This is a genomic window from Vibrio porteresiae DSM 19223 (assembly GCF_024347055.1).
Lineage (GTDB): Bacteria > Pseudomonadota > Gammaproteobacteria > Enterobacterales > Vibrionaceae > Vibrio > Vibrio porteresiae.
This window is the reverse complement of sequence record NZ_AP024896.1, coordinates 1,729,911-1,786,483: the sequence shown is the minus strand read 5'-3', so window position 1 is coordinate 1,786,483 and position 56,573 is coordinate 1,729,911. Positions and strand designations below refer to the sequence as shown.

The following is a 56,573-nucleotide window of genomic DNA, read 5'->3' as shown; positions in this document are numbered from 1 at the left end:
TCTACATGGTGATCGCGTCGATTGCGGTGGCGGCTCCTCTGGGGATCATGACAGCGATTTATCTGACTGAATATGCAAAAGTCGGCAGTAAATTGGTTAAGGTGATTCGTTTTTGTACTGAGTCCCTTGCCGGTATTCCTTCGATCATTTTTGGTCTGTTTGGTATGACCTTCTTTGTGGTTATCTTAGGGTTTGGCTTCTCGATTTTGTCGGGGGCGTTGACTCTGAGTATTTTGATTCTTCCGGTCATTATTCGTACTACAGAAGAAGCGCTGATGTCCGTTCCGCAAACCTATCGTGAAGGTTCATACGGTTTAGGTGCTTCAAAAATCTATACAATTTGGCGCTTGATTCTGCCAAGTGCGATGCCAGGGATTCTGACTTCTGTTATTTTGAGTATCGGTCGCGTTATTGGCGAATCGGCTCCGGTCTTTTTGACCGCAGGTATGGTGGCACGTATTCCAGATTCTTTAATGGATTCAGGTCGTACACTCACGGTTCATTTATATAAACTGACCACTGAATTGTTTACCGTGGAAGAGTGGAACCAAGCTTATGGTACGGCAACAGTGCTGATTGTGGTGGTCCTTTTGATTAATATGATCACCAAATTCATCGCCAGTCGTTTTAATTCAGCAACTTACTAATCGCGCTGCGTACTAGACCGAATTTAGAGATAAAAACAATGAACAAATTTAGCATCGAAAAATTGAATCTATTTTATGGTGAGAATCAGGCTCTTAAATCGATTGAGCTGGCGATTCCTACTCAACAAGTCACCGCGTTGATTGGTCCATCAGGTTGTGGCAAATCGACGCTGCTGCGCTGTCTAAACCGTATGAACGATCTCATTGAAGGCGTTCGTATCACAGGTAAAGTGACGATGGACGGTGAAGACATCTATGGTGATGTCGATGTCGCTGACCTTCGTATTAAAGTCGGCATGGTATTCCAAAAGCCAAACCCATTTCCTATGAGCATTTATGAAAACGTAGCCTATGGTTTACGTGCTCAAGGCATCAAAGATAAAAAACACATTGATGAAGTGGTTGAGCGCTCACTTCGTGGTGCTGCGCTGTGGGATGAAGTCAAAGATCGCCTTAAATCACATGCCTTTGGCTTGTCTGGTGGTCAACAGCAACGTTTGTGTATCGCGCGCACTATCGCGATGGAACCTGATGTTATTTTGATGGACGAACCGACCTCAGCACTTGACCCGATTGCGACCAACAAAATCGAAGATTTGATGGAAGAGTTGAAGAAAAACTACACCATCGTCATCGTGACACACTCGATGCAACAGGCACGACGTATTTCCGACCGTACCGCCTTTTTCCTTATGGGTGAGTTGGTTGAGCACGGTGAGACCGCACAAATATTCAATGATCCGAAAGATGAACGTACTCGTGGTTATGTGAACGGTGATTTCGGTTAATAGAACGAATTATAACTATAATGCGATGGTAAATTTGCCCCTCCGATGTGAGGGGCTTTTTTGTTTCCCTAAAGGATTTTTAGATAAATAAAGGCGTTAGGGAATTTTGTACCGTGGATTTGGTCTATATATTATTAATACGCCTCTATGCCATGGTAGGCTGTGCAAACGTAGCAACATCTCATGTCACTTAAGGTCATTTATGGCCTAACAACCGATGGTGTTGAGTGGATGCGTTCAGGAATGGACTCTTTCTGAAGTTCTGTTATTTAACCATTAAGAGATTGATAACGTGTTTGAATCTTTTTTCCCAAAACCTAAGTGGTTCTTCCTTTCTTTTATATTATGGGCTCTCATCTGTGTTGTTGCTTGGTATGGTGTGATCCAAGGTTTTGGACCTAAGTTGAGCTTGGGTGGTTGGTTTGGGTTCGATTTTCCGCAAGCGTTAAAAAGTGGTGCCACACCAGAGATGCAAGCTGCCTTTGGTGAGCAACAACAGAAAGCGTTGGATGTATGGTTATATCAATACATGGCCGTCTGCTATGCCTTGTTTTTAGTTGTTTGGATGAAAATCAGTGACAACAAGTGGGCTAAATGGTCGGTATTGGGTTCTGCGTTAATTGTGTTTATTACTTGGTTCCAAGTGGAAGTCAGCGTCATTCTTAACGAATGGTATGGCGATTTCTACAACTTGATTCAAGAGGCATTGGCCAAGCCGAACACCATTACCCTAGCTAAGTTCTACAGTGAACTGATGACCGTTGGCACTATCTTGATGATTGCGATTACTGTTGCGGTGTGCAATGCGTTCTTTGTGAGTCACTATGTGTTCCGTTGGCGTATCGCCATGACCGAGTACTACACCTCGAAATGGCAACATGTACGTCATATCGAAGGGGCTTCACAGCGTATTCAAGAAGATACCATGCGCTTTGCTTCCATTATGGAAAGCTTAGGTGTGAGTTTTCTTAACTCGATCATGACACTGATCGCCTTCTTGCCAATTTTGTGGACGTTATCAAGTTACGTTAAAGAACTGCCTATCATTGGTGCAGTATCGCAAGGTTTGGTGTTTGTCGCGATTATTTGGTCTATCTTTGGCACGTTATTGCTTGCCGTTGCTGGGATTAAATTGCCGGGGTTAGAGTTTAAAAATCAGAAGGTTGAAGCCGCGTATCGTAAAGAGTTGGTGTTTGGTGAAGATAACGAAAACCGGGCGCAACCAGCTACCTTAAACGAACTGTTTAATCACGTACGCCAGAACTACTTCCGCCTCTATTTGCACTACGTGTACTTCAACATAGTGCGTTACGGGTATTTGCAGTTTGGTAACTTTATCCCGCTCATCATCCTTGCACCTTCAATCGTGGGTGGTGTGTTTACTCTGGGCATTATGCAACGGATTTTGAACGCTTTCGGTAAAGTAGAAGACTCTTTCCAATATCTGGTGAACTCATGGACTACCATCGTTGAGTTGCAGTCGATTCGTAAACGTTTGAAAGCGTTTGAAGCGACGATTAAACATCAAGAACTGGATGCGGTGGAATCAGAGGAAGTGGCTTAGCACGGCAGGCGACATTGGCAGTTGTGAAAACAAAAAAGCCCTCAAGGAAACTTGAGGGCTTTTGTTTACGTCAACTCACGTTCGTTAGAACAATAAGTTGGCAATCAATACGATAATCGGCAAGGTGATTAAGGTACGCACGATAAAGATAAAGAACAGTTCAAAGATGTTAACTGGAATCTTACTACCGAGCATTAATGCACCGACTTCAGACATGTAAATCAACTGAGTTACCGACATGGCGGCAACGATAAAGCGGGTCATTTCGCTGTGAATTGACGTTGCAAGAATTGCAGGGATAAACATATCGGCAAAGCCTACAACGATAGTACGAGACGCTTCAACCGCTTCTGGAACGCCTAGCAATTTCAAATAAGGAATGAAAGGCTGACCAAGGATAGAAAATACCGAGGTATGTTCTGCAATCATTAATGCTGCAGTCCCTAGGCCCATTACCACTGGCAGTACACCAAACACCATATCAATCACGTTGCGAATGCCTTCAGCAAAAATCGCGCTCATGGATTTGGTTTGCGATGCTTTGTTCAACGCAAGTTTAAGACCCCAAGAAAACGCAGTTTCGCCTGCAGGAATAGCATCCGCATCAGGATGTGGTTTCGAGCCATCGATATACACGTCTTTCTTCCAACGTAGTGGAGGTAAACGCGGAATGATGATCGCTGCTACAACACCTGCTAAACAGATGGCACCATAAAAGGGTAGAAACATCTGCTCAAGGCCGACTTGGGCAATCACCACAAGGCTAAAGGTAATTGAAACTGCAGAGAACGTTGTCGCCACGACAGCCGCTTCGCGCTGAGTGTAAAAACGGTCTTCATACTGTTTGCTGGTTAACAGAATGCCAACGCTACCGTCGCCAAGCCAAGATGCCATACAGTCGATAGCACTGCGGCCTGGTAGATTGAATACTGGACGCATAATTTTGCTGAGCAAGCTGCCAAACAGTTCCAATAAGCCAAAGTTAAGCAGTAGCGGAAGCAACAGACCCGCGAAAACAAACACAGAAAATAGCGTAGGGAGCAGATCACCCAATACCAATCCGCCGGTGTTTTCTTCCCAAATCATATTTGGGCCAACACTGTAATGTGTCATGACTACGGCAACACCACCAAACAGGCGAACGACAAGCCAGATCCACGACGGGTTGAATAAACCATTTAAAAACGGTTTTTCAAGCACAGCTTTAGGTTGGAAAAGTTTTACTAATAGGGAAGCGCCGGCCATAAAAGCCACAATGATGGTGATCATTGGTACGAGAGCACTACCAAGTAGTGTTTGAAGAGATTTGGCCAATACGGCTACCGGAATGGTGTAAGAACCTTGGTAGTGAATTGGTGCCATAAACAAAAGAATCCCAATAATAGAAGGGATTAAAAAGCGCCATACGGTAGCTGAGGTATGATTTTGCTCCGTATTCGTTAGAGCTTGGGCGTTATCTTGCATCGTTTATCTCATGTGACTATTGTATTTTCCCTCCATGGAATATTCATTCACTTAATGTCCGTATTTAATCGGAGCGCAAGGATAGCCACTTTTATATTAGGATGCAATACTATTCACCATACAACCTTAACTATTCAAACTAATTGTCTTTAAAATGATAAAAGTAAAGAAGATGTGTTTTATTACACTTTGCTAACAGAACGCGTTTTTATGCAATCGATTACTTGATTGCGCATAACTATAAGTTAAAAAGTGTTGAGGGATTTCAAAAAGATGAGTTCGGTTTAGCGCACCAAACCGAACTCAGAGGAAAGGAATTAAAGCGTATTTATTAACGCTTCACTAACAATCACTGGGCTTGATTATTATCGCAGGCATAACGCAATGCCGACTCAAATTGGGCAAAATAGTGCTCTTCGCCAATCAGTTCGACAATCCCGGCGCGATGCAGTTTATGGTCAACGCGGTTATTGGCTCCTGAAATGCACACCACAACGCCTTTTTTATGGAAGCTATGGATAATGTCTTCCAGAGATTGCAGACCGGTAATGTCCATAAAAGGAACCCATTTCAAGCGAATGATCAAAACCTTAGGTGTTTCTTGAATCGAGTTCATCACACGTTCGAATGTTTCCGCTGCGCCAAAGAAGAAGGGCCCTTCGAGAGCATAAACGGCTACTTCACGCGGCAGTTGAGTATGGCCATTTTTCGCAAGCACGTGAGACATCTCTTCAGAAGCATCCACTTTCACTTCTACACTGGTCGCCATGCGACGCACAAATTGCAGAATCGCTATCACCACACCGATATTCACTGCGACGACTAAGTCAGCAAACACGGTTAATAAGAAGGTAGTGAGCAAAATCACGACGTCAGCGCGTGGAGCGCGACGAATCAGTTTAACGAAATGGCGCGCTTCACTCATGTTCCATGCCACAACAAACAAGATTGCGCTCAGTGTGGCAAGCGGGATATTGACGGCAAGAGGCGCAAGCACTAACAGAATCACCACTAAGGTCAGTGAGTGTACGACGCCTGAAATCGGGCTATTGCCACCGTTACGAATGTTGGTTGCTGTACGCGCAATGGCACCTGTTGCGGCAATACCACCAAACAGTGGTGTGACCATGTTCGCGATCCCTTGGCCAATCAGTTCTTGGTTGGAGTCGTGTTTGGTTCCTGCCATACCGTCAGCCACTACGGCTGAAAGCAGTGATTCAATCGCCCCAAGCATCGCAATAGCAAAGGCTGGTCCAATAAGCTGAATAACATCGGAGAAAGAGACTTGTGGAACACTAAATTGAGGCAAGCCTTCTGGAATCCCACCAAATGCAGAACCAATGGTTCTAACACCATCAAAGTGCATCACGTATTGCAGCGACGTTACCACCACTAATGCGAGTAGTGGACCAGGTACTTTTTTCAACCCAGGCACTTTCGGCCCCATCAACACCAAAAATAGCGACAGTGCCGCCAGCAGAGTGGTAGTGAGATGAAGTTGCGGGAATACCTGGATCAGTGCCAATAATTTCTGGTGGAAATGTTCACCAGCAATTGCTGGTAAGCCAAAGAAGTCGCGCCATTGACCAACCCAAATGATCACCCCGATACCGCTGGTAAAACCGATGATGACAGGATCTGGGATAAAACGAATGATGGTACCTAACTTAGTGATACCCAATAGTAGCAGGATGACTCCAGCCATCATGGTGGCAATTTGTAATCCTGTTATGCCGTACTGACCCACAATTCCAGCAAGGATGACGATGAAAGCACCCGTAGGCCCTGCGATTTGGATGCGAGAGCCGCCAAATAGGGAGACGATGATACCGGCAAAAATGGAGGTATAAATGCCCTGTTCGGGTTTCACACCAGAGGCGATAGCGAACGCCATCGCCAGAGGGAGGGCAACCACACCAACAATCACACCTGAGCTGAGGTTTATCAGCCAATTAGAGCGTTTTAGTAGCCCGGCACGGTGTGATTCATAAATGGCAAGCATAGTTGATTACCTTATTCATAAAGAAGGAAAGAAAACGCGGATTCTACGCTCATTGGACCCCCTGTAAAGTGGGATATGGCCCTCAGGTAAGATCTGTTGATGTTAATCAAAATAGTGGCTAAGAGGTTAGTGCTCACTAGCTTTGAGTACAGCACAAAATCAACGTGCCCGAAGAAAATATTCCTCGACAAAGTGTGGCAGTGTGCGACTTAGCGCAAAGTTCATGCTTCAAGGTTGAGAAAAAATAGCGTCTATTCACAGAGAAATTCACCAGTAAGCACTTCAATATTGTGCATATTGGGTAAATTACTTATGATTAAGTTGGTTGGATATTTTCTATACAGAAACGGAGTTTGTCATGATCAACAAGCGCTTTTTTAAAACTAAAGATGAAGTTGAAGTTACTTTCGAAGTAGATGCACCAGAGACCACCTCTCACGTCGATATCGTTGCAGATTTTCTTGATTGGCAGCCAGAGCCGATGAAGAAAGCTGGCAAATCACAAACCTTCAAATTTAAGACTCGCCTTCCTAAAGATGCAGAGTTTCAGTTTCGTTATTTAATCGATGAGATTCAATGGCTTAACGATCCTAAAGCGGACAGCTATATTCCCAATGGTTTTGGCCAAGACAATTGTTTAGTTTCTACGCACGAATAGTGTGCATGTGGTCGCTTCATTAATGTTTTGAATGACGTAACTAATGAGTCTGTTTTATTGGTACGGGTGAGTAGATAGATAAGCATGATGTTTATGCTTATTTGTTCACATTGATACTGACAAAAAAGGCACTAATTGTGCCTTTTTTAGGCATTTGGTGACACCAGCTAGGTGACATTTTTCTGAGAAACCCGTACTCTTGTCGCAGTTTTATATTGAATACACGGGTCGGATAGTGCAAACAAAATCTCTAATGCTCCGATTTGCTGAGCTTTCTGCGCGAAAGAAGGCATCAGTCATCGGCTTTCCATTGCTCGGATTGGCAATTATATCTTCCGCTCTTAATGATAATGGATTGCAGAAAAGCGTTCAGATAACCATTCCTGAAAATCAGATCGTTGAATCGATTCTTAGCAATACAACAAATGAAGTAAAACAAGATATCCCAGCTTTTGAATATGAGATTAAAGCGGGTGATAACTTGAGTACCATTTTCACGCACCTTGGTTTTAGCTACCAAGAGCTGATGAAAATCATGGAGACTGACTTAAACTATCTTGCATTGGATACCTTGCAGCCGGGCAACGTTTTGCGTTTCTGGCGTACCGATGACGGTAAATCTTTGCAGAAGATGGAGTTGGTGTTTGGTATTGCACACAAGGCAGTGTATAGCTTAAACAGCGATGGTGGTTATGATTTCGACGATATCAAAATCCCTGGTACGTGGAAAGAACGCCCGCTGTTGGGAGAAATTCAAGGAACTTTCTCTCAGTCTGCTTACGAACTCGGTTTAAACAGTGCTGAAATTGATCAGATCGTGACTTTGTTAAAAGACAAACTCAATTTCACGCGTGATTTACGTGCGGGCGACCGTTTTGAAGTGGTGCAGTCACGTCAATTTATTGGCGAAGAGTTGACTGGCGATCGTGAAATTGAAGCGATTAAAATCTTTAGCCATCAAGGCGTTATTACTGCCTACCTCAATAAAGATGGACAGTATTATGATGGACGTGGTGAAAGTTTACAAAAAGCGTTTCGTCGTTATCCAACGACCCAGCGTTTTCGTATTTCATCGCCATTTAATCCGCGCCGAATTCACCCTGTGACAGGGCGTTTGATGCCTCACAACGGAACTGATTTTGCAACTCCAGTGGGTACTCCAGTGCTTTCTACTGGTGATGGCGTAGTGATTTTGACCCGTAAACACCCTTATGCGGGTAATTACGTGGTGATCAAACATGATAATACCTACACCACGCGTTACTTGCACTTGAGTAAAATCTTGGTGCATAAAGGACAACACGTTAAACGTGGTGAAAAGATTGCGCTCTCTGGCTCTACTGGGCGTGTCACTGGTCCGCACCTACATTACGAGTTAATTGTCCGTGGTCATCCAGTGAATGCGATGACGGCGAAAATCCCAATGGCAAGCTCTGTGCCTAAAGGTGATATGAAGCAGTTTATCAAACGTCGTGATGAGTTGGATAAGATGTTGAGCAATCAAGAAGAGTTACTCGCTGCTAACGATAAAGATCAAGCCAACGCAGGCTAAGTAAACCCACCGCAAGGTGGGTTTTTTCTTTGTGACTTTCTACTTTTGAATAAAAGTCGCCATGATTGGAACCTTGTTAGGCATATCCTGTGGTTTCATCGGCCGTGAAAAATAGAAGCCTTGGATTTGATCACACCCCATTTGGTAGAGCTTATCCAGAGCTTGCTTAGTTTCAACACCTTCAGCAATTAAGTCCACCGACAACTGTTTAGCTAATTGAATAATCAGCGAGATAACATGCTCTGAGGTTTGATTCGTCAGCATATTGCGTACAAAGGTTGCGTCGATTTTGATGCAGTCGATAGGATAGCTGTGGATGTAGTTGAGACTGGAATAGCCAGTACCAAAATCGTCAAGGGCGATGGTAAAGCCAAGGCGGCGCAGCGTGTCTAAGCGGTAAATGATATCGGTGGTGGGCGAGAGCAAAACGGATTCAGTCAGCTCAATAGTAAAGGCGCTTGGACTATATTGATAGCGGGCTAATGTTGTGGTTAAAAACTCAATATAATTAGGCGCATGAGAGAGTTGTTCCGCAGAGCAGTTAATGCCGAGCTTAACGGAATAACCCAAGGAATTTTCCAATTCTCGTTTGGCTAAACAAGCAAGTTCTATGATTTTTTCACCAAGTGAAATGATCAATCCTGATTGTTCGGCAGCTTCGATAAATTCAAGTGGGCTAACCTCACCGAGTAAAGGATGATGCCATCGAGCCAACACTTCGAAATAATTCCAGTCGGTTTGATCTCGCCTAACGATAGGCTGGACAACGACATACAGATCTTTGGTTTGGCTCAGCGGTTTATTCAGCTCTTCTTTAAGTAACTCAATAAGTTGAGTTCTACGCATGTACTGCTGGCTTAGATGAGTATCGAAACAGCGAATCACTTCTACACGATGAATTTTACTGTCGTTGAGTGCGATGCCTGCGTTGGCGACGAGTTGCTCTGCACCATGAACCTCGTGTGAATAAGTTGCTAGCCCCATGCGAGCACTGAGAGATATTCGGTGCGAACCAATATGAAAGCCGCGCTCAAGTTTGTCGTGCAGTTCATAACAGATCATCGATGGATCTTCGTCTGTCAGAATAAAGGCGAATTCGTCTCCAGATAAGCGAAAACGCTCGTGTTCATCAGGCACAATATGGCTGATCTCTTGAGCAATACACCTTAGAACTTTATCCCCAACATAGTGCCCGTGTAGATCATTGATCTCTTGAAAATGATCGATATCGAGAATCACCAAAGTAAACGTGGCAATCTTGGATTCGATCAGTCGTTCTAGCTTGTCTTCCATGTAGTTGCGGTTCATCAGCCCCGTTAAGTTGTCGTGAGAGACTTCGTAACTGAGTTGGTGCATTAATGAATCAGAGCGGTCCATGAGACGTTGATGTTCAAGTCGATGCGACAGCAAACATGATATGACGCGGTGAAAAGCTAAACGTTCATCATCAAGCTTAATGTGCTTGGCGAAGACGGAGATAAGTGCGCCGATGATTTCCTTTGACGCTGAGCGCAGTGGCATCACGAGATAGTTCACCACCGTTTTGTCTGACGAGATGGTTAACTCCGTATCCGAGACCCACATGTATTCGCTGTGAGGTGAGGACAAAGCTATTTCCAGCGGTGAACCTAACAGTGGATAGGCATAGAGAGAGGACGCGAGTGTATGATCTTGCGCAAGTGCTAGAGAGTGTCCCATGACACCGATTCGATCAAACTCGACCAACTCACTATAAAGGCTGTGGCATGCCTTATGTAGCGTGAGAGTGGCTTGCTCTAGTATCTCTTTACCACTGCATCCGGTGAGATGACTCAAGGTTTGGATGCTAATGGTGGGGAAATGGTTTGGTGCTGTTGTCATATCCGTTTTTGTCTACCTTATCCGACGTCCTTATTATTCGATTTCGCTGTGAAATCATCCGATCATCGACGGATAAGGAGAGCATTCTGTATCAATTTGCTCATAGTGAGTTATTGATGATGTCATGTTGAATGATGAAGATGCCTTTTATATGTACCCATTTACTATGAAACAAGGTGTGGTGATTTTCCACCTGCTAGATGGGGTTAGAGTAGGTGCCACGGGATAAGGCAATGATTTTCATATTGATCGGTAAGCAGAGAAATAGGGATCAATTTGCTCACATGTGACATTGATCCCATATTGATTGTAAGGGTTATTTGTTACTTGGATTGTCGTGTGACAGCTGCTCTCTTAGGTAATCAAGAAACAGCTGTGTGCGTGTATGTTGATAATCCAGTTTAGGGTAGTAAGCGTACACAGTGGCTTGATCTAAAGTGACATCTGGCAGAATGCGCACTAAGTTGCCTTGGCGAATTTCATCTTTGAGCATCACATCATTGGTTACAAAGATCCCTAAACCACTTTTACCTGCGTAATAGAGTGCTTCAGGGTTGGTGGTCGCAAAATTACCACTGAGAATGATCCGTTTACCTCGGCTTGTTTTCACTTCAGTATGTGGTCGTTCACCCCAACACAGCACATTGTGCTGCGTTAGCTCTTCTAATGTCTCTGGTGTGCCGTGCTCGGCAAGATAAAGAGGTGAGGCATAAAAGCCCGCTTTATGGACAAACAGCGGAGACGATTTAAAACTCAGGGAGTTAAGTTGTTCGATTTCGCGACTGATAAACAGATCAAGATGCAGCTCAGGAAGTTGTCCTGGCGTGGTTGTAATCAACTGAATACGAATGTCTGGGTAGCGTTTTAGAAAACCATCGAGATACTGCATCAAAAACTTAGAACCTACGGCCAGAGTTGCGCCAATTTTGAGTAAGCCAGCGGGATTAAGATTGACCGAACGGGTTTCATCGAGAACAGATTGCCAGCTTTCCATTTGTGCTTTCGCTCGCTCATAAAATAGAACTCCTGCTTCAGTTTGAGTGACCGAGCGCGTTGTTCTTTTCAGTAACTGCACACCAATACGCTCTTCAAGCCAATGAATACGTTTACTCACTGCAGAGCTGGTGGTATTGAGTTTCCGAGCTGCGCCATTAAAGCTGCCCTCTTCAACAACACGAATGTAAGTATGGGCACTTTGTAGCCAATCCATCTTCTCTCCTAATGATTCCCTTAAGGAATTAATTCATTTCCAAAATCAGTGATTATCAAAATTCACGCTCCAATATACTATACGCCACGCCTGTTGATAAACCTATGCCGTGCCATTTCCTTGGTTTGGTATCTCTCTCTTTCCTGTTAAGAATGCACATGAATTTATTGAGTACTGATCGTTTCCATAAAACACCGCTTTTACTTGCCATGATGATTATTGCAACTGGTCAAGTCGGAGTCAGTATCTACTTACCGTCACTGCCGCTCATCAGCCAAGATTTGCTGGTGGATCAAGCGCGTGTGCAAATGCTAGTGACGCTCTTTTTGCTCGGTTTTGGTGGCTCCCAGCTCTTCTATGGTGCTTTGTCGGATGCGATTGGGCGACGCCCTGTATTTCTCTTAGGGCAAGGTATTTATCTGCTCGGAACGGTTATTTGTGTGCTGTTAGCGGATCAATTTTCCACGTTGGAATTGGGTCGCTTATTACAAGGTATTGGTGCCGGGAGTGCTTCGGTATTAGGCCGTAGTGTTTTGCGCGATTGCTATGATGGACAGTATTTAACCAAAGCGCTCTCTTATATGTCAGTGACCGCTTCGATTATGCCAATTGTGTCGCCAGTTTTAGGTGGATGGCTGGCCTATCAGCTGAGCTGGCATGCGGTGTTCGTTTTTGTGTTGTTCTATATCAGTGCCATTTTTGTTTTGGGCTTCTTCATTCTTCCGGAAACACTGCCTTATGCGAAACATCGCTTTGCAGTTGGGACCGTAGTTAAAAATTACCTGAGTCTACTGACCAATGTGCAGGTGATCAGCAGTGCTAGTTACAACTGGATCAGTTATCTATCAGCGATGGTTACCCTCTCGGTTTTGCCATTTATGATGCAAATTCAATTAGGAATGACAGTTGCCGATTATGGCACCTTAATGATCGTCCCTTCGATCGGTTTATTAACGGGCAGTATCGCTGTCAATGTCTTGCACCGTTACTACGGCATCAAGCCGATTTTCCTAATGTCGATTGGTCTGGTTTTTGTTGCCGCAATCGTGTTGTTATTAGCGCCTTTCTCTGTGGTTGGCCTTATTACTGCTTTTACGGTTCTCTCGTTTGCCCAAGGTATCTCTTTTCCAATGGCGACAACTATGTTGCTTTCGCCACATAAAAAACAAGCGGGAGCCGTTGCCGCTTTATCTGGCTCGGTACAGATGTGTTTAGCGGGTCTTTTCGGCGGCTATTTAGTCGAACATTGGGTGAAGAGCCAATATTCCTTAGGAGTGTTCTATTTACTCGTTGCGGTGATCACAGGGATTATTTTCTCGGCAACGTTTCGTTATCAACAAGTGTCTACTCCAGCAACGGCAACGTCCTAATCGATTGTTTCTCTCCAGTGGTTTGCTGATAGCAAGCTCAGCTTATTTCAGGGTATAATCCGCGCCGAACTGACTGAGGAACTTTCATGCAACCAAAAGAGTTTGAAGATTTAGTAAAAAGCTTATGTGAACTTGGGTCACTGCCTAAGGCACTTGAACAACTGAAACAGAGTGAAGATGAAGAGTTCGCTGAAGCGGCTCAATCTCTCACTGGCCAGTTTGTCTTAGCGGAGGTGGAAGGCGAACAACGTATCTACCACATGACAGTAGAAGCGGATGAACAAGGTGTTGAACAAGAGTACCTTGAGCACGTAATGAATGAAGGTGACGATGTCATCAAGTTTGTGGCTTGGTTCTTTGATACCTTTTTCGAAATGAAGCACAAAGACGTGTATCAAGCTGCGGGCAAAACATACAAACAACCTAAACGTAGCTAATTCGTAACATTACGAAAAATAAATGTGACCTACGTCTTGTTTTTGGCGGTTTTGCTGCTAAGATCACATTGTTTGGTTATTAATTAACAACAATGTGAGGAGCGCCAAATGGATAACAATATGGGTTCATCTTTATTAGGGCTTGCTTTAGCTAAAGAGATGGTTCAACCAATGACACAGGCACAACGTCCTGCAAAAATGTCTCTGTTCACCATTCTTTGGAACGCGTTGACTCGATAAGCTTTGAAAAAATAGGGCCTTGATTCATTCAAGGCCCTATTTTTATGCGAAGAATTCCTGAAAACATCACACTGTTTTGACGGACAGCTGAGCTTGTTTATTTTCCCACTGAGTAATAAACGCGACAGATAGTACGATGATCGCCGCGCCTAACCACAATCTCCCTGGTGGCACCCAGCCAAATACTACCCAGCCTGCAATGACATTCATTGGCAGTTTTGCATGGTCAAAAGGTTGCACGAAAGAGGCATCAGCAATCGAATAGGCTTTCACAATCGCCCATTGTGCCAAGGCCGTTAACACTCCCGCCGCAATGAGTATCAACCACAAAGAACCATCGGTAGGTGTTTGCCATTCAGGAATCGCTAACACCAAATTGAATGGGGTCATAAGCACTAAAAGGTAAATCACCATCGTAGAGGGTGAATCATCACTAGAGAGCTTTTTCACCATTAGGGAATAACATGCCCAGAAGAACGCTGCACCGACGGGAAGCAATGATGCCCAAGAGAAGGTGTCTGACCAAGGTTGGAGAATAATCATCGCGCCGATAAAGCCACTGAGTGTTGCTCCCCAGCGAGCCATGCTGACCTTCTCTTTAAGAAAGAGTCCTGAACCTATAGTGGCGAAGAGAGGCGAGGTCATTAGCAGTGCAATGCCTTGCCAAATAGGCACAGGGTAGGCAAGCGCCCATAACCAAAGTTGAATACCAATCACGGCCAAAAAGACGCGAAAAACATGGAGACCAAAGTGATGGGTACGCAGAGATTGTTTAAAGCCTAAAGAGCGTAAATAGGGAATCATGACGACAATCGCGATGCCATATTGAATCAAAGCCACGGTTGTTGACGGCAGGCCGAAACGGATACTTGCAATTTGTGTCACGCTGTTAACGACAGAGAAGGCAAGTCCTGCGGTTAACATCCACGCTGCGCCATGAATGGGCTGATGGGTTTTTTGCATAATATTTGCTCAGAGTAGAAAACTGATTGAATATTACTCTGCTTCAATATCAGCGCCAACCACCTTTTGCCTGTTAACTTGTTCAAATTTATTGAGTAACGAAGAGAATAAATGATGGTGGTGAGGCAGTTAAAAAAAAACCTCCCAAAAGGGAGGTCAAGAACATGAAGTGACCAGTGATTTCTGCCTTATCACTGAAAAGAAGCACAAACGCTGCCTGCATTTGTAATTCTATTAAAGCAGTAACTGTGCCAACTTTTATTTTTGTTTAAAAACATGATGTTATGGTGATTTGATACCATAGTAACAAGGTGGACCCTGCCTTGTGTTGGGGCGTAGATGGCGTAACTTGGTGCAATAGAAATAAAAAATGGCCTGATAGCAGTCAGGCCATAAGAAAAGGACATATTGGACGGGTAGGGATTAGAACTCGTATTTCAGACCAACACGGTATGTATCATCAGCGTTATCAACTTGGTTCAATTTAAGAGCAAGGTAAGTTGATAGGTTAGAGTTAAAGCTGTAGTAACCGCCTAGCTCAACGAAGTCTTCGTTATCTACATCAGAAGCACCGTCTGGTTTGTCGGTATCTTTACCGTAGATAGCTTGAACTTTAGTTTGGTCGTTGATTTTGTAAGATGCTGCGATTTCAATAACATCGAAGTCTTGGTCGTTAGTGGCTGTATCACCAGTAGAGTAAGTAGCACCAAGATATAGAGCATCGATTGAGTATCCCAAACCTAGCAAGAATTGATTTGCTTTTTGGTTATCCGTTGTGCCTTCTGCGTCTTCTTGTTCACCCGTGTATGATGCACCAAGTTTTAGACCCATTGGCAGTTTGTACACTGCAGAAATACCGTAACCGTCAGCGTTATCGCGGTCGCTAGACAGTACTTGGTAAGTTGCTTGCAGGTTAAGTTCGTCAGTGATTTGACCACGGTAAGCAATCACGTTTTGTTTGTGGTCACCTGAAGCAGTCAGTTTCTTCTGGATGCCAGTGAATTCACCGATATCAGAGAATTTTGATACTTGAACAGCAGCAGTATCTTGCGCACCGAAGGATAGCGCGTGACCGTTAAAGTCGATACCAGCGAACATGTAGCGTTGAGTAAATGTTGAACCGTCAGAACCGTCTTTTTGTTCATTTTCGTAGCGAGCAAAACCATTAACGCCTTCAGAGATTTCGCTTTTGCCTTCGATATTTAGACGAGCACGAGTGTTATCTACCATTGTGCCTTCAATTTCAGTGCCGTCTGTTTTTGCGTTGAAGTCGCCACGGAATTCAACACGACCACCAATTTTTAGTTGAGTACCATCTGCATCGTACACAGTTGCTGCTAGAGTTGAGCCGGACACTAGTGCGGCGAAGATAGCGCTTGCGAGAACTGCCTTTTTCATTTTATTACCTTATTTATTAGTAGATGAGCATCAATGCTCTAACGTTTTGGTAGGCTCAAAATTAGTGGGATTAAATGACGATTTCATGACTCGTTCTTGACGTTTCCATGTTGTTTTTATGGATCTTGTGTAATAAATGCGCATGCGAACAATTGCTAAACAGCAACATGGTTAAAAAAGAAAACCCCATCAGTAAGCTAACTTACTGATGGGGTTTCAGTGAAAAATGGACGATATTAGGCAGTACTAGGCAATAGTGTGGCCATTGACCGAAAGCTGAACATCAATGTTGCCACGGGTCGCGTTTGAGTAAGGGCAAACTTGGTGCGCTGTTTTCACGAGTTCAATTGCCTGATCATCTGCGAGTTCGAGTTGCGCTGCGAGTGTTACAGCAAGTTGGAATCCGCCTTGTTGGTTCATACCAATGCCAACTTCTGCAGTGACTGGCGCAGATTTTAAAGCGATTTTGGATTCACGAGCCACATGCAAAACAGCGTTAGAGAAACACGCTGCATAACCTGCTGCAAAGAGCTGTTCTGGGTTAGTCGCATTGCCATTACCACCCATCTCTTTAGGATAGGCTAGGTTAACAGAGAGCAAACCATCTTCAGTTGAAACTTGACCATTACGACCTGCAAGAGCGGTAGCTTTTGTTGTGTACAGAGTTTTCATATTCGATTCCTTATTTAAGTTGTGTACAATCTAATTGCGAACAATCTTATATCGATCTTTACCACGAAAGCAAGTATATTGTGCACAATTTAATTGCGAGTTATCTAACACCATGACCCAGTGCCAAGTTTCAGACCATCAACCAGACAATCACTCCGATGAGTTATTGTTACTGGAAAACCAACTCTGCTTTCCGCTTTATAGTGCAGCCAATGCCGTTGTCCGCGCTTATCGACCTCTGTTGGAAGAGCTCGATCTTACCTACGTTCAATATCTGGTAATGATGGTGCTATGGCAAAGTAATGGCATTAGCGTAAAAACGTTGGGAGAAAAGCTTTATCTTGATTCAGGAACATTAACGCCATTGCTTAAGCGTCTAGAAAGTAAAGGGTTGGTTGAGCGTCGTCGCAGTGAATCAGACGAACGTGTCCGTGAACTGTATCTGACAGCAAAAGGTATCGATCTGCGTGCCAAAGCGTTGGCCGTCCCGAATGAGATGTTGTGCAAATTTAAACTTGAAGTCGAAGAGTTAGTCACCTTGAAGCAACTGTGTGAAAAAGTGCTTGCTACACTAGGCTAGTGACCTACCTCGAACTTAGGTACTTAGAACATAGGTACTTTGAAATACATAAGGAATTTTTCGAAATCAGTGGGTAGGGTACTTGTTGAATTGACGCAATAAGTTACACTTGGCACTCAAACTTTGTTCAAGGAAGAGCCTAATTATGAATGCCATTCGATTTGAAGAGCAGTTGATTACCCCATCAAAAATTCTCTGTGTTGGTCGCAATTATGTTGAGCATATTCAAGAGCTTAATAATGCAGTCCCTGAGCAAATGGTGGTGTTTCATAAGCCCAACAGCTCGATTAGCAGCACCTTACATGCCGTCCATGAAGAGACACTGCACTACGAAACCGAAATCAGCTTCTTGATCAAAGATGGCACATACTATGGCGTTGGCTTAGGCCTTGATTTAACTAAGCGCGAGCTACAATCCTATTTGAAGGCGAAAGGATTGCCTTGGGAAAGAGCGAAAGCGTTCACAGGCTCTGCTGTGTTTAGTAAGTTTGTCCCATTAGGTGAGCTGGAACTAACCTCTTTGCAGCTGGAACTCTATATCAATAGCGTGCGCATCCAGTGTGGCGGTGTGCCACAGATGATTTACAAACCGGATGTCATCCTTGCCGACCTTGCCTCCTACACCACCCTCGAAGATGGTGATATTGTCATGACCGGCACTCCCAAAGGAGTGGGTGAGGTTCATAAAGGCGATGTCTTCTTAGGACGCTTAAAAGCGGGTGATGAAACACTTATCGAAATTGAATGGGTTGCTGAGTAGGTCGGCGTTGAGCTGGATACAAGCATCTGATTGTTCGATTACCTACTAGGATTATGCCTTGAATCCAAATAAAAAAGTCCCATTTGAGGGACTTTTTTATGGGTACGATCAAGCATTGTGAACCAACCCAGAACCACCACTTCATCCTCATCACCAATAGATATTTTTATTTGGCTATATCGACAAATCTTCTTCTCTTCTTTATGCAAACACCCACAAGTTGAGCACCAAAAACACCACCATACTGATAACTGTGGTGAGTAACACGTTACGTGTTTTCCAGGCGATGAGCGCGGCTAAGATGGCGGCCCAGAGGTAGGGGTTTTGCGTATGCAGTTGCAACTTATGATCGTTGGTAAAGACGATCGGTGCCCAAATAGCGGTAAGCACAGCTGGGCTGGAATAAGTGAGTAGGCGCTGTAGTTTTGCACTCATTTTGAGCGGCAATTTAGGTTCTAGGAACAAGTAACGGCTAATAAAGACCAGAGCAGCCATGGCAAAAATGGAAAGCAGAACCATGTTATTTTTCTCCTACCCAAGTTTCGCAAAGGTAGCCCGCAACCATCGCTACTAGGCTTGCGATCATCAAGCTGCCTTGAACTTGATAGGTTTCTAGCACCACAGCAAGCACCATTGAGACGAGGACACACACCAACACTGGAAAGGTTTTGGTGTTGGGAATCACGATGGCGATGAAGGTCGCTGCCACCGCAAAATCCAAGCCGAGTTGATTCAGATTCGGAATATAGTGCCCAGCCAAGATACCGACCAGTGAGGCGATATTCCACACGATATAGAAACTCAGTCCCGCTCCGAGGGCGTACCAGCGATTGAACTGCTCATCTTTTTGCTGCCCGCAAATAGCGAACAGTTCATCAGTAAGCAAAAATCCCAGTGGCCAGCGCCATCTTTTGGGTAATGGACTGATTTTGCTGCGCATCGATACACCATACAGGAAGTGACGTGAGGTAATGAAAAAGGTGGTCAGTAACATGGTGAAAAGACCGACACCACTTTTGAGCATGCCGATAGCAACCAGTTGCGCAGCCCCCGCATAAAGGATGACAGAAAGCATTTGGCTATCAAAAGGGCTTAAGCCTGAATCAACCGCGTAAGATCCTGCCAACAACCCCCACGGAAGTACGGCGATGCTCAGTGGTGAAATTGCAATAGTGCCATTTAGAAACTGTTTAAAGGGTGATGCGTCATTGCTCTTCACTTCAGGTTGGGAAGTCATAAGCGTCCTTGTTTATGTGCGTTCTGTTGAGCATAAATGGGGGTGAACGGAAGAAATTTCAATAAGATATTTGAGTCAATGATGAGAACTGGCATCTGCTAAATAAATAGAAAATGCAACTTGTGTCTTATTCTGTCATTTAAATTAAATTCACTATAAATTCTCATAATAGTTAATTAATACAGAATTTAATTTTGATTTATTGCGTGGGTTTGCGATAGGATGCGCCGTTTTTTCTCAATACCACAGACTATGATCGACTACGCTATTTTGCCAATGTATTTGGTAGCGGTACTAGCACTGTTATTAGTGCCTGGTCCGGACATGTTATTAATTTTGAGCGCTAGTCTGAGCTTTGGTCGTCGAGTAGGGATATTTGCCAGTTTAGGGAATGCAACGTCGGGTCTTATCTTGACTTGTTTGGCAGCGGTCGGAGTATCAGCATTAGTGGCCGTCAGTCCTCTAGCACTAGAGCTTTTGCATGCTATTGGTGGACTGTATTTATTAAAAATGGGCTGGGATTGCTATCATGCCGAAGTGAGTGCTGCGCCATCCGTGACATCTTCACAAGGGCTGGCAAGCCAGTTTTATCGGCGGGCTATGTTGAGTAACCTACTCAACCCTAAGGCGCTGTTATTCTTTGTGATGTTCTTGCCGCAGTTTGTTTCTGCTCATATCAGCAGCTCTTCCGCGCAACAGATGTTTGCGTTGGGGATCATTTTGAATGTGTTGGGTTTGAGCTTTAACTTGATATTGGTGGCTCTGGTAGGCTCGCTGGGTAAAGGGCTGTTGCACAACGCAACCTTTAGGCGTTATCAATACAAAGTGATGGGGGCGGTCTTTTTTACCTTGGCGATCTGGTTACTGTCAGGATTGCTCTAATTAGACGTCTGCTCATGCCATGATCTTAAGAGCGATACCATGTATATCGCTCTTAATTGGCTAACGTTTGATATAGCTGAGCAGCGAGTCGTTGCAGTACGCCGGGCGCTGGTTTGGTATGAGCGTATGAGCGCAGTCCGTAAATTCCCATGATAAAAAACTCACCCAGTTGCAGACAGTTTTTGTCTGCAGCGATTTCTTGTCGCTGCTGAGCCAGTTCAAGCTGGGTTTGAATGCCTTTTTTCCAGATCTGAATGATCGCTACGACGGCTTGTTCCACTTCATCATCTTGTTGTGAAAATTCGCTCAAGGATTTTTGCAGCAGGCAATCTTTGATCTGTTCGCACTCGCATTCACTAATGATGTGTTCCAAATAGCGACGAAATCCCGCGAGAATGGTCGCTTCTTTCGCAAAAATGCTCGCAAATTCATCTTCTCTATCTTTGGCATATTGCTCTAATGCTGCCAGTAATAAGCCACGCTTATTTTCAAAAGCGCAGTAGATCGAGCCAGGGTGCAAGCCGGTAACACGTTTTAAGTCTTGCATACTGGTTTTGTTATAGCCCTTGGCAATGAATTCATTCATCGCTGATTGCAACACTTGTTCTCGATTAAATTCAGCTACTCGCACTTTATACGCTGCTCCTCATTTCTGGTGGCGCTCATATTACCTTGATTCACAGGGAGTGACAAAGTGAGATGTGAATCTATTTTGAATGGTCATTCAAAAAATATCTTGAACGTTCATTCAATAATAGGGTAGCATGTTTTGCATCAACTGAGTTGGATAGGCAACATCATGACTAAAGTATTGTTTGAATCCGTGCCGCTTAATGGCACGTTAACCCTGAAAAACCGCATTGTAATGGCACCATTGACTCGCTGTATGGCAGACGATGACTTGGTTCCTACGCAGGCGATGGCTGATTATTACGAACGTCGTGCCGATGCGGGTTTGATTATTTCTGAAGCCACCATCATCCGCCCTGATGGTCAAGGTTATCCAAACACTCCTGGGTTATTTACCCAACCACAAATCGACGGTTGGAAGAAAGTGACTTCAGCAGTGCACAGCAAAGGCGGCAAAATTTTTGCTCAGTTGTGGCATACCGGACGCGTTGCTCATCCTGCCTTTTTTGATGGTGAATATGTGTTAGCACCATCGGCGATTGCATTTGATGGTACGGTTCCTCGTCGTCGTGATTTGGTGTACACCACACCTAAAGCGGCTACGAGTGCAGAGATTGCTCAATTGGTTCAAGACTATGCACAAGCTGCGCAAAACGCGATTGATGCAGGTTTTGATGGTGTGGAAATCCATGGTGCGAACGGCTATCTACTTGATCAGTTCCTGCACTTTGATACCAACCATCGTCAAGATGAATTTGGTGAAACGCCAGCCAACATGGCGCGTTTCCCTTTGCAAGTGGTTGATGCTGTGATTGCCAAAATTGGCGGTGATCGCACTGGCCTGCGTCTCTCTCCTGGTGGTTATGCTCATATGACAGCCGATCCTCGCGACCGTGCCGTATTTGATTATTTGCTAGCCGAACTAGAACAGCGTCCGCTGGCATACCTGCATGAAGGGATGTTTGATGACTCGATGGAATTTGATTTCCTCGGCGGACGAGTGTCTGAGTACATGCGCAGCCAATACTCCAAAACGTTAATCGCTGTTGGTGGTTATTCAGCAGAAACTGGTGCGAAAGCCATTGCTGCTGGCAAGTTTGATCTGATTGCCATTGGTCGTCCATTTATTGCAAACCCAGATTACGTGGCTCGCGTTAAACAAGGCGAACCACTCAAAGAATACGACGCAGCAATGTTAGATGAGCTGATCTAAGGTCGCTGTGCGTAGCGGACTATCGTCCGAATTATTCGCTTAACCGCTGAGATAACCTATCAAAGAGATTATTGCTGGTCAGTCTCGATAACCTCCACGGCTGAAAAGGGATTGCAGCGGTTAAGAGAGTAATGCTTCTCTACGTAATAAAAAGCCTCCGCAAGGAGGCTTTTCTTCGTTCTATAGAGTAAAACTATTTAACTAACAATAGGATACTCTATTAGGCTAAGCTGTGTTGATGCTCGGCAATAAGCATTGCCATTTGCTCTTCCGCTTGCTGTTGAGCTTGCTCAAAACTGAGTTCTGCACCAAATTCACCGACCACTTCGTAGTAACACTTGAGTTTCGGTTCAGTACCTGAAGGGCGAACAATCACACGTGCCCCACCTTCCAAGTGGTAGATCAAAACATCACTGGCTGGTAGAGCGATCAGCTCTTTGTCACCATTAGCGAACTGACGTTCACACAGTTTGTAGTCTTCAGTAACTTGAACGAGACGACCGGCAATCTCCTTGGGAGGCTGGCGACGCAGAGTATCACCCACAGGTGGCGATTTTGGATCTAAAGCGATGCTGCGCTGCGCGGTAACATACAAGCCGTGCTGACGATAGAGATCTTCTAACGCATCCCAAACCGTTTTGCCTTGCTGTTTTAGCTGCGCTGCCAATTGGGCAAAAGCAACCAGTGCGGTTAAACCATCTTTATCCCAAACTGTTGTACCAATGGTGTAACCCAGTGCTTCTTCATAAGCGAATAAAAACTCATGATCAGCTGTTTGCTGTTCCATGGCGACGTTAGTTAGCCATTTAAAACCGGTTAAGGTTTGGTAGTAACGAGCGCCTTTCGCTTGAGCAATTTTGCCAAGTAAGCTGGAAGAGACGATGGTATTGCCGACCAATTTGGTCTTAGCATCGCAGTTATTTAGCAAGTATTCGCCAAATAGAGACCCCACTTGGTCACCAGTGAGCATTTGGTATAAACCATCAGCTTTACGTGCAGCGACCGCAAAACGGTCGGCGTCTGGGTCATTAGCACAGGCGATATCGGCTTGAGTGCTTTTACCTAATGCCATCACCAAATCCATCGCTCCAGCTTCTTCTGGGTTCGGGAAGTTCACGGTTGGGAAGGTGCCGTCAGGCTCTCTTTGCTCCGCAACGCTGTGAACCTGAGTGAACCCTGCATCGGCTAATAGGGTTTCTGCCATGTCAGCGCCCACGCCATGCATGGCGGTGTAGGCAATCACTAGGTCTTCTGGTTTGGAGTGATTGTTCAGTAATGGTTGCTGATGAGTTGCTTGGCGATACGCTTGGTAATATTCCTCTTTAAGCCACACCAATAGCCCTTGCTGCTCAGCCTGTTCCAAACTGATTTGCGTGACAGGTTGAGTTGCGGCGATATCAATCGCAGCGGCAATGCCAGCATCATGAGGAGGAATGATCTGTGCACCATTTTCCCAATAGACTTTAAAGCCATTGTATTCTGGTGGGTTATGGCTTGCCGTAACCACAATAGCTGCTGCCGCGTGGAAGTGTTTTACACCAAATGCGACGACTGGCGTCGGCGCGACTTTGTGGGTCAGATAGACTTTAATGCCATGAGCTGCCAACACCGCTGCTGCATCTTGAGCAAATTGTTGTGAATCAGGACGACCGTCATAGCCAATGACGACACCGCGTTCTTTGGCGTTGCTTACTTGTTTAATCAAATAATCCGCTAACCCAGCAGAGGTTTCTTGAATAACTAGGCGGTTCATACGGTTAGGACCGCATCCCACTTTACCACGTAGACCAGCGGTACCAAATTGAAGGCGCGTATTGAAACGATCTTCTAGTTCAGCAGTCATCTGTTCTTCAACGAGATACTGCAATTCTTCACGAGTTTTGGGATCAGGGTCTTTCTGTAGCCACTGAGTGACATAACGCATCATAAGTGTCACCTTGCTTTGTTAAAGGATTGTATCAGTCTAAGTGATATCGTTTACCAATAATGCGCGCGCAATCGATAAACGTTTTGTAAGCACACATCTTAAGTGAGCTAAAACTGAGTTGCACCCACAAATTTGCGTTTTGTCGTGAGAGAAAGTCGCATAAATTTGTGATCTGAAATGGGATGTTATCTCATTTTCGAGTGTGGAGTTGGCGATACTCATAGCCAAAAGAGAGTGGCGGTTTTGGGTTTACGTTAGGATTGGTTACTCTTGGTTTTGGTTTTTTAAAGATTATTAATCAATTAGTTATGTTTAATATTGTTATCATTCTTATCCACTCTTATTGTATGTAAAATAAAGTGTACAACTAAAATAAATCGTAAAGAAAGGTGTAATGTTGCGTTTTGTAAAAAATAATGCTTGCGATATTTTGGTTAAGCCGATAACTTACAGGGAAAGCAGACAAACTGCACGAAGTGATTCATAGCTAATAAACGAGAATTCGTAGCGCACAACAGGATGAAGTAAGCGATGTACCAGAACGATGATGTAAAAATTAAGCAAATTAAAGAATTATTACCTCCAGTAGCGGTATTGGAGAAATACCCAGCTACCGATGTTGCTGCTTCTACTACTTTTCAAGCGCGCGAAGCTATCCACAATATTCTTGAAGGAAAAGATGACCGCCTGTTAGTGATCATCGGTCCTTGTTCTATTCACGATACCAAAGCGGCCATCGAGTATGGTAAACGTTTGAAAGTGCTGCGTGATGAACTGGGTGACAAACTCGAAATCGTGATGCGCGTTTACTTCGAAAAACCTCGTACCACCGTCGGTTGGAAAGGTCTGATTAACGACCCGTACATGAATGACACTTATGAAATCAATGATGGTTTACGTATTGGTCGTAAATTGCTACTTGATTTGACTGATATGGGTATTCCTACTGCGAGCGAATTTTTGGATATGATTACTCCGCAGTACGTTGCAGATCTCATCAGTTGGGGCGCTATTGGTGCTCGCACTACCGAGTCACAAGTGCACCGTGAATTGGCTTCTGGCCTATCTTGCCCTGTTGGTTTCAAAAACGGTACGGACGGCAACATTAAAATTGCTGCGGATGCGATTCGCTCAGCTGGCGCTTCACACCATTTCCTATCTGTTACCAAATATGGTCATTCAGCGATTGTGCAAACCAATGGTAACCCATACTGCCACATCATTTTGCGCGGCGGTAAAGAGCCAAACTACAGTGCCGAACATGTATCCCATGTGAAGCAAAAATTGGAAGAGATCAATCTGCCACAAAAAGTGATGATCGATTTCAGCCACGCTAACAGTTCTAAACAGTACCAACGCCAAATGGTGGTGGCACAAGATATCGCCGACCAACTAAAAGCGGGTGAAGATGCTATCTTCGGTGTGATGATTGAATCTCACCTTGTTGAAGGCCGCCAAGATTTGGAAGAAGGCAAAGAGCTGACTTACGGTCAATCGATTACTGATGCATGTATTGGTTGGGATGACACTGATAAAGTGCTACGTCAATTAGCCGATGCTGTTGAAGCGCGCCGCAATCGCTAATCTTGTGTAAGTAAATTGAACTCCAAGTAAAAGGGCTTAGCCATTTCGTGGCTAAGCCCTTTTGTTATTCCTTGCGATTACTTGTTATTACTGGAATGTTCACGAGTAAGACTATTCTGTTGCGTTTTCTTCACGCTGGATAATGCCGTGTAATGTCCGACGATAAATGGCGTAAGCGCAAATACCGGCGAGCACGTTACCGCCTAAAGCGCCAACAAACAGGCCATGCAACCCACCGATTTCTGCGCCTAACCATAAGCAAGGAAGGAAGAAGGCAAATAAACGCAATGCAGAAATAAGCAAGGCGACATAGGATTTACCTAAAGCGTTATTGACGGAAACCATCAACATACAAATACCCAGTAAGCCCAAGCTAAATGGCACAATGGTGAGATGTGTGTAGAGGATTTTACGTACTTCTGTTTCGCTTGCCATCAGATGGGTTAGTGGTGTTGCCAATAAGAAAGAGAGTAGGGCAATCACTAACTGAAAGACGAAAATGAATTTCACCGCGATGGTCACTAAGGCACGAATGTCATCGAGTTTACGACCACCAAGCAGGCGTCCCACCATAGGGGGCATCGACATCGTGAGGGCTAATACGGCCACAATTGAGAAAAACTCATAACGGGAGCCAAGTGCCCATGCTGCGACGGCTTCAGTACCAAAAGAGGCGAGCAGTTTAGTCGCCAACATCGATGACACAGGTGGCAACAACTGGCTCAGCATCGCTGGCCCCATAATATGGGCGATGTCCGCGATGCTGTGAGCGATATTGAGGTCACGCCAGTCAAAACTCATCCAATGGCGCGCCGAGACTTTCGGGGCGACATAAAGCACTCCCAAACCAAAAGCGATAGCGGTAGCAATCGCGGCACCATTAATCCCCATATCAAAGGTAAAAATAAACAGGGGATCAAGGATAAGGTTGAGTACACTGGTTACCATCATCATCGAACCGGGTAACATGGTATTGCCGTTAGCACGACAGACGCTGTACAAAAAGTACAACAATGCGCCAACCCAAGAGCTCGCCAGCCACCATATCCAGTAAGTGTCGATGATCGGCAATACTGATGCGGGAGCATCAAGTAAGTTCAAAATCACGTGACGTAACAGATAGATAAGCACGCCAAACAGCGCGACCCCGACACTGCCCATGACAATGACTAAACCACCCAGTTGCTTGGCGTATTCGGTTTTACCCGCGCCGATCGCTTTCGCAATCACAGCTGTGGTGGCGATACCCAATCCAACTTGCAGACCAATAATGATCATTTGAATTGGCATGGTAAATCCTTGAGCCGCCAAGGGAAGAATACCGAGTTGTCCGATAAACGCACTGTCTACGAGCTGGAAGCTCATTAAAGAGAGCACGCCGAACATCATTGGCCAAGTCATGTTAAACAGTTGTCGGCCAAGAGAGAGTGGTGAGGAAGATGTTTGCATTCAGGTTCTATTGCCAGTGTAAAGTGTTTCTATTGTTGTCAGTGTGATTGGCTTTTTGCTTTGTTATCTATGCTTGAGAGCCGCACCAATGTTAACTTGAGAACAATATCTTATTGAATTAGTCAGGTTTTGAGCGCGTATAGTAGCAATCAATGATGCAAAGGGCTATCGATGTCATCGCTTTCAAGACTTAGTTTGCAAGATTGTGAGTAGTAATCTACTAAAAAACAAGCGACTATAATTCCATTTAGATGATAAAAAACTAAGAGTCTCGAGCTCAACGCTGACTCAAATAACGAAAAATAGGCCGCAAAGGATAATGAAAATGGCGACAGATTTACGTAAGCATTGCCACACTTTTCTCTCTGGTAACCGTGAGTTAACCCCCGCAGAGCTATTTACGCAAATGGCGAAGTGGAGTGAGTTGCATCATGCCGATCATGACAGTTATGGCGAAGGTGAGACCATTGCCCAGTTTGAGAAAAAGATTGCGGATTTACTCGGATTCGAAGCGGCAGTCTTTGTTATTTCTGGCACGATGACGCAGCCCACGGTATTGCAAATTGCCTGTGATGAGCGACGTTGCCGCAATGTCGCTTTGCACGATACCTGTCATATCACTCGCCATGAAGGTCAAGGTTATCAGTTACAAAATCGATTTAACGTATTGCCCGTTGGAGATCGCCATCGTCCGTGGAAAGTGCAAGATTTGAAAGCGTGGCCAGATGAAATTGCAGCAGCGGTTTATGAGTTACCGATGCGCGAACTGGGTGGTCAGCTCCCTGGCTGGACGGGATTGCAAGAGATTAAACAGCATTGTCATGATCACAATATCCATCTGCATATGGATGGCGCTCGCCTGTGGGAAGCGGCTGCATTTTATCAGCGTAGTTATGCTGAAATTGCGCGTGGTTTTGATTCGGTTTATGTCTCACTTTATAAAGGTGTAAATGGCCTGGGTGGTTCTGTGCTGGTGGGCAGTCAAGCGCTGATTAATAAGGCCAAAATGTGGTTTCGTCGCCAAGGGGGTAATGTGTTCCATCGCACTCCTTATGTCATTTCCGCCGCGATGCAGTTTGATCAAAGGCTGGCGCAGATGCCGGCATTGTTTGAACGTACTCAACATATCTATCAGATCTTCAATGATTATGAGGACTTTGAGTTAAACCCTAAACAGCCACAAGCGAATATGCTGCATTGGTATCTGCCAGTAAGTGTTGAAAAAGCGAATTTGCTGCGCGATAAAATGGCAACGGATTTAGGTATCTGGTTAGGACATCCACAAAGTGCGCCGCAGCCGGATCGCAGTTTTATTGAGTGGTATGTTGGTGACCGACTCTTGACCATGACCGATCACGACTTGATTGAAATACTCGAATGGGTCAATGATCATGTGCATGCTTAACGACCACGTTGGTGTGCTGCTGAGATAAATTATGTTAGATAAAGAACACATACTGAAATTAGCGCGCATGCAGATGCCATTTGGTAAATATGCAGGGCGCTACTTAATTGATTTACCTGAGGCGTATTTGCTTTGGTTCGATAAAAAAGGGTTTCCTGAGGGGGAGCTTGGCGAGTTGTTGCAGCTCTGTTTGGCGCTAAAAATTGAAGGGTTAGACAGTGTCGTTAAGCCGCTTAAACGGATGTGAATGCAACGCATTTTTAAGCGGAGGCTTATTGAGCATAAACTTATATAAGAGTCTTAAATATGCAACAGGTTTTGCTATTGATCTAATTGACTCTTTAACTCGTTAATAAGAATATCTTTCCCGTATCTTCAGTGAAACGAATATTGATACATCGCTCGGTGACCTCTTTGTCACCGAGCTTTTTTTATCTTGTGTTCCATGTCTCTTTGCTATGCGGCCAGTAGCCTCGCTTACACATCACTACTGCTATCAAACTACTGTTATCAAACTAAGCCTTGTTTCGGGCACACTAGGTGGCGTGATTTGAAGTGGAACATTTCCACTGCAGGATGGCTAAAAAAGCCCATCTCCCAAGGATTTTTTGCGATGAACAACTCTTTGATTGGTTGAAAAAGAGGATGTGCGTGAGGCACTTGGTAGACATCACCGGCTAACAAGCTGTAGTTCCACTCAATCGCATTATCGAAGGTAAACGTCGCGCGACTGTCAATCGCGAAGTGACATTGTCTGTCTCTGGCAAGCAACTTCTGTTTGAAGGTGCCTTTAAAGGTAATGAAAAACACGTCATCTTCGACACTTGAGAGAAACGCCATCACGGTGGTGTGTGGTTGATTCGGCGCTCTCGTGACCAACACGCCCAATTTATTCTCTTTCTCTTCCAGATCGATATCTGCCAAAGAGGTCAGCGGGGTTACCGGTAAAGGACGCTCAGGTCGGTCATCTTCAGGATATTGATAGTTAGGATGACGATACTCTTTGACCACCGAGATGCCATAAAACACTTGGTATTCTAATGCTTCAACCCAGACACTGTTATCGGCACAGTGAATCACCTTGCCTTTAAATGAGGTACGATACACTTTCAGTTCTGCATCGTATTCGGAAATACCAGTACGATTGTCCAAATGGATGGTGACTAAATGATCGGGTGTGAGCTGATGGCCGTGGTGAAAAGTAAGCTTAAGCCTGTGGTCATCCAACACATCCACTAACGCGATATGCAGCGCGATATCATCTTGTTGATAGCTACTGACCACACCAATGGTTTGGTGGTCGATATAGTCAGAGAGGGCGTTATCGTACATAAAAACCTCGAATAGGGTGTATTACCCGTGAGTATTGCATAAACCTAAGTGGGTAACACGCTCAAAAATTTGACTTTGTTGAACAAAAAATCTTGGCAAATAAGCCAGTTACCTAAAGAGCATACGCTAAACTTTTATTTTGCCGTGATCAGTTGGTTAAGGCGAGTTTTGAGATAGTCGAGAAACAAATTCACTTTCTGCGGACGTAATTTTTCTTCATTAGCTAAGAGCGCAACAATGTCGGCGCTTGCAAATTGATACTCAGGAAGCAGTTCAACCAACGACTCTTGACGTAGCTCTTCGGTCACATCCCAGCGCGAACGTTGAATAATGCCTAGTCCCTGAACCGCCCATTCACGAATGATGTGTCCCACATTACTGGCTAAGCAGGGTCGAATACGAATATTGCTCTCTTCACCTGTGGCATGGTGGGTAAAACGCCATAAAGTGGCATCTTCCTGATTTTCTCTAAGCGCAATACAGCGATGGTTGGTCAGATCTTCCGGATGATTGAGGGGCGGCGCTGAGGCCAAATAGTGAGGTGCCGCCAACAATAGACGCCGGTTTTTCACTAACACCACTCGCCTTAATGACGAATCTTTTAAATGGCCGATGTAGAGCAAAATGTCGGGGCTATTGATCGCATCCCATCGCGGTGACTCGGATAAATTCAGCTCGATTTCCAGTTCAGGATAAAGCTGTTGGAATTCGCCGATAATCAAGCCAACGTGCTTCATACCTAAACCAAACGGTCCATCAATTCTTAACTTACCGGAAAGGGATTCTTTATGATGAGCAAGGTCGTCATAAAGAGCATCAAACCCTGCTAATAGAGTTTTTCCTCGCGTGGCGAGCAGTTCTCCTTCAGCGGTTAAGGCGATGGAGCGAGCGCTGCGCTCGACTAACGTTACCCCAAGTTTTTGCTCAATATGTTGTAGGCGCTGTGAAACGCTCGGCGGGGTCACATTCATTTTTCGCGCCGCTGCCGCTAGGGATGAGCTAGAAGCTATGGTAATAAAAAATGCCACTTCCTGTGAGTTAAGCATTAACCATTTCCTTAATGTATAAGTTAATTATGCTTAATTTAACTACATGTTAGCCCATGTTACAAATGGCTCACTTTACTGACCTTGGGATGAATCACGTGAGCGAGCTGTTTACCTTATCTTTTGATATCTATGCCTTTCTTTTTATTGTGGCGGTCATCGCAGCCATTATTGACGCCATTGCTGGTGGCGGTGGTCTATTGACTGTGCCTTGTCTGTTATTTTGTGGATTGCCACCGATGTTGGCACTTGGAACCAACCGATTTCAGGCGGTGATTGGGGAATCCACTACGTCGCTCTCTTTTCTACTTCATCAACAAATCAATCCGCAAAAATTGGGCTTAGGGATAGCCTTTACTAGCCTTGGCGCAATCATAGGTACCTTTGCCGTGGATGCTTTGGACAAGGCGTTACTCGAAGCATTGATTCCAGCACTGATGATTTTAATCACCATCTACTCCATCTTTTCTGGGCAACTTAAGAAGAATCAAGCCAGTGAACCCAAAATGTCGCTCAGCCTCTTTATGTGTTTGGGGGGATTGCTCTTGGGTTTTTATAATGGCTTCTTTGGTCCAGGCACAGGTTCTCTTTGGATGGTTGCCTTTATTGCTTTGCTTGGTTATACCGCCAAAGGCGCTTCGATGATGACTAAGCCGCTTAACTTAACTGGCAATGTTATCTCGTTGGTTCTTTTCATCTATTTGGGACATGTAGACTATGTTCTTGGTATCGTAATGGGCATCGGACAGATCATTGGCTCTCTTGCCGGAAGTCGCTTGGTGATGTCCCATGGACATCGCTTGGTTCGCCCCGTATTTATCACGGTCACGTTAGCGATGACATTGAAATTGATCTACGAACAATTCCCAATACAGGATTTGGCTTTCTTATGAATATGCAGCAGTTTTCTTCCGTCACTGGCCTTAGTGCTCATACGCTTCGCTATTATGAAAAAATCGGCTTGCTCCGTAATGTTCAACGTAGCAAGAGCGGGCATCGTGTTTACACGGAACGAGATTTAGCATGGGTTGAATTTGTCCTTAAGCTTAAAGAAACAGGAATGCCATTAGAGGGGATTTTGCGTTATGCCACCCTTCGTGCCGAAGGAAGCCAAACCGTTCATGCTCGCCAATCGCTGTTAGAAGAGCATCGTGAAGCCTTGTTGTTACACATAGAACGGCAAAAGATATTACTGGCCGCTTTGGATCAGAAGATCGATTTATATCGAGAAAATAAAGTGGCTTGACTTAGAGTGAACTCTAACTAGTAACCTAGTGGTTCTTTAATCGAAAGGAACCAACAATGAAAGACTTACGTTTTGAAAAGGGCTTAGAACTTCTTAATACCATCGATGGTGAAGCAGGGCATCAAGTCATAAACAGCTTACAAGATATCTGCCCAGATCTAGCAGAAATGACAATCGCTTTCCCATTTGGTGATATTTATTCTCGAGAAGGTCTCGATTTGAGATCTAGAGAGATTGCGACGGTAGCCGCTCTTACCGCGATGGGAAGTTGTCTTCCTCAATTGAAAGTACATCTAAATGCCGCCCTGAATGTAGGCGTCACAGAAAACGAGCTAAAAGAAATTATCATCCAGATGGCGGGGTATGCTGGCTTTCCTGCGGCACTTAACGGCATGTTCATGCTTAAAGAGGTTCTCGCATCTCGATAATTTCCTTGATACTACTGTCAGATTTGCAACAAGGTGCATGTCATTTCTCGTTAAACTGGATTTTTGATCCCATCGATGAAATTGCCTTAGTTCATTTATGCTTTTCCCATTCCAATCATTAGCAGTGTGAATCATAGCGAGTGACTTTATATTTTACTATGTGCATATCCAATGTGTGGATATAGGGAAACAGAAATGAAAAAAGTAACAGGAATGACCCCCTCTGCGCTTGCGCTCGCTATGGCACTTATCAGTGGAAGTGCGCTGGCAGATGTCCCCGCTTTAACGGTCAGTGGTAATCAAATTCTTAGCGGCGGAGAAGTGACAAGCTTCGCGGGTAATAGCTTCTTTTGGAGCAACACTGGCTGGGGTCAGGAAAAAATGTACAACGCCAGTGTGGTCAAATGGCTCAAAGACGACTGGAAATCATCCATTGTTCGAGTCGCGGTCGGTGGCGACGAAAGTGGTTCTTACCTTGAAGACCCATCGGGCAACCTTGCGCGCGCAGAAAAAGTCATCGACGCAGCCATTGCCAATGATATGTACGTGATTATCGATTTTCACACCCATCACGGTGAAGACAAAGAGGCGTCTGCAATTGCTTTCTTCCAAAAGATGGCAACCCTTTATGGCGATCAAAACAACGTCATTTATGAGATTTACAACGAACCTCTGTCAGTGAGTTGGTCAAATGTGATCAAGCCTTACGCTGAAGATGTGATCGCTGCCATTCGTGCCATTGATGCTGACAACTTGATTGTCGTCGGTACACCAAATTGGTCTCAGGATGTCGACGTGGCGTCTCAAGATCCACTTGAAGGGACGAATATTGCCTATTCTCTCCATTTTTATGCGGGTACTCATGGTCAATCGTTGCGTGATAAAGCCACCACGGCACTCAACAACGGTATCCCGATTATGGTGACAGAATGGGGAGCGGTGAATTCCGATGGTAACGGCAGTGTTGCTGAGTCAAGTGTGGATGCTTGGATGGATTTTTTGAAGACCAACAACATTACTAACCTCAACTGGGCGGTGAGTGATAAGAGTGAAGGGGCTTCTATTATCAATTCCGGTGCCAGTGCAGAAGGAAATTGGTCGGCGAGCGATCTGACGGCTTCAGGCACCTATGTGAAAAACATCATCTCAAACTGGGGAACCGAAGTAGCGAGCAGTGATAGTGACAGCAGTTCTGATAGTTCCTCTGATTCTTCAGACTCCAGCAGTGACACAGGAAGTGACTCGGGTACGTCGACTGGAGATGATTCAAACAGCAGCGATAGCGGTACATCAACGGCTTCTTGTCAGCATGTGATTACTTCAAGCTGGTCTGGCGGTTTCCAAGGCGCAATTCGCATCACTAACACCAGTGATAGCACCATCAATGGTTGGAATGTGAATTGGTCATATACCGATGGCACCACAATTACCCAAAGCTGGGGAGCAACATTAAGCGGATCTTACAGTGCAACCAATTTGGATTGGAATGGCAGCATCGCACCAAACGCAACGGTGGAAATCGGATTTATTGGTAACGGTAATGGCAACGCTTCTGCAGTGACTGGTGATGTGTGCCAATAAGGGAATGGGGTTGCGCTTAATAAAGCCTTAACCCATATTGAAACCGAGCAAAAATGGCGGCGTTCTAATGGATGCGGCCATTTTTCATTCAACATGTGTTCCACATGGATTCTGTTCTAGATGGGTATTCTTACTCTTATCGTTTCTTGAAGCGCATTGTTTCAGTTTTAAGTTGGGTACGCTGCTTGGTTCCGATATACTTGCCTTTTTCAAAGGAAAGCCAAAATGGAAATGATCATCGTTTCATCTGAGCAACAGAAGCGTCTAGTCATGATCTTTAGTCGTACCACTGCCAAAATGCCGGATAAAGCTCTGCTTAATGATCTGGGGTCATACCAAGTTAACTCAACGGCCTATCCAGCGTTTAAAGCTGCCTCTGATCTGCGAGTTGAGCGGATTAAACTGCCATTTGGTGACGATAGAACGGGCTCTCTTGATGGCGGTAACTTCCTCTATCGTTATTTATCTAGAGGGTATATCTGCCTCGGTGATCATGTCGGACAACCTAAGCCTGATTTAGCTCAATGGGGTGTTCGCTCAGTACGTAAGTTGCCTAAAGTGGGTTTCGGCCTTTAGAGATGATGGCTTATTGAGCCGCAAATCGCGTGCGATAACGAAGTCATCGGTTTCATTTGAACCACTTTAGTTAACGAACTAAAGTACAAATAGTATTTGGCTTTATCGATGACGTTTTATCATCACGTGCTAAAGAAAATAAAAAAAACGCCCCTCGGGGCGTTTTTCACATTATAGAACAATCGAAGTAACTTAAGACTTAGAATGCAGGTTCTATGGTGCCTTTGAAGGCTTGTTCCAAATATTGCTTAGTCGCTTCAGATTGGAAAATTTGCATAAATTTTTTGTAGTTAGCGTTGTCTTTATCTTCGGCGCGAGCTGCAACCACCATCACAGCAAGTGGCGCGTCTTTAGGTTCCATGTAGATACCGGTTTGTTTCGGATCAAGCCCTGCAGACATCACGTAGTTCATGGTAATGGCGGCGGCATCAACATCGTCTAATGTGCGAGGTAACTGAGCAGCATCGATTTCAAGTAATTCAAAATGTTTTGGATTATCAATCACGTCGTTAACTGTAGCGTTATAACCAACCCCTGTTTTTAGACGGATCAGTTTGGCACTTTGCAGTAACAGTAGGCCACGACCACCATTGGTAGGATCGTTAGGAATCGCGATACGCGCATTGTCTGGTAGTTCTTCTAACGATTTGTATTTTTTAGAATAAACACCCATACGCATTAAGATTGATTGACCTACAGAAACCAAGTTACTGTTATGGTTAGCATTGTAGTTTTGAAGGAACGGTAGGTGTTGGTAGCTGTTTAAATCAATGCTGCCATCAGCAAGGGCGGCATCGGGTGTCACGTAGTCGTTAAATTCGACAACTTTCACTTTAAGCCCTTGTTTGGCTGCTTCTTTTGCTACTGCTTCAACCACTTGAGCGTGTGGTCCTACCGTTGCACCGACTTTAATTTCTTGAGTATCTTCTTGTCCACACGCGGTTAGACCTGTGATTAAGGCCGCTGCTAAACAAAATTGGCTGATGACTTTTATTCCTTTCATGACTTCCTTCCTGAGTATTGAGACGTATGGACATCTAAACGCCCATGGTACGGATCAAATCGAAAGTTGCAATCACTATTTTTATTCCAGTTAGTTATGGCTAAGAAGCGCTTGAAAAATAGCCTCAGCTCCCATATATCAATCGATAGACGCTTATATGCATATTAAGACCAAAGTATTGAGAACCTTGGTAGCGATTAAATATTCAACATTATTCTTATTGTTGAGTCGGTGTAGGAGCGAGTTATGAGTGCAAAGAATCCTCTGTATAAAGTCTCTTTTATTCAAGCTGGTCAAAGGTATGAAGTGTACGTCCATGAAGTAGTGACCAGTAGCTTGTTTGGTTTTATCGAACTGGGTGATTTTGTGTGGGACAATCACACCACCATAGTCGTCGACCCAAGTCATGAACGGCTAAAAAACGAGTTTGCGAAAGTGGAACGAACCTATATCCCATTGCACAGTGTGCTGCGTATCGATCAAGTGGCAGAACAAGGCTCGGCAAAAATTGTTGATCTTGGTGATAAAGTGACACAATTCCCCAGCCCAATTTACACCCCATCTCGTTAAGCGTGATTGAACTGCGCCTTAATCAGCGAAGACAACATTTTGATCGCTCGAATGCGCGGTTCAGTCAGTTCAAATGAGGTATTGATGCGAAAGCAGTGACGGAACTCTTCCATGGAGGAAAACATTTTCCCTGGCGCGATGGTGATCATCTTAGCTAACGCATCGTGATAGAGCTTGAGCGTATCGACTTGCTTGGGCAGTTCAACCCAAACAAAGTAGCCGCCAGCGTTGACGTGAATTAGCACATCACTGGGGAAATGCTGCTGCAGGCATTTTACAGTTTGCTGCTTATGCAGATGCAGTTTGCGTCGCAACTGGGGCTTTTTTGCCATTAACGTTATACCAGGTCAATCCATGGTCTTTTTATTGCTGGAATGAATAAAGTAGAGTGCGGCTCCTAAGCACGCGATTGCTGCCAAGCGTGTGGTTGAAAATGGAATACTTTCGTTTCCTAACCAACCGAAATTATCGATCAACATACTCATCGCAAGCTGGCCAAAAATAACAGCGACGGTCGCAACGGCTGTGCCAATCCGTTGTACGGCGAGTACCATAATCAAGATATAAGGGACACCACATAGCGCGCCAAGTAGTTGCCATTTAGGCACATCAAGTAACGTTAAAGCGTGTTTTGGCTCAAAGAAGAAAATGAGTAAGGCGGTGACGATGGCTCCAACCGAAAAGGTTAAGAAAGCACTGCGAAAAACGCCAACTTTACTTCCTAATTGGCCATTGCAGGCAGCTTGAATACTCAGAACAGCGCCGCCAATAATGGCTAATAAAATCATAATTAATGTCATGATGCTTACCCCTTAGCCATCAAAATGAGTGCAGCAATAATAAATAGCAGAGCAATAATGCGCTTTTTATCAACTTCGCGGTGCGGTACGCCAAACCAACCATAGTGGTCGATGAGCAGACTTTTAAAAATTTGTCCTGCCAAAATGCCTACCATGGTGAGCGCGATACCAATACTTGGGGTCGAAAAGGTCAAAATAACAACATAAATTGGACCGAGAACACCACCGATTAATGTCCAACTCGGTTGTGAAAAAAATGAGGGACTGTTGCGAGGGCTGAAAAACAACATTAACAGAAAAGTAAGGGCCGCTCCGACACCAAAAATACTAAAGGTTGCCCACAAACCACCGACTGCCGCACCTAGTGGTCCCAGTAAACCAGCTTCAACCGACAAGCTCATTCCCCCGAGTATCACCAGTAAAATCAATAATAATTGCATGTTTTGTCCACTCCAAAATTGAAGTGGGGGAGAGTACAGTAAGGCACAGTGTTAAAAAACGGTATAATTTAGCAATCACTTTTGCAGGATTTGCACAAATGCAGGATATCAGTGCGGTGAATGTCCGCTCATTGCAGTTTTTTATTGGTGTGTTTGATTCACAGAGCTTTTCGATTGTTGCTCGACGTGAAGGGGTCTCTGCGTCCATGGTGTCGAGAATCATCAAGCAACTGGAAGATTCACTAGGCCAGCAGCTTTTCTACCGAAACACTCGTGCGGTTATTCCTACTGAGGCGGGAAGGTTATTCGCTGGTTATGCGCGTAATGTATTACAGCAATTGGACGAAGCACAGAAGGAGTTGCTTGAACGCCAAGAAGAGCCGACCGGTTTAGTGCGAATTAATGCTCCGGTTTATTTTGGGCAGAAACACATTGCGCCTTGGCTCTTTGGATTGACCGAACGATATCCGAATTTAACGATAGAGTTGCTTCAAACGGATGATTTTATTGATCCACATAAAGATGCAGCGGATGTTCTTTTTCGAATCGGGACCTTAGTCGATTCTTCCTTTCATGCCCGCATTTTTGGCATGCAGAAGTATTACCTAGCGGCTGCACCAAGTTACGTCAAAAAGTACGGTATTCCGACAACGCCAGCAGAACTAAAAAGGCACAAGAGCTTGGTTTATAAAGGCTCTTCTGGACAAAATCGTTGGTTGTTTCGTCAAATGGGAGAAGAGTGGCTACAGTCTGAAGTGACCTCTTTACTTACCTCCAATAATGCACAAACCATAGTGAGTTGTGCCTTGCAAGGCATGGGAATAGTCTTGTTCCCGGATTGGTTGATTGGCGAATATTTGCAATCTGGGCAATTGGTTCGTTTGTTACCTGACTATCAAGCGGCATCGAATATGGAACCGCAACATATTGCGGCTATCTATCCTTATGCTCGTCATCCTTCGATCAATATACGAGCTGTGATTGATTACTTTGTTGAAGTCTATGGTGATCCTCTCTATTGGAACGTGGAATAGTAATGAGACGGCTGTTTTTATAACCATATAATATATTTAATTTTTATTGTTAATTAGAAAATAATCTGCATGTTGAATTTGAATTTTCTTCATGATCAACATGAGAAAAATTGGATTAACAGCCATCTAGCCATCCATTAAGATGGTCTCATAATCACAGGATAACTATAAATACACGAGGTAACTTTCATGGCAATTCGCCCTCCTTTCCGTTCAGATGTTGTAGGTAGCTACTTACGTCCAGACTATTTACATCAAGCTCGTGCTGATTTTAAAGCGGGTAAGATTTCTCAAGGTGATCTGACCGAGGTGGAAAACCGTGCGATTACTGAGTTAGTTGAACAGCAAAAAGCGGCTGGCCTAAAAGTGATCACTGACGGTGAATTTCGCCGTGGTTTCTGGCATATCGATTTTCTAGAAAACCTAAATGGTATTGAAGGTTACGTACCAGACCAAGGTTACAACCAAAAATTCCATGGTAAAGCAGCGCCTTCATACAACATCCGTGTGATTGACCGAGTTTCTTTCAATGCAGATCACCCATTCCTTGGTCACTTCGATTTTCTGAAAAAAGTGGCAGAAACCGACGACTCGTTTGTCGCGAAAGCAACGATTCCAGCGCCAACCATGATTTTGCGTCAAGAAGTACTGGCTAACAACGATACGTCTAAACTGCTTGAAGTTTACCCAAACCTTGATGATTTCTATGCCGATTTGGCGAAAGCTTATCGCGACGCGGTACAAGCATTCTATGCTGCGGGCTGTCGTTACCTTCAATTCGATGACACAAACTGGGCATTTTTGGCTGACGCAAACAAACGTGCCGAATTGAAAGAAAAAGGCATCGACGTTAACGACATCGCCAAAGTGTGTTCAGATATCATCAATGGTGCACTCGAAGGTAAGCCAGAAGATATGGTAGTGACCACTCACATTTGTCGTGGTAACCATGCTTCTTCATGGTTGTTCTCAGGTGGTTATGAGCCAGTGGCTGAACAGTTGTTTGCGACTAACTATGACGGCTATTTCCTAGAGTACGACAACGATCGTGCAGGAGATTTTGCACCGCTACGTCACTGGGCAAATAACGGTAGCCGCATTGTGCTTGGCCTAGTAACTTCTAAATTTGCTGACCTTGAAGATAAAGACCTCATTAAAGCGCGTATTCAAGAAGCTCAAGAATATGTGCCGCTAGAAAACCTATGCTTAAGTCCTCAATGTGGTTTTGCATCAACAGAAGAAGGCAACAAACTGACTGTTGAAGCACAGTGGGCAAAAATTCGTTTGATCAATGACATCGTTGCAGACGTTTGGCCACAAGCATAAGCTAGCGTTTCTATACCCAGATAAATTCACTATAAAAAGCGTTTCTGACATTTTCCACGGCTGATTACCCTCCCATTGGTAATCAGCCGTTTTTTATTGTCCAAATGTTACCGAATATTAAATATTGAAATAATTGCATATCATGTCGTGGTATGATCGTGCTCGTTCTGGTTCGTAGGCGAACATCTAGGGAGGGAAGATCAAAAATGGAAAGCTCGAAGCATAACTTTATGATTGGTTTGATGTTAAGTTCCACAACAGCATTGTTTTGGGGAATGATCCCTATTGCGTTGAAGCTCTCTAGTGGATTTGCCGACCCTGTGACCTTGACTTGGGCTCGCTTTACTTTTGCCGCCATTGTGGTGTTTTTGTGGCAATGGCAACATCATAAACTCTATGAATTTCGGTCACTGAATCGTAATGAGTGGTTTCGTCTTTTTGGCTCTGGTCTGTTTCTCATCATTAACTATACGTTTTTTGCTTGGGGGGTAACCTATTTACGCCCTGAGGTGGCTCAGTTGGCGATGCAAGTGTCGCCTATTTTTATGGCTCTGGGTGGCTACCTCTTTTTGAAAGAGCGGATTTCTGTGCCTCAAATAGTCTGCTTTGGTTTACTGATTGTTGGATTGCTGATCTTTTTCCATCCGGTGTTAATGGGCACATATGATGGGGATATGCATACTCTCATTACGGGTGTTGTGATTATTTTTATCTCGGCGTTCAGTTGGTGTATTTATGCTCTGATGCAAAAAACGCTCTTTCATAAATTGAGCTCTTCCAACATCTTGCTGATGATTTACTTGTTTGCCATGGTCACGATGGCGCCATTTTCTACTCCCAGCAAGCTAATGACGATGAGCGGTGATGATACTTGGATTATGTTGTTCTGCTGTATCAACACGATTGTTGCCTATGGTGCATTTACCCAAGCACTGCGTTATTGGCAAACGGTGCAGGTAAGTGCTGTTATCGCCATGGTTCCTGTGGTGGTGTTTGTGCTCACTGAACTATGTGTACTGTTTGGCTTGTGGTCGAATATTATCAGTGAATCTCACCTCGATTGGATGAGTTACCTTGGCATGATTCTGGTGGTCATGGCTGCAGTGAGTGTCCAAATCGTCAGTGCCCGAGCCGGTCATAAGAAAAAGGCCAAAGCCAAAACCGTCGAAGCTCACGCGATGTAAATGCGCTATTTAGTCGAGGAAATTAGTTAAAAAGGCAGACATGGTTCTGCCTTTTACTTAGAGTGACTTTATTCAATAAGTTAGATGTTGTCTCTGGGATAAACCACAAAGCATACCTAACCCAGGGCTGACTGCTTGGTTGCGCTATGCTTCGACTGGCTCTTTCGCGACATCAACCCATTCGGCGGTGCAAATCTCCGCTAGGCGTTTCGGGGAAATTTTGACTCCTGAGTTAGCGTTTCCGCCAGCAGGTAGAACGATGTCGTAGGCTTTTAAACTCTCATCACAGAATACGGCGACACCCGCTTGTGTCGTGAAAGGGCAGACTCCACCGGGAAAGAACCCCGTCAATGGCTCGACCTCTTCTCCTTTAAGCATGCGAGGTTTTAAACCAAACAAACGCTTAAATTTACCATTATGAATTTTAGCATCCCCAGCCATGACAATAAGCGCTACCCCTTGCTCTAAATGCACCGATAAGGTTTTAGCAATCTGTCCTGGCTCGACGCCAAAGGCCAGAGCGGCATCGGCAACGGTTGCTGTGCTTTCTGCTAACTCGGTGACTTTTATCTCTGGTGCTCGCTCAGCCAGAAACGATTTCACCTGCTCAACGCTCATAGGTTCTCCTTAACTTTATTTGAAGTGAGCTTAATTATGTTCACTATTGCTGCGGCATTAATCCATAACACTTTTCGACTGAATCGCCTTTTTAGCCAATTCTTGGGCAAATATACGGATGTCATTTTCGATAGCGATCGTTTTGGTGCGAATCTCATCTTCATCGATATTGGTGAGTTTTCGGTTGGCCATGACGATCTTGCCATTAACAATGGTGTACTCGACGTTCGAAGGATTGGCTTGATACACCAAGGTAGCATAGGGGTTGTAGTTTGGCATCATGTTCATCGAATGGGTTTCCACCACAATGACATCGGCCTTTTTCCCTGGTTCTAACGAGCCGATTTGATCTTCCATGTGCAGTGCTTTGGCGCCACCTATTGTCGCCATTTCAATAACTTGGCGAGGAATCATAATGGTTCGGTCGTGATAGCGTAGCCGCTGCATATTGGCGGCATAACTTAGAGTGCGCCATAAGTCTACTTGGTTGGAACTCATTGGTCCATCGGTGCCTAAACCAATCCGAATATGTTGTTTAAGCATATCCCAAGCAGGGGCAATGCCCGTTGCCCCTTTGGCGTTGGCCATCGGATTGTAAGCCACACCCGCATCAGCTTGCTGGATGAGTTTGAGGTCGTCTTCTGAAAAATTGACGCCATGAGCCAGCACCATATGCTTATCTAATACGCCCAATTTATACAGATAATCGACAGGGGATTTTGCCGCTAAACCGTCTTCCAAACGCTGCTCTTCATGGGGGAATTCTGCGGCATGAATTAACGTTGGCACATTGTATTTGACGGATAATTCATGGATACGTTGTAACTCTTTACTACCAACTGTGTAAGCGGCATGAGGGGCGAAAGCAGGCGTAATGAGTGGGTCGTGCAGGTAGGTTTTTACAAAATTTTCACCATATTCAAGGCCACCATAGGGGGTAGGTGCATCAACTACCGGATACTTAATCACTGTTTCGCCGAGTACAGCTCGCAGCCCGACTTGTTTAGTGGCTTGAGCCATTTCATCCATGTGGTAATACATATCTGCATAAGTCGTTACTCCGCCTAAAGCGAGTTCGCTAGCGCCTAGTAGGGTGGCATTATGAATTAAAGTTCGGTTTAACTTCTCTTTTTCTAGAGGGAAAAAATAGGCGAACAGCCGATTTTCAATCCCTTCTTCACCTAAACCACGAAAAGCAATCATGGGTAAGTGGTTATGGGTATTCACCATGCCAGGTAGAACAATACCGTTCTTGGCGTTAATGACTTTACTTGCTGAGTATTGCTTTGCTAAAGAAGCATCACCAACGGCGATAATGGTGTCACCATTAATCACCACAACCCCTTGTGGATAAACATGATGTTCTTTATCCATAGTGAGCACTTGTCCATTAGTCACCATTAAGTCGACATGAGTTGTTTTTGGCGCGGTCGAAGTGCAGCCCGTAGCGATGAGCAATACACTTAAATTGATCCCAGTGAAATGCGTTCCTTGCATGAAGATATTCTCCTAATTATCTGATTAGTGGAGTTTATCAGAATTATTCATTCGTTTGATTTGGATTTCAGATTGCTGATTTATCTGTCAGATAATTTTACATCTGCAGTAATAACTTTAGCGCTGAATAAGACCATCTTCATAGAGATTAACTTGATGATTATTAGCTATTTTTAACCTTAGTTCTATCGTCTCTTAGTATTTCAAGTCTTATCGTTCTGACAAGTTTTTATACTGTTCTTGTGCGAATTTGTCTGAAAACTTTACACCATATCTATCGGGAGTGTTAAACGATGGTCATATTGCGTTAAGGTTCAAATGCCATAGGGATTAGTCTGGTTTTCGACTCGGGGGCAAGTTATTCATCTATTAGGTGTGATTTTGTCGGCGGTTTGGATGGGATATCTATGAGAGAGCAATATTACGAGTGTCTGATTTTTTTACAGTTATAGAGAAACTGTAAAAGACAGTGCTAAAATTTCAATAAATACATATGGTTAATTGTTGGCACACTTTTGGCATATTTGAAAGCTCCTTACTTGTATAGCAGGCAATATGAATGGTTAAGTTAGTCGTACTACTGTTGTTAACTTTAGTCTCACCATTTACTAGTGCAACGTTTATCTCTGATGTGCATAGCAACAACAGCGAGAAAAAAGCACTGGATTTAGACAGTTATTTCTCCACGGGTGCTGAAGAGGGCATCATTGGTTCGGATATCGGTTGGTCTTGGGTTTCTGTCTCAGGCAATCGTGATAATTTTTATGATTACTATAGTTTCACTAATACAGTGGAAGGCAGTAACTGGTGGTTTGATGTCGACAATTCGTTTGATTCGACATTGACACTCTACAGCGTTAGTGGTGCTTTGATTTGGTCCGGCATTTATGTCGATGATGGCTGTTATGACTTTGATTCATCAGCTGTGAGCTGTGCCTCTCCGGGCGCTGATGATGATAGCTTTTTGCTGGAAGAGTTCGGCGTTAGCCTTAGCGTGGGTGATTACATCCTAGTGTTGGGTTCATTTGCGCGTAACTTTTACGCCAACTTGATCGCTTACGGTCATATCGACAACTCCTTTGTACTGAATGTCAGTACCGATGCCATTGGTGTAACGACGACGTCATCATCTGATTTGACGACGGTGACGACCACAAATGTCCCAGAGCCATCATCATTATTGATATTGGGTCTAGGTTTGTTAGCGCTGCGTTTTGTTCGTCCTTTTAAGACAAGTAAAAAGGCGTAAGGCCAAAAAACAACAAAGCGGTGACCATTGGTCGCCGCTTTATTCTTTGTCTTATTGGATAAGTGTTATTGGTAGGATTTAATCAGTACTGATGTATCCATACGACCAAGACCTTTTTCTTGGAGCTGAGCATAACGCTGATCCACCTCTTCTGTCATTGGCAGAGTCAGTCCGTTACGTTTGGCTTCGTCAAGACAAATGCCGAGATCTTTACGCATCCAATCAATGGCAAAACCAAAATCGAATTTGTCTTGCGCCATAGTGACGGCGCGGTTTTCCATTTGCCATGAACCCGCCGCGCCCAATTTAAGCACATCTTTCACTTGCTCGATGTTGAGATCGGCTTTTTGCGCAAGAAGCAGAGCTTCGCTAAGACCTTGTAAAACACCGGCAATACAAATTTGGTTCACCATTTTACAACGTTGGCCTTGGCCATTAACGCCCATTAGAGTGACTTGTTTGGCATAACTGTTCATTACTGGTAGCGCTTGTTCAAATGTGTTTTGTTCACCGCCACACATCACGGTTAATACGCCATTAACAGCGCCCGCTTGACCACCGGATACCGGGGCATCAATGAAATGCACACCTTTTTCATGACAGGCTTTGGCAAGCTCTTCAGCTAGCTCTGCTGAAGTGGTGGTATGGTCGATGAGAATCGAGCCTGCCTCCATTGCAGCTAAGACCCCTTCTTCCCCATACACAACGCTACGCACGTCGTTATCGTTACCGACACACATAGCAACGACTTGAGCGCCTTGGGCTGCCGCAAAAGGCGTTACATGGTAAGAGCCTGAATACTCTTGTTCCCATTGTTCTGCTTTGGCTGACGTACGGTTATACACTTGGGTATGAAATCCAGCTTTAGACAAATGACCAGCCATTGGGTAACCCATTACTCCAAGACCAATAAATGCGACGTTGTGTATAGTCATGTGTGTATTCCTTTATTGAATTGACTTAATTAACCTATGTCAATTTGAGGTTTCTTACCAATAATGGATTGAAAATGCAGAATAAAACCATCAAATTGTGTGGTTAGCGTGCTATTACGATATTCCTGTTGATTGACATATGTCAATAATAAAAATTGATTATTTCAATTTGGCGTTTTTGCTCATACACTAGGAAGCAAAAGAACACCTTAAAGAGTTATTGGAGTAGGCGCTGTGAGCGAGACCAAGTACAGACAAATCGCGCGAGTCATCGAGCAACGTATTGATAATGGCCACTATCCAGTTGATACCAAGCTGCCCACCCATCGCCAATTGGCTTTGGAGTTAGACACCACGCCTGCCACCGTCGCAAAAGCGTATCAACTGCTGACCGAAAAGCAGCGAATCGCATCTCATGTTGGTCGTGGCACGTTTGTGTGCTCAACGGGTTCTCTTAGCGATGTGATTCATCCTACCGAGGAGGACGGCAGTTATAACCTCTCGATCTTGCAGCCTTGCTTACATTACAACGTTGCTCCCTTAAGCCGTGCATTTCAACAGGCCACACAGACGTTGCCACTAGATTTGATGGGATACACTGAACATTCAGGTTTGGCTCGCCATCGTATGGCGGGCGTGGCTTGGGCTAAGCAATATGGTTTAGTTGGCGGCTGTGCGGAAAATACCTTGTTGGTCGATGGCGCTCAACACGGCTTATCGCTTTTGATTCATGCCCTAACTAAACCTGGCGATACAATTGCAGTGGAAGAGGTGACTTATCCGGGAATCATGGCGATAGCCAAACTTGCGGATCGTCATGTGGTGGGGCTTCCGATGGATCAGCAAGGCGTGACTGTCTCTGGACTAACAGAGGTGGTTGATCAGTATAAACCGAGCTTAGTTGTCATTGTTCCATCGCATCAAAATCCGACAGGAATTACTATGCCGGTAGAGCGTCGCGAGCAAATCGCACAGGTTATCGCTCGCCACAAAGTGTGGTTAGTTGAAGATGACATTTATGGCTTTTTAAATGAAGAACCGATCCCAGCAATCACCAACTTTGTTCCAGAGTATGGTTTCCATATCACCAGCTTATCGAAGGCGATCAGCCCTGCACTGCGCTGTGGTTTTGTTAAAGTGCCGAGCAGTCAACTTGCTCATATCGAAGCACATATTCGCACTAATATTTGGCTTTCATCACCGATCAATTACGCAGCATCCTCCTTATTGATCGAATCAGGCGAAGCCTTTGCACTGGCGCAAAAACAAAAAGAGATCGCCCAAAAACGCCAACGTATCGCACACGATATTTTGCCAACGGCAGAAGCGGCGACTTCGTCTGTTTCTCAAGGTTATCACTTGTGGTTACCGTTACCGCAAGGGTGGCAACAAGACCGATTTGTGATGGAAGCAAAAAGTCGCGATGTGCTGATCAGCAGCGGGAGCTATTTCCATGCGCAAGAGTCACGTGATCATCATGTGCGTTTGTCTCTGATGGCAGTCGCTACCGAAGAGGGATTAAAGAAAAGCTTAACGATTTTGGCCGAGCTACTGGCAAAACCCGCAGAGACGGTCTTTCCTTTTTAAAAAAACAACCAAGGCCCAATCGGGCCTTGGTTGTTTTTGCATGATGAGCATCAGGTTTAGCGAGATAACCATGCAGGGATGATTTGTGTTCCTTTGCCAAGCATGTATCCAAAGTGAATGTTCATGTAAGCCAATGGTTCAAGGTAGCGTGCGTTGGTCAATGCGCCAGCATCTACCGCATCAAACCCAGCTTCGTTAGCTAAAGTGAGTACCGCTTGTTTGGCACTTTCATTGTCGCCAGCGATAAAGGTTTGTGCTTTACGACCTTCAAATTCCAAACCTTGTTCATATACTTGAGCAAACACGGTATTGAACCCTTTCAAAACAGAGGCTTGTGGCAGTAGTTTTTGAATTTCTTCTGCTGCTGAGGTGTCAAAGCCAATGCTCAAACCGGAGAAATCGGCTTTCACTGGGTTAGTGACGTCGACCACCACTTTGTTAGTAAAGTCAGCCGCTTGTGCCAAAGAAGCAACTGCGTCATAAGGAGTGGCGATGAATACCACATCTGCGCCTTTAACCGCATCTGCGATACTTGCTGCTGTCACGTTGGCTTTCGCCAGTTTGTCTGCAACACCTTGAGCTGATGCTTGATGACGAGAGGCGATAGTGACGTTATAGGTTGTTTGACCAAAAGTAAGAGCTAGACCAGAACCGATGTTACCTGAACCAATGATTGCGATATTCATAATGTATTCTCCATTTTCTTGTTTATTTAGGTGCGATGTTGTTTCGCTGTGGTGACAGTATTGCTCTCGCTGCTTTTCAACACAATGGAGACTATGTAGAATGAATTTCTATATTTTGTTCTTAATTGGAGGTCGGGATGGATCTGGTTGATGGATTAAAAGCGTTCGTTATTACCGCGCAAACGGGGTCGTTTACCGATGCGGCCAATCGGTTAGGTATATCAAACCGCTTAACCTCCAAATACGTTGCCCAGCTAGAAGATAAAATTGGCGCTCGATTATTACAGCGCACGACTCGTCAGGTGGGATTAACCCCGCAAGGAGAAGAGTTGCTGGCGCGAGCTCCAGCACTATTGGCGGAATTAGATGATCTGTTAGGGTGTGTTTCAGAAGATGCGAAGGGATTGACTGGTCTATTGCGAATATCTGCTCCGGTTACCTTTGGCGAAATGTACATCAATGAGATGTTAAGTCGCTTTGCCGCACTGCATCCCAATCTTTCGATCGATTTGCGTTTAAGCGACACTCATGTGGATTTGGCGGCAGAGGGCGTCGATATCGCCTTTCGTATCGGTTCGCCCGATCTCAATACGCTCAAAGCGCGAAAACTGGGCTCAATCACCAGCGTGTTGATTGCAGGTCAGGACTATGTGGCACAATATGGCGAACCCCACACTCCAGAAGAGTTGGCAAACCATATCTGTATTCAAGATACCAATATGCGTGAAGCTAATCGCTGGGTATTTTGCAAAGATGGGAAGGAGTTTGTGTTCCATCCATCGCGAAACTTTACCGTCAATAATGCTCGGATTGCCAAAGATTGGGCTCAAAATGGGCTAGGTATTGCGCTTTGCCCAAGCTTTGTGTTGCAAAAATATCGCGATGGCGAAAATGGGAAATTGGTACGTCTGCTTCCTGACTACACAATGAAAACGTTCCCTCTTTGTGCGGTTTACCTTAACGGCAAGGTGATACCGAAGAAAGTTCGAACACTGATTGATTTCGCGGTCAAGGATTTCGAAAACAGCAACTTATCGGCATGTTAAGCGGATTAAGAAGACTAACCCAGCAAATTAAACGTCTTGTACTTGGTGAACTGATGAATCTTATCTGCGGCAATCGGTTCACTGCAAAGGCCAATTAATTGCTCTTGGTAATGGACTTCTTGAAAGCGAATACCTGAGGTGGCAAGCAATTGGCGTACTTCAAGAAACTTACCGACTTTTTTGGTGCCGACCACGGTTTTACCAAAAGAGGAGGTGATCCACTGGTATAGGGCGCTGTGCTTAGCTAAGGTCAGTTCACCATCGTTCATATCAGCAAGAATGATGGCAAGACTGGCTGAGGCAAGTGCGGCGATCAAATCATGGTCGGCAATAGCAAGTTCAGCGCAGGTTTTGCGATTAACAAAAAACGCTTGTTTGTATTCAATCAGCTCATCATTGAACGGGAGCCTATGCTCAGGAGTTAGCGCTTCGCCTAACAAAGGAGAATAGGCTACACAGGTTTTGGTTGGCTCTGAGAACAAGGTTTTGCCAGCATCAATGATCTCGATGAAATCGAGGTTTTCTTCTGGCAGTAACTCACTGGCACAAGGAACAATGTGCGGCAGCATTGCTTGCTGGTTCGCGAAGGCTAGGTGAGCTGCTGGCGTTAAAGAAAGTTGCACTTGGCCGTCATTTTCTGCGGTGATTGCCATTCTGGCTAACCAAGCAGCGCCGACCGCATGGGCAACTTGTGCGATGGCTTTGCCTAACGTCATGCCAATATCGTCAGCCAGATAAAGCACGAGTTCATCTTCTTGCCATTCTTCTTTCACTGTATTAACCATACTCACCTCTGCACACATTATTTGCCGATGGTAAGAGGTAACACATTCATATTCAAATTAAATTTTGCGCCTAGTTTGTCTGCGAATAGGGTACTGTAAAACCTTTTCTGATGAGATTATTAACAAGAGAACTTGGTGATTTAACAAAAGTGGGGGGACGTTTTTCCCTGTAGTGCTACAGATTTGTAATTAACGGTTGCGAGTACCGCGCGAAAGCCTCAGAATGTCGCACTTTTCGTACCGATAAAATAGGTGCGGCGTTTTTATTATAGTTAATCGAGAATCAATATGGGTTTTACCTCGCTAGGTCTTTCTGCTCCAATCCTTAAAGCAATTGAAGAAAAAGGATACACCACACCATCTCCAATTCAGGCGCAAGCCATTCCAGCAGTATTGGAGGGCAAAGATGTGATGGCAGCAGCACAGACTGGCACGGGTAAGACTGCAGGTTTTACGCTGCCGATCTTAGAGCGTTTGGCTGATGGCCCCAAAGTACGTGGTAATCAGGTTCGCGCTTTAATTCTCACCCCAACTCGTGAGCTTGCAGCTCAAGTGCAAGAGAGCGTATTCACTTATAGTCGTTACGTGCGTTTGAGTAGTGCAGTGGTGTTTGGTGGCGTAAAAATTAACCCGCAGATGCTGCGTTTAAGTAAAGGTGTGGATGTGCTGGTGGCAACTCCGGGGCGTTTGCTCGACCTTTATAACCAAAATGCAGTGAAATTCGATCAACTTGAAGTGTTGGTATTGGATGAAGCAGACCGTATGTTAGATATGGGCTTCATTCGCGATATTCGTAAAATTTTAGCTTTGCTACCAAAACAGCGCCAAAACCTACTTTTCTCTGCGACCTTCTCTGATGAAATTCGTGAGTTAGCAAAAGGCTTGGTCAACAATCCAATCGAAATTTCGGTGACTCCACCTAACTCAACGGCAAAAACCGTTGAACAGTGTATTTACACCACTGATGTGAAGAAAAAAGCACCATTGCTTGAACGATTGATTAAAGAGGGCGATTGGCGTCAGGTTCTAGTGTTTACTTCAACCAAACATGGTGCGAACCGTTTAGCAACGTTACTCAATGATGCCGGTATTACCGCGGCGGCAATTCATGGTAACAAAAGCCAAAGTGCACGTACCAGCGCACTAGCAAATTTCAAATCAGGTGAAGTTCGTGTATTGGTAGCAACCGATATTGCTGCCCGTGGTATCGATATTCCACAATTGCCTCAAGTGGTGAACTACGATTTACCAAAACAAGCAGAAGATTACGTGCACCGTATTGGCCGTACTGGTCGTGCGGGTGAAACGGGTAAGGCTATCTCATTAGTTGCAGCATTAGATGCCGATCATTTGTTCTCGATTGAACGTTTGATTCAACAGTTGTTGCCTCGTTACGAACTTAAAGGTTTAGAAGCCACCAACAAAGTCCCTGAAAAAGCATTGGATACTCGTCCAATCAAAGCGAATAAACCGAAAAAGCCGAAGAAGCCAAAAGTGGCCGGTGAAGGGATGGATAAACCTGCAAACTCTGGTGTGAAGAGAAATAAACCAGCACAGGGCAAAAAGCCGCAGTTTGCGAAAGAGAAAGCACAAGCGAACTCGTCTAAAGCAGGCTCTGCTAAGTCTGGCGCTGCTAAGTCTGGCGCTGCTAAATCGGATTCGTCTAAGTCCGGATCTTCTAAGCCACAATTTGCAAAATCAGACGCTTCTAAATCCAATAAGCGTCCTTCTGGTAATGGTAACCGTTCTGCAAATGGTAGCCGCTCAGCGAATGGTAATCGCCCAGCAAACGGAAGCGGTCAAAAGCCATCTGGGCAGAAGCGTCGTCCAGCGCCGAACAAAGCTCAGTAATACATTTTTAAATAGACTCGAAAGTTTTAAATAGACACACAAGCCCCAACTGATTCCGTTGGGGCTTTTTTTCTTCCGCTTTTATAAACACTCTCTGTATCACCGCATGAATGCCTGTTATTAAGCACGCTTATGGTTTTCTCTACCTATAACACATTGTTTTATAATAAATATCTATATGTAAATAATAGGGTTTATAGTTGCTCACTATCCTTGATGGTGCTAGTTTGGGCTGGTTATAGATATTTGTGCTAGGGAGATGAGCCGTCGGATTCTCCTTGGTGTTTCGCGTGGCTCTGGCGAATTTTGTGAAATCTTTTAGAGGCACGGTCTTCTAAAGGAATCACGAAATGATTGCCTCTTCTGCTTCTAAGCCGCAATTGACGTCGACCACGTGGTGGCGTGGTTACAGTGCATTGTCTCTCTTGGTCCTTCTCTCTATCGTCGTTGCGGTAATCTCCTTTCTTGTTGGGCGCTTTACGATTCCATTTTCACAGTTTTGGGCAGCATTGACTGGGCATGGTGTTGGGTCTTTGGTGTTACTTAAGGTGCGTTTGCCGAGAATAGCTGCTGGTATGGCAATTGGTGCGTCTTTGGCGGTTTCTGGCGCGACTTATCAAGGTATATTTCGTAACCCTATGGTTTCTCCTGCGATTTTGGGCGCAGCTTCAGGTGCTGGGCTTGGGGCCGCTTTTGCCATTTTGTGTTCGTTGAACTTTGTCATGGTGCAACTCATGGCGTTTGCCTTTGGTGTGGTAGCCGTGCTCATTACCTATTTTGTTGGTAATGCGGTCAGTCGTAATAACGATTCTTTACTGAGCTTGGTTTTAACTGGGATCGTCATTTCTGCGCTCGCATCGGCCATCATTTCACTGATTAAATATCTGGGTGACCCTGAAGAGAAGCTACCGGAGATCACCTTTTGGCTCATGGGCAGTCTTTCCTCCGCTAATTCGACCAATATGACATGGATGATTGCACCTTTAATCGTTGGTCTGCTGCCGATCATCCTGTTGCGTTGGCAGTTAAATTTGCTGTCACTTGGCGATGAAGAGGCATCAGCACTCGGCGTGAACGTGAAACGTACTCGAGTGGTATTGATTTTGGCCGCTACATTGCTCACTGCGGTGTCAGTTGCAGTGAGTGGCATTATTGGCTGGATCGGACTTTTGATCCCCCATCTGGCCCGTATGCTGGTGGGGCCGAATCATCGCGTTTTAATCCCTGCGAGCCTGTTTCTCGGTGGGTCTTACTTGATGATAGTTGACGATTTAGCCCGCTCTCTTCTGCCCATGGAGATACCGATAGGCATATTAACATCGTTAATTGGCGCTCCGTTTTTCCTCTATCTAATGGCTCGACGCAAAGGTTTATAAAACATGAATCCCATGATGACTCTTGAAGTAAATCACCTTTGCTGCGGCTACGCAGATAAAGTGATTGCCAGTGATATTTCATTTTCAGTGCAAAGTGGTGAAGTGCTGTGCATTCTTGGCCCAAATGGCGTAGGGAAATCGACACTGTTTAAATCGATGCTCAATTTGATTCCTAGCCTTGGTGGAGAGATTTGTATCAACGCAGAGTCGATTCATAGTTGGTCACGTAAACGCTTAGCCACTGTGCTCGGATATGTTCCTCAGGCGAGCTCGACTCCTTTCCCTTTTTCTGTACGAGAGATGGTGGCGATGGGGCGCACTGCGCATTTGGGGGCGTTTTCGTTTCCGAGTAAAGGTGATTGGCAGCAGGTTGATCAAGCTTTACATCGGCTAGGGATTGCTCAATTAGCCGAGCGCCGTTTTACAGAACTTTCAGGGGGAGAAAAGCAGATGGTGTTGATTGCCAGATCCATCGCGCAAGCTCCAGCCCTGCTGGCAATGGATGAACCCACAGCCAGCTTGGATTTTGGTAATCAAGTCGCAGTGCTGCGTCAAGTTCGTCAGCTGGCCACGGATGGATTTGGCATCATTATGATTACCCACTCCCCTGAACAAGCCTTTTTATGTGCCTCTAAGGTACTGTTATTTAGACGAAATAAACCCTGTTTGTTCGGCTCGGTTGAGGAGGTCGTAACCGAGGCTAACCTGCGTGATGCTTATGGCGTGGATGTTCAAATTCATCAAATCGGTGAGAGGGATGGACAACCGGTGCACTCCTGCACGCCTGTGGTATGACATTTTCTCGTTTTCAGTAAGGAATACTTCTCATGGCTTTTACAACAAAACTGCTCGCGACGTTGGCGAGTTTATCCATGCTTTCAACAGCGTATGCAGCTGATGTTCAAACGGTAACGGATGCCAGTGGTACGCAAGTGGTGGTTCCCTCGCAAATTAATGCGATTGGCGATGCATGGCCTGCACATCTTGAAGTGCTGGCCATGTTAGGGGCGGGGGATAAGGTCGTCTCTTACGTGAATGTGGATTCTCCGCAAAAACGCCCTTGGTTGGCGGTGGTAAACCCTCAAATGCATCACGCTTCACCTGCGTTTACGAAAACCGATGTAAACGTTGAGGAGATGCTGAAAGATAAACCGGATGTGGTTTTCTCTATCGTCACTCCGCGTATGCGCACTAAGCTTGAGGAGCTGAATGTGCCCAACGTGCAACTGACCTTCACGAATTTTGCTGAGTTGGAAAAAACCTTTGATCTAACGGCGCAAATTCTCGGTCCTCAAGCGCAGCAGCGTGCGGCGGATTTCAATGCCTATTTGGAAGAAAAGCTGCAAATGGTGCGCTCTTATAGCGATACGCTTTCTACACAACAAAAACCGCGGGTGCTTCATGTTGTGCAATTAAACCCATTAACGATCGACGGTGGTCATTCATTGATTGACGCATGGATTCAGGCTGCGGGCGGGGTGAATGTTGCGCAGGACGTTCATGGCAGCTTAAAAGTGACATCGAAAGAGCAGATGTTGGCATGGAACCCAGATGTGATTATTTTGGGCGGCAGTGCGATGCCAGATCCTGCTACGCGCGCCAGTGATTTAAAAGCATTAGAAAACGATCCTATGTGGTCGAGTGTTAACGCGGTAAAACATCACCAACTTTATATCAATCCTAATGGTGCGTTCCTGTGGGATCGCTATGGTGCTGAAACCGCGTTGCAAATTCAGTGGGCTGCAAAAACATTGCATCCAGAGCACTTTAAACAGCTGGATATCGCGAAAGAGACCAAAGCGTTCTACCACCGTTTTCTTAACTACGATCTCTCCGATACTCAAGTGAATGAAATTCTCCAAGATCTGCCGCCAAAAACGTTGTAACTTGGCGTTTATCTGATTAAGGTGAAGCCCCGAATTTTTCGGGGCTTATTTTTTGATTTTTATAACAAAAAGAGATGGCAGTACACCGAATATCTCTTACCTAAAACCGCTTTTAAATAACAGACAGACACCTTCAAAAAGGAAAAAGAATGGGAAGTTCCGTATCGAAACGCGCTGTATTCAGTGCCATGTTAATCGTGAGCAGTGCGCTCTCTACCAGTGTTTGGGCCGGCAGCGAGATTTATGTTCAAGCCTCTAAAGGCAGTTTCAATAACGAAGCGATCGATAAGCTATTTGAGCAAAGACCGCAACTGCAGCACGACACTATCTACGCTGGTACTCCACTGAATGTATTGAAATCGGCGAGCGAAAACCATGCGTTTGCATTTAGCGCTGTGGACAACACCACCATCAATGGCAAGCTTGTGCAGGCAACAGTGACGGCGTTTGAGCAATACAAGCCAACCGAAGTGACCGCTTATGTGACTATGCCAATTGAGATGTGCGTACTAATGAATAAACAAGATGTGCAGTCGCAAACGCCGATTACTCTGATTGCCTCTCATCCTGCAGCGTTGAAACAAATTGATCGTTGGAAGCAGAGCATCAAAGGGTTAGCGGAGCAAGAAATTCCAGCAGGCACTGCGGAAGCGGCACGCAAAGTCGCTCAAGGTGAGATGCCAAAAGGTACGGCAGCGATTGGTTCTTGCGCGCTGGCTTCTCTATATCCAACGCTTTCTGTGGTAAAAAAAGGTGTGCAGGATAATAAAAATAACGCGACGTCTTTTTTAATGATGAAAGTTGCGAAACGTGACAAGCCAATCAGTGAACAAGCTGCGCGTCATGAGCTTAATGCTGCCATCGCTCAAGGCAAAAAAGCGGATTTATTGCTGCTTAATAAGTAATCGCAACACTTAATTAGTAATCAAAGTACTTAATAAGTAACTAGAGTTCGCCAATAATAAAAAAGCAGCCAAGGTTGGCTGCTTTTTACTATCTAATAGATGACATAGTTAGCGCCACCAAATTTCAGCTTGAACCCCAAAACTCAATTGCTCGTTACTGTGGTTTGCAAAGTAATGGCCAGTAACTCCGTTTTCTGTGTTATCAATATAGGTAGTAAAGAAGCGGAACTCGGGGCGCGAACCTAACATACTGGTGTCGACTTTTATGGTGTGGAATGCCGTTATCTTATAAGCACTTTCATAGTAGTTGTCGCCGCTTTCCCGCACAGTTTGGTGGAAGTAACCTAGCTCAAAACCGGTTTGATTGAATTCACTCCATATGTACGCGGGGCGAACGACAAAGCGATAGGACAAGAGGTCGGTATTGGCTTTCTGCAGATCGTAGTTATAGATATCTTGCCCATAAGTCATGATCATGGCGTGGGCCACAATATATTGTTTATCTAGAAAGTAACGCTCACCTTGGGAAATAAAGCGTACTGCATCTCCATTGGTGTGCTTACCGAGGTAATCGTTTTGAATACCAAAATCTGGGTGGCTTTCTAAAATTAAACCAAAGCTTGAGGCAATTGAATTGGTGGCATATTGCAATTGGTATTGATGAAAACCACCTCCTTCATATTGATGATCTAAGATGCCAGTTAATACATACGCATCTTTGGGGGCTGCGTAAGTTCCAGCTCGAACTCGTTGCTTCACATCGGGCGTTTTATTAGTGAATTGGTACTTGGCTGTTAGTGCTAGGTGGTTTTGGGGGCTTAGCTCAATGTCATGCCAATTTAGATGAGCAGTATACGTATTTAAGCTGTCTTTTTGTGATGTGTTGCTGTCGTCTCGGTATTTTAAGTTGAAGTCTTCACGAAGGATTGCAACATCGAGCATCCCGTTATCTAACTGGATCTTATCAATACCGACACCCGCACCAGAGTTAACTCGGTAGCTCTTAAAATCGAGCATTTGTACGTCGGTTCCAGCTAAGTTATGACGACCAATCCATAGTTCGGATTCTGGCAGTACAGGGATGAAGTTTTTCG

56 protein-coding genes (2 of these 56 cut by a window edge) are annotated in these 56,573 nt (G+C 44.8%); 32 read left to right on the top strand and 24 right to left on the bottom strand.

Annotation, left to right across the window (positions count from 1 at the left end):
• The 3 genes from pstA to sbmA all read left to right on the top strand — a co-directional run.
• A protein-coding gene (gene pstA / locus OCV11_RS24630) for a phosphate ABC transporter permease PstA (protein WP_261897996.1) crosses the window boundary here: on the top strand, nt 1-647 show its 3' portion. Its footprint begins 217 nt before the window's first position; only the last 647 of its 864 coding nucleotides appear in the window; the start codon falls outside the window, past its left edge; its stop codon occupies nt 645-647.
• A gap of 38 nt (nt 648-685) precedes the next feature.
• On the top strand, nt 686-1,435 hold the full coding sequence (gene pstB, locus OCV11_RS24625; RefSeq protein ID WP_261897084.1) for a phosphate ABC transporter ATP-binding protein PstB: 750 nt from the start codon (nt 686-688) through the stop codon (nt 1,433-1,435).
• 292 nt (nt 1,436-1,727) lie between these two features.
• Nucleotides 1,728-2,999 carry a peptide antibiotic transporter SbmA gene (gene sbmA, locus OCV11_RS24620; RefSeq protein ID WP_261897083.1) on the top strand — a complete coding sequence of 424 codons (1,272 nt, stop codon included), beginning with the start codon at nt 1,728-1,730 and terminating at the stop codon, nt 2,997-2,999.
• Nucleotides 3,000-3,083: 84 nt separating this feature from the next.
• On the opposite strand, the gene OCV11_RS24615 is transcribed toward sbmA, so the two are convergent.
• Nucleotides 3,084-4,463 (bottom strand): YjiH family protein, encoded by a 1,380-nt coding sequence (locus tag OCV11_RS24615; RefSeq protein ID WP_261897082.1) that lies wholly within the window; start codon nt 4,461-4,463, stop codon nt 3,084-3,086.
• Between the two features lie 349 nt (nt 4,464-4,812).
• A complete protein-coding gene (locus OCV11_RS24610; protein WP_261897081.1) occupies nt 4,813-6,465 on the bottom strand; it encodes a SulP family inorganic anion transporter in 1,653 nt (550 codons plus the stop codon).
• 358 nt (nt 6,466-6,823) lie between these two features.
• Between OCV11_RS24610 and OCV11_RS24605 the strand changes: the two genes are divergently transcribed.
• Together OCV11_RS24605 and OCV11_RS24600 are read left to right on the top strand one after the other, a co-directional pair.
• Nucleotides 6,824-7,123, top strand: coding sequence for an isoamylase early set domain-containing protein (locus tag OCV11_RS24605; RefSeq protein WP_261897080.1), 300 nt, complete (start codon nt 6,824-6,826; stop codon nt 7,121-7,123).
• A gap of 253 nt (nt 7,124-7,376) precedes the next feature.
• The gene (locus OCV11_RS24600; RefSeq protein WP_261897995.1) at nt 7,377-8,675 is read left to right on the top strand and encodes a peptidoglycan DD-metalloendopeptidase family protein; all 1,299 of its coding nucleotides are present in this window, start codon (nt 7,377-7,379) and stop codon (nt 8,673-8,675) included.
• Between the two features lie 39 nt (nt 8,676-8,714).
• Here OCV11_RS24600 and OCV11_RS24595 read toward each other — a convergent pair whose 3' ends face one another.
• Both OCV11_RS24595 and OCV11_RS24590 read right to left on the bottom strand, forming a co-directional pair.
• Nucleotides 8,715-10,535, bottom strand: a complete 1,821-nt coding sequence (locus OCV11_RS24595) for a putative bifunctional diguanylate cyclase/phosphodiesterase (protein ID WP_261897079.1) — start codon at nt 10,533-10,535, stop codon at nt 8,715-8,717.
• 316 nt (nt 10,536-10,851) lie between these two features.
• Complete coding sequence (locus OCV11_RS24590) at nt 10,852-11,745, bottom strand: LysR family transcriptional regulator (RefSeq protein ID WP_261897078.1); 894 nt, start codon at nt 11,743-11,745, stop codon at nt 10,852-10,854.
• A gap of 158 nt (nt 11,746-11,903) precedes the next feature.
• Here OCV11_RS24590 and OCV11_RS24585 point away from each other — a divergent pair, with 158 nt between their 5' ends.
• The 3 genes from OCV11_RS24585 to OCV11_RS24575 all read left to right on the top strand — a co-directional run bounded on the left by OCV11_RS24585 (nt 11,904) and on the right by OCV11_RS24575 (nt 13,792).
• Nucleotides 11,904-13,115, top strand: a complete 1,212-nt coding sequence (locus OCV11_RS24585) for a multidrug effflux MFS transporter (protein ID WP_261897077.1) — start codon at nt 11,904-11,906, stop codon at nt 13,113-13,115.
• A gap of 86 nt (nt 13,116-13,201) precedes the next feature.
• Nucleotides 13,202-13,552 (top strand): hypothetical protein, encoded by a 351-nt coding sequence (locus OCV11_RS24580; protein ID WP_261897076.1) that lies wholly within the window; start codon nt 13,202-13,204, stop codon nt 13,550-13,552.
• Between the two features lie 108 nt (nt 13,553-13,660).
• Nucleotides 13,661-13,792: a hypothetical protein gene (locus OCV11_RS24575; RefSeq protein ID WP_261897075.1), complete on the top strand. Its 132-nt coding sequence runs from the start codon at nt 13,661-13,663 to the stop codon at nt 13,790-13,792.
• Nucleotides 13,793-13,858: 66 nt separating this feature from the next.
• Here OCV11_RS24575 and OCV11_RS24570 read toward each other — a convergent pair whose 3' ends face one another.
• From OCV11_RS24570 to OCV11_RS24560, 3 genes are all read right to left on the bottom strand, one after another.
• The gene (locus tag OCV11_RS24570; RefSeq protein ID WP_261897074.1) at nt 13,859-14,755 is read right to left on the bottom strand and encodes a DMT family transporter; all 897 of its coding nucleotides are present in this window, start codon (nt 14,753-14,755) and stop codon (nt 13,859-13,861) included.
• 423 nt (nt 14,756-15,178) lie between these two features.
• On the bottom strand, nt 15,179-16,153 hold the full coding sequence (locus tag OCV11_RS24565; protein WP_261897073.1) for a porin: 975 nt from the start codon (nt 16,151-16,153) through the stop codon (nt 15,179-15,181).
• A 246-nt stretch (nt 16,154-16,399) separates the two neighbouring features.
• Nucleotides 16,400-16,825 (bottom strand): organic hydroperoxide resistance protein, encoded by a 426-nt coding sequence (locus OCV11_RS24560; protein WP_261897072.1) that lies wholly within the window; start codon nt 16,823-16,825, stop codon nt 16,400-16,402.
• A 112-nt stretch (nt 16,826-16,937) separates the two neighbouring features.
• Between OCV11_RS24560 and OCV11_RS24555 the strand changes: the two genes are divergently transcribed.
• Nucleotides 16,938-17,405, top strand: a complete 468-nt coding sequence (locus tag OCV11_RS24555; protein WP_261897071.1) for a MarR family winged helix-turn-helix transcriptional regulator — start codon at nt 16,938-16,940, stop codon at nt 17,403-17,405.
• Between the two features lie 145 nt (nt 17,406-17,550).
• The gene (locus tag OCV11_RS24550; RefSeq protein ID WP_261897070.1) at nt 17,551-18,165 is read left to right on the top strand and encodes a fumarylacetoacetate hydrolase family protein; all 615 of its coding nucleotides are present in this window, start codon (nt 17,551-17,553) and stop codon (nt 18,163-18,165) included.
• A gap of 201 nt (nt 18,166-18,366) precedes the next feature.
• Here the strand turns inward: OCV11_RS24550 and OCV11_RS24545 are convergent, their stop codons facing one another.
• Nucleotides 18,367-18,684 carry an AzlD domain-containing protein gene (locus OCV11_RS24545; protein WP_261897069.1) on the bottom strand — a complete coding sequence of 106 codons (318 nt, stop codon included), beginning with the start codon at nt 18,682-18,684 and terminating at the stop codon, nt 18,367-18,369.
• Between the two features lies 1 nt (nt 18,685).
• Entirely contained in the window at nt 18,686-19,402 is a 717-nt protein-coding gene (locus tag OCV11_RS24540) for an AzlC family ABC transporter permease (protein ID WP_261897068.1), read from the bottom strand.
• A gap of 252 nt (nt 19,403-19,654) precedes the next feature.
• Between OCV11_RS24540 and OCV11_RS24535 the strand changes: the two genes are divergently transcribed.
• On the top strand, nt 19,655-20,284 hold the full coding sequence (locus OCV11_RS24535) for a LysE family translocator (protein WP_261897994.1): 630 nt from the start codon (nt 19,655-19,657) through the stop codon (nt 20,282-20,284).
• Nucleotides 20,285-20,336: 52 nt separating this feature from the next.
• Here the strand turns inward: OCV11_RS24535 and OCV11_RS24530 are convergent, their stop codons facing one another.
• Nucleotides 20,337-20,915 carry a TetR/AcrR family transcriptional regulator gene (locus tag OCV11_RS24530; RefSeq protein ID WP_261897067.1) on the bottom strand — a complete coding sequence of 193 codons (579 nt, stop codon included), beginning with the start codon at nt 20,913-20,915 and terminating at the stop codon, nt 20,337-20,339.
• 168 nt (nt 20,916-21,083) lie between these two features.
• Between OCV11_RS24530 and OCV11_RS24525 the strand changes: the two genes are divergently transcribed.
• Nucleotides 21,084-22,127, top strand: a complete 1,044-nt coding sequence (locus OCV11_RS24525) for an alkene reductase (protein WP_261897066.1) — start codon at nt 21,084-21,086, stop codon at nt 22,125-22,127.
• Between the two features lie 220 nt (nt 22,128-22,347).
• Here OCV11_RS24525 and OCV11_RS24520 read toward each other — a convergent pair whose 3' ends face one another.
• Nucleotides 22,348-24,054: a phospho-sugar mutase gene (locus OCV11_RS24520; RefSeq protein WP_261897065.1), complete on the bottom strand. Its 1,707-nt coding sequence runs from the start codon at nt 24,052-24,054 to the stop codon at nt 22,348-22,350.
• 531 nt (nt 24,055-24,585) lie between these two features.
• On the opposite strand from OCV11_RS24520, the gene aroG reads away from it, so the two are divergent.
• Nucleotides 24,586-25,638: a 3-deoxy-7-phosphoheptulonate synthase AroG gene (gene aroG, locus OCV11_RS24515; protein ID WP_261897064.1), complete on the top strand. Its 1,053-nt coding sequence runs from the start codon at nt 24,586-24,588 to the stop codon at nt 25,636-25,638.
• Nucleotides 25,639-25,749: 111 nt separating this feature from the next.
• On the opposite strand, the gene OCV11_RS24510 is transcribed toward aroG, so the two are convergent.
• The gene (locus OCV11_RS24510; protein WP_261897063.1) at nt 25,750-27,087 is read right to left on the bottom strand and encodes an MATE family efflux transporter; all 1,338 of its coding nucleotides are present in this window, start codon (nt 27,085-27,087) and stop codon (nt 25,750-25,752) included.
• A 325-nt stretch (nt 27,088-27,412) separates the two neighbouring features.
• Between OCV11_RS24510 and OCV11_RS24505 the strand changes: the two genes are divergently transcribed.
• Together OCV11_RS24505 and OCV11_RS24500 are read left to right on the top strand one after the other, a co-directional pair.
• A complete protein-coding gene (locus tag OCV11_RS24505; RefSeq protein WP_261897062.1) occupies nt 27,413-28,492 on the top strand; it encodes a threonine aldolase family protein in 1,080 nt (359 codons plus the stop codon).
• 31 nt (nt 28,493-28,523) lie between these two features.
• Complete coding sequence (locus OCV11_RS24500) at nt 28,524-28,739, top strand: DUF3820 family protein (protein ID WP_068716280.1); 216 nt, start codon at nt 28,524-28,526, stop codon at nt 28,737-28,739.
• 263 nt (nt 28,740-29,002) lie between these two features.
• Here OCV11_RS24500 and OCV11_RS24495 read toward each other — a convergent pair whose 3' ends face one another.
• Both OCV11_RS24495 and OCV11_RS24490 read right to left on the bottom strand, forming a co-directional pair.
• On the bottom strand, nt 29,003-29,824 hold the full coding sequence (locus tag OCV11_RS24495) for a hypothetical protein (protein WP_261897061.1): 822 nt from the start codon (nt 29,822-29,824) through the stop codon (nt 29,003-29,005).
• Nucleotides 29,825-29,958: 134 nt separating this feature from the next.
• Nucleotides 29,959-30,870, bottom strand: a complete 912-nt coding sequence (locus OCV11_RS24490) for a LysR substrate-binding domain-containing protein (RefSeq protein ID WP_261897060.1) — start codon at nt 30,868-30,870, stop codon at nt 29,959-29,961.
• A gap of 98 nt (nt 30,871-30,968) precedes the next feature.
• Between OCV11_RS24490 and OCV11_RS24485 the strand changes: the two genes are divergently transcribed.
• From OCV11_RS24485 to OCV11_RS24465, 5 genes are all read left to right on the top strand, one after another.
• Complete coding sequence (locus OCV11_RS24485) at nt 30,969-31,763, top strand: TSUP family transporter (RefSeq protein WP_261897059.1); 795 nt, start codon at nt 30,969-30,971, stop codon at nt 31,761-31,763.
• On the top strand, nt 31,760-32,116 hold the full coding sequence (locus tag OCV11_RS24480; protein WP_261897058.1) for a MerR family transcriptional regulator: 357 nt from the start codon (nt 31,760-31,762) through the stop codon (nt 32,114-32,116). The genes OCV11_RS24485 and OCV11_RS24480 overlap by 4 nt, the downstream gene beginning before the upstream one ends.
• A gap of 56 nt (nt 32,117-32,172) precedes the next feature.
• A complete protein-coding gene (locus tag OCV11_RS24475; RefSeq protein WP_261897057.1) occupies nt 32,173-32,544 on the top strand; it encodes a carboxymuconolactone decarboxylase family protein in 372 nt (123 codons plus the stop codon).
• Between the two features lie 195 nt (nt 32,545-32,739).
• Nucleotides 32,740-34,125, top strand: a complete 1,386-nt coding sequence (locus OCV11_RS24470) for a cellulase family glycosylhydrolase (protein WP_261897056.1) — start codon at nt 32,740-32,742, stop codon at nt 34,123-34,125.
• A 225-nt stretch (nt 34,126-34,350) separates the two neighbouring features.
• Complete coding sequence (locus tag OCV11_RS24465) at nt 34,351-34,701, top strand: hypothetical protein (RefSeq protein ID WP_261897055.1); 351 nt, start codon at nt 34,351-34,353, stop codon at nt 34,699-34,701.
• A gap of 199 nt (nt 34,702-34,900) precedes the next feature.
• Here OCV11_RS24465 and OCV11_RS24460 read toward each other — a convergent pair whose 3' ends face one another.
• Nucleotides 34,901-35,704, bottom strand: a complete 804-nt coding sequence (locus OCV11_RS24460; protein WP_261897054.1) for a MetQ/NlpA family ABC transporter substrate-binding protein — start codon at nt 35,702-35,704, stop codon at nt 34,901-34,903.
• Nucleotides 35,705-35,950: 246 nt separating this feature from the next.
• Between OCV11_RS24460 and OCV11_RS24455 the strand changes: the two genes are divergently transcribed.
• The gene (locus OCV11_RS24455) at nt 35,951-36,274 is read left to right on the top strand and encodes a DUF1820 family protein (protein ID WP_068716288.1); all 324 of its coding nucleotides are present in this window, start codon (nt 35,951-35,953) and stop codon (nt 36,272-36,274) included.
• On the opposite strand, the gene OCV11_RS24450 is transcribed toward OCV11_RS24455, so the two are convergent.
• From OCV11_RS24450 to OCV11_RS24440, 3 genes are read right to left on the bottom strand one after another with little or no spacing between them, the layout of a single operon-like run.
• Nucleotides 36,271-36,606: an aminotransferase-like domain-containing protein gene (locus OCV11_RS24450; RefSeq protein WP_261897053.1), complete on the bottom strand. Its 336-nt coding sequence runs from the start codon at nt 36,604-36,606 to the stop codon at nt 36,271-36,273. The two genes, OCV11_RS24455 and OCV11_RS24450, sit on opposite strands and share 4 nt — an antisense overlap.
• A gap of 15 nt (nt 36,607-36,621) precedes the next feature.
• Nucleotides 36,622-37,074, bottom strand: coding sequence for a DMT family transporter (locus OCV11_RS24445; RefSeq protein ID WP_261897052.1), 453 nt, complete (start codon nt 37,072-37,074; stop codon nt 36,622-36,624).
• 5 nt (nt 37,075-37,079) lie between these two features.
• Nucleotides 37,080-37,514 (bottom strand): DMT family transporter, encoded by a 435-nt coding sequence (locus OCV11_RS24440; protein WP_261897051.1) that lies wholly within the window; start codon nt 37,512-37,514, stop codon nt 37,080-37,082.
• Nucleotides 37,515-37,612: 98 nt separating this feature from the next.
• On the opposite strand from OCV11_RS24440, the gene OCV11_RS24435 reads away from it, so the two are divergent.
• From OCV11_RS24435 to OCV11_RS24425, 3 genes are all read left to right on the top strand, one after another.
• Nucleotides 37,613-38,548, top strand: a complete 936-nt coding sequence (locus OCV11_RS24435) for a LysR family transcriptional regulator (RefSeq protein ID WP_261897050.1) — start codon at nt 37,613-37,615, stop codon at nt 38,546-38,548.
• A 189-nt stretch (nt 38,549-38,737) separates the two neighbouring features.
• On the top strand, nt 38,738-39,874 hold the full coding sequence (locus tag OCV11_RS24430; RefSeq protein ID WP_261897049.1) for a 5-methyltetrahydropteroyltriglutamate--homocysteine S-methyltransferase: 1,137 nt from the start codon (nt 38,738-38,740) through the stop codon (nt 39,872-39,874).
• 206 nt (nt 39,875-40,080) lie between these two features.
• Entirely contained in the window at nt 40,081-41,058 is a 978-nt protein-coding gene (locus tag OCV11_RS24425; protein ID WP_261897048.1) for a DMT family transporter, read from the top strand.
• Between the two features lie 144 nt (nt 41,059-41,202).
• On the opposite strand, the gene OCV11_RS24420 is transcribed toward OCV11_RS24425, so the two are convergent.
• Nucleotides 41,203-41,676, bottom strand: coding sequence for a YbaK/EbsC family protein (locus OCV11_RS24420; RefSeq protein ID WP_261897047.1), 474 nt, complete (start codon nt 41,674-41,676; stop codon nt 41,203-41,205).
• A 57-nt stretch (nt 41,677-41,733) separates the two neighbouring features.
• Complete coding sequence (locus tag OCV11_RS24415; protein WP_261897046.1) at nt 41,734-43,173, bottom strand: amidohydrolase family protein; 1,440 nt, start codon at nt 43,171-43,173, stop codon at nt 41,734-41,736.
• A gap of 559 nt (nt 43,174-43,732) precedes the next feature.
• Between OCV11_RS24415 and OCV11_RS24410 the strand changes: the two genes are divergently transcribed.
• Nucleotides 43,733-44,422, top strand: a complete 690-nt coding sequence (locus tag OCV11_RS24410; protein ID WP_261897045.1) for a PEP-CTERM sorting domain-containing protein — start codon at nt 43,733-43,735, stop codon at nt 44,420-44,422.
• A gap of 65 nt (nt 44,423-44,487) precedes the next feature.
• On the opposite strand, the gene OCV11_RS24405 is transcribed toward OCV11_RS24410, so the two are convergent.
• Nucleotides 44,488-45,357 carry an NAD(P)-dependent oxidoreductase gene (locus OCV11_RS24405; protein ID WP_261897044.1) on the bottom strand — a complete coding sequence of 290 codons (870 nt, stop codon included), beginning with the start codon at nt 45,355-45,357 and terminating at the stop codon, nt 44,488-44,490.
• A gap of 234 nt (nt 45,358-45,591) precedes the next feature.
• Here OCV11_RS24405 and OCV11_RS24400 point away from each other — a divergent pair, with 234 nt between their 5' ends.
• Nucleotides 45,592-46,944: an aminotransferase-like domain-containing protein gene (locus OCV11_RS24400; protein ID WP_261897043.1), complete on the top strand. Its 1,353-nt coding sequence runs from the start codon at nt 45,592-45,594 to the stop codon at nt 46,942-46,944.
• Nucleotides 46,945-47,000: 56 nt separating this feature from the next.
• Here the strand turns inward: OCV11_RS24400 and OCV11_RS24395 are convergent, their stop codons facing one another.
• Nucleotides 47,001-47,732 (bottom strand): NADPH-dependent F420 reductase, encoded by a 732-nt coding sequence (locus tag OCV11_RS24395; RefSeq protein WP_261897993.1) that lies wholly within the window; start codon nt 47,730-47,732, stop codon nt 47,001-47,003.
• A gap of 35 nt (nt 47,733-47,767) precedes the next feature.
• Here OCV11_RS24395 and OCV11_RS24390 point away from each other — a divergent pair, with 35 nt between their 5' ends.
• Nucleotides 47,768-48,676 carry a LysR family transcriptional regulator gene (locus OCV11_RS24390; protein ID WP_261897042.1) on the top strand — a complete coding sequence of 303 codons (909 nt, stop codon included), beginning with the start codon at nt 47,768-47,770 and terminating at the stop codon, nt 48,674-48,676.
• Nucleotides 48,677-48,690: 14 nt separating this feature from the next.
• Here OCV11_RS24390 and OCV11_RS24385 read toward each other — a convergent pair whose 3' ends face one another.
• Entirely contained in the window at nt 48,691-49,461 is a 771-nt protein-coding gene (locus OCV11_RS24385) for a peptidyl-tRNA hydrolase (RefSeq protein WP_261897041.1), read from the bottom strand.
• 288 nt (nt 49,462-49,749) lie between these two features.
• Between OCV11_RS24385 and OCV11_RS24380 the strand changes: the two genes are divergently transcribed.
• From OCV11_RS24380 to OCV11_RS24360, 5 genes are all read left to right on the top strand, one after another.
• Nucleotides 49,750-51,312 carry a DEAD/DEAH box helicase gene (locus OCV11_RS24380; RefSeq protein ID WP_261897040.1) on the top strand — a complete coding sequence of 521 codons (1,563 nt, stop codon included), beginning with the start codon at nt 49,750-49,752 and terminating at the stop codon, nt 51,310-51,312.
• A 350-nt stretch (nt 51,313-51,662) separates the two neighbouring features.
• Nucleotides 51,663-52,688, top strand: a complete 1,026-nt coding sequence (locus OCV11_RS24375) for a FecCD family ABC transporter permease (protein WP_261897039.1) — start codon at nt 51,663-51,665, stop codon at nt 52,686-52,688.
• A gap of 3 nt (nt 52,689-52,691) precedes the next feature.
• Nucleotides 52,692-53,483 carry an ABC transporter ATP-binding protein gene (locus tag OCV11_RS24370; RefSeq protein ID WP_261897038.1) on the top strand — a complete coding sequence of 264 codons (792 nt, stop codon included), beginning with the start codon at nt 52,692-52,694 and terminating at the stop codon, nt 53,481-53,483.
• Nucleotides 53,484-53,515: 32 nt separating this feature from the next.
• Nucleotides 53,516-54,574, top strand: a complete 1,059-nt coding sequence (locus OCV11_RS24365; RefSeq protein WP_261897037.1) for an ABC transporter substrate-binding protein — start codon at nt 53,516-53,518, stop codon at nt 54,572-54,574.
• Between the two features lie 149 nt (nt 54,575-54,723).
• Nucleotides 54,724-55,479: a prephenate dehydratase domain-containing protein gene (locus OCV11_RS24360; RefSeq protein WP_261897036.1), complete on the top strand. Its 756-nt coding sequence runs from the start codon at nt 54,724-54,726 to the stop codon at nt 55,477-55,479.
• Between the two features lie 108 nt (nt 55,480-55,587).
• On the opposite strand, the gene OCV11_RS24355 is transcribed toward OCV11_RS24360, so the two are convergent.
• On the bottom strand, nt 55,588-56,573 hold the 3' portion of the coding sequence (locus OCV11_RS24355) for a carbohydrate porin (protein ID WP_261897035.1). 538 nt of this gene lie beyond the right edge of the window; 986 of the gene's 1,524 nt are visible here — the last part of the coding sequence; its start codon lies off the right edge, out of view; the stop codon is at nt 55,588-55,590.

What these genes read in the sequence shown, in the direction of transcription:
- OCV11_RS24445 (WP_261897052.1), bottom strand. Translation starts at nt 37,074, where the DNA reads ATGACATTAATTATGATTTTATTAGCCATTATTGGCGGCGCTGTTCTG.
- OCV11_RS24535 (WP_261897994.1), top strand. Translation starts at nt 19,655, where the DNA reads ATGATCGACTACGCTATTTTGCCAATGTATTTGGTAGCGGTACTAGCA.
- OCV11_RS24495 (WP_261897061.1), bottom strand. Translation starts at nt 29,824, where the DNA reads ATGTACGATAACGCCCTCTCTGACTATATCGACCACCAAACCATTGGT.
- OCV11_RS24375 (WP_261897039.1), top strand. Translation starts at nt 51,663, where the DNA reads ATGATTGCCTCTTCTGCTTCTAAGCCGCAATTGACGTCGACCACGTGG.
- OCV11_RS24575 (WP_261897075.1), top strand. Translation starts at nt 13,661, where the DNA reads ATGGATAACAATATGGGTTCATCTTTATTAGGGCTTGCTTTAGCTAAA.
- pstB (WP_261897084.1), top strand. Translation starts at nt 686, where the DNA reads ATGAACAAATTTAGCATCGAAAAATTGAATCTATTTTATGGTGAGAAT.
- OCV11_RS24385 (WP_261897041.1), bottom strand. Translation starts at nt 49,461, where the DNA reads ATGGTTAATACAGTGAAAGAAGAATGGCAAGAAGATGAACTCGTGCTT.
- OCV11_RS24605 (WP_261897080.1), top strand. Translation starts at nt 6,824, where the DNA reads ATGATCAACAAGCGCTTTTTTAAAACTAAAGATGAAGTTGAAGTTACT.
- OCV11_RS24380 (WP_261897040.1), top strand. Translation starts at nt 49,750, where the DNA reads ATGGGTTTTACCTCGCTAGGTCTTTCTGCTCCAATCCTTAAAGCAATT.
- OCV11_RS24615 (WP_261897082.1), bottom strand. Translation starts at nt 4,463, where the DNA reads ATGCAAGATAACGCCCAAGCTCTAACGAATACGGAGCAAAATCATACC.
- OCV11_RS24555 (WP_261897071.1), top strand. Translation starts at nt 16,938, where the DNA reads ATGACCCAGTGCCAAGTTTCAGACCATCAACCAGACAATCACTCCGAT.
- OCV11_RS24590 (WP_261897078.1), bottom strand. Translation starts at nt 11,745, where the DNA reads ATGGATTGGCTACAAAGTGCCCATACTTACATTCGTGTTGTTGAAGAG.
- OCV11_RS24505 (WP_261897062.1), top strand. Translation starts at nt 27,413, where the DNA reads ATGGCGACAGATTTACGTAAGCATTGCCACACTTTTCTCTCTGGTAAC.
- OCV11_RS24490 (WP_261897060.1), bottom strand. Translation starts at nt 30,870, where the DNA reads ATGCTTAACTCACAGGAAGTGGCATTTTTTATTACCATAGCTTCTAGC.
- OCV11_RS24425 (WP_261897048.1), top strand. Translation starts at nt 40,081, where the DNA reads ATGGAAAGCTCGAAGCATAACTTTATGATTGGTTTGATGTTAAGTTCC.
- OCV11_RS24365 (WP_261897037.1), top strand. Translation starts at nt 53,516, where the DNA reads ATGGCTTTTACAACAAAACTGCTCGCGACGTTGGCGAGTTTATCCATG.
- OCV11_RS24450 (WP_261897053.1), bottom strand. Translation starts at nt 36,606, where the DNA reads ATGGCAAAAAAGCCCCAGTTGCGACGCAAACTGCATCTGCATAAGCAG.
- OCV11_RS24420 (WP_261897047.1), bottom strand. Translation starts at nt 41,676, where the DNA reads ATGAGCGTTGAGCAGGTGAAATCGTTTCTGGCTGAGCGAGCACCAGAG.
- OCV11_RS24465 (WP_261897055.1), top strand. Translation starts at nt 34,351, where the DNA reads ATGGAAATGATCATCGTTTCATCTGAGCAACAGAAGCGTCTAGTCATG.
- OCV11_RS24565 (WP_261897073.1), bottom strand. Translation starts at nt 16,153, where the DNA reads ATGAAAAAGGCAGTTCTCGCAAGCGCTATCTTCGCCGCACTAGTGTCC.
- OCV11_RS24585 (WP_261897077.1), top strand. Translation starts at nt 11,904, where the DNA reads ATGAATTTATTGAGTACTGATCGTTTCCATAAAACACCGCTTTTACTT.
- OCV11_RS24360 (WP_261897036.1), top strand. Translation starts at nt 54,724, where the DNA reads ATGGGAAGTTCCGTATCGAAACGCGCTGTATTCAGTGCCATGTTAATC.
- aroG (WP_261897064.1), top strand. Translation starts at nt 24,586, where the DNA reads ATGTACCAGAACGATGATGTAAAAATTAAGCAAATTAAAGAATTATTA.
- OCV11_RS24390 (WP_261897042.1), top strand. Translation starts at nt 47,768, where the DNA reads ATGGATCTGGTTGATGGATTAAAAGCGTTCGTTATTACCGCGCAAACG.
- OCV11_RS24600 (WP_261897995.1), top strand. Translation starts at nt 7,377, where the DNA reads ATGCTCCGATTTGCTGAGCTTTCTGCGCGAAAGAAGGCATCAGTCATC.
- OCV11_RS24415 (WP_261897046.1), bottom strand. Translation starts at nt 43,173, where the DNA reads ATGCAAGGAACGCATTTCACTGGGATCAATTTAAGTGTATTGCTCATC.
- OCV11_RS24570 (WP_261897074.1), bottom strand. Translation starts at nt 14,755, where the DNA reads ATGCAAAAAACCCATCAGCCCATTCATGGCGCAGCGTGGATGTTAACC.
- OCV11_RS24370 (WP_261897038.1), top strand. Translation starts at nt 52,692, where the DNA reads ATGAATCCCATGATGACTCTTGAAGTAAATCACCTTTGCTGCGGCTAC.
- OCV11_RS24440 (WP_261897051.1), bottom strand. Translation starts at nt 37,514, where the DNA reads ATGCAATTATTATTGATTTTACTGGTGATACTCGGGGGAATGAGCTTG.
- OCV11_RS24480 (WP_261897058.1), top strand. Translation starts at nt 31,760, where the DNA reads ATGAATATGCAGCAGTTTTCTTCCGTCACTGGCCTTAGTGCTCATACG.
- OCV11_RS24540 (WP_261897068.1), bottom strand. Translation starts at nt 19,402, where the DNA reads ATGACTTCCCAACCTGAAGTGAAGAGCAATGACGCATCACCCTTTAAA.
- OCV11_RS24475 (WP_261897057.1), top strand. Translation starts at nt 32,173, where the DNA reads ATGAAAGACTTACGTTTTGAAAAGGGCTTAGAACTTCTTAATACCATC.
- OCV11_RS24595 (WP_261897079.1), bottom strand. Translation starts at nt 10,535, where the DNA reads ATGACAACAGCACCAAACCATTTCCCCACCATTAGCATCCAAACCTTG.
- OCV11_RS24500 (WP_068716280.1), top strand. Translation starts at nt 28,524, where the DNA reads ATGTTAGATAAAGAACACATACTGAAATTAGCGCGCATGCAGATGCCA.
- OCV11_RS24410 (WP_261897045.1), top strand. Translation starts at nt 43,733, where the DNA reads ATGGTTAAGTTAGTCGTACTACTGTTGTTAACTTTAGTCTCACCATTT.
- OCV11_RS24470 (WP_261897056.1), top strand. Translation starts at nt 32,740, where the DNA reads ATGAAAAAAGTAACAGGAATGACCCCCTCTGCGCTTGCGCTCGCTATG.
- OCV11_RS24610 (WP_261897081.1), bottom strand. Translation starts at nt 6,465, where the DNA reads ATGCTTGCCATTTATGAATCACACCGTGCCGGGCTACTAAAACGCTCT.
- OCV11_RS24545 (WP_261897069.1), bottom strand. Translation starts at nt 18,684, where the DNA reads ATGGTTCTGCTTTCCATTTTTGCCATGGCTGCTCTGGTCTTTATTAGC.
- OCV11_RS24405 (WP_261897044.1), bottom strand. Translation starts at nt 45,357, where the DNA reads ATGACTATACACAACGTCGCATTTATTGGTCTTGGAGTAATGGGTTAC.
- OCV11_RS24580 (WP_261897076.1), top strand. Translation starts at nt 13,202, where the DNA reads ATGCAACCAAAAGAGTTTGAAGATTTAGTAAAAAGCTTATGTGAACTT.
- OCV11_RS24430 (WP_261897049.1), top strand. Translation starts at nt 38,738, where the DNA reads ATGGCAATTCGCCCTCCTTTCCGTTCAGATGTTGTAGGTAGCTACTTA.
- OCV11_RS24550 (WP_261897070.1), top strand. Translation starts at nt 17,551, where the DNA reads ATGAATGCCATTCGATTTGAAGAGCAGTTGATTACCCCATCAAAAATT.
- OCV11_RS24435 (WP_261897050.1), top strand. Translation starts at nt 37,613, where the DNA reads ATGCAGGATATCAGTGCGGTGAATGTCCGCTCATTGCAGTTTTTTATT.
- OCV11_RS24460 (WP_261897054.1), bottom strand. Translation starts at nt 35,704, where the DNA reads ATGAAAGGAATAAAAGTCATCAGCCAATTTTGTTTAGCAGCGGCCTTA.
- OCV11_RS24510 (WP_261897063.1), bottom strand. Translation starts at nt 27,087, where the DNA reads ATGCAAACATCTTCCTCACCACTCTCTCTTGGCCGACAACTGTTTAAC.
- OCV11_RS24520 (WP_261897065.1), bottom strand. Translation starts at nt 24,054, where the DNA reads ATGATGCGTTATGTCACTCAGTGGCTACAGAAAGACCCTGATCCCAAA.
- OCV11_RS24560 (WP_261897072.1), bottom strand. Translation starts at nt 16,825, where the DNA reads ATGAAAACTCTGTACACAACAAAAGCTACCGCTCTTGCAGGTCGTAAT.
- OCV11_RS24455 (WP_068716288.1), top strand. Translation starts at nt 35,951, where the DNA reads ATGAGTGCAAAGAATCCTCTGTATAAAGTCTCTTTTATTCAAGCTGGT.
- OCV11_RS24525 (WP_261897066.1), top strand. Translation starts at nt 21,084, where the DNA reads ATGACTAAAGTATTGTTTGAATCCGTGCCGCTTAATGGCACGTTAACC.